The organism is Cryobacterium frigoriphilum (genome assembly GCF_004403305.1).
In the GTDB taxonomy this organism is placed as follows: Bacteria; Actinomycetota; Actinomycetes; order Actinomycetales; family Microbacteriaceae; genus Cryobacterium; species Cryobacterium frigoriphilum.
The window spans coordinates 1-56,023 of sequence record NZ_SOHE01000083.1; the positions used below are offsets into that span (position 1 = coordinate 1).

At 67.6% G+C, this 56,023-nt stretch carries 55 protein-coding genes (1 of these 55 cut by a window edge); 22 read left to right on the forward strand and 33 right to left on the reverse strand.

The annotated features are described in order from the left end of the window. Positions 1-131 precede the first annotated feature (131 nt). From era to hrcA, 8 genes are all read right to left on the reverse strand, one after another. A complete protein-coding gene (era, locus tag E3T55_RS18120; RefSeq protein WP_134520947.1) occupies positions 132-1,034 on the reverse strand; it encodes a GTPase Era in 903 nt (300 codons plus the stop codon). Then, entirely contained in the window at positions 1,021-2,346 is a 1,326-nt protein-coding gene (locus tag E3T55_RS18125; RefSeq protein ID WP_134520948.1) for a hemolysin family protein, read from the reverse strand. Before E3T55_RS18125 ends, era begins: the two co-directional genes overlap by 14 nt. 13 nt (positions 2,347-2,359) lie before the next feature. Further along, positions 2,360-2,827 (reverse strand): rRNA maturation RNase YbeY, encoded by a 468-nt coding sequence (ybeY, locus tag E3T55_RS18130; RefSeq protein ID WP_134520949.1) that lies wholly within the window; start codon positions 2,825-2,827, stop codon positions 2,360-2,362. Beyond that, on the reverse strand, positions 2,824-3,840 hold the full coding sequence (locus E3T55_RS18135; protein WP_134521045.1) for a PhoH family protein: 1,017 nt from the start codon (positions 3,838-3,840) through the stop codon (positions 2,824-2,826). Before E3T55_RS18135 ends, ybeY begins: the two co-directional genes overlap by 4 nt. Before the next feature lie 115 nt (positions 3,841-3,955). Further along, entirely contained in the window at positions 3,956-4,333 is a 378-nt protein-coding gene (locus E3T55_RS18140) for an HIT domain-containing protein (protein ID WP_134520950.1), read from the reverse strand. 83 nt (positions 4,334-4,416) lie between these two features. Further along, positions 4,417-5,226 (reverse strand): 16S rRNA (uracil(1498)-N(3))-methyltransferase, encoded by an 810-nt coding sequence (locus E3T55_RS18145; protein WP_134520951.1) that lies wholly within the window; start codon positions 5,224-5,226, stop codon positions 4,417-4,419. Between the two features lie 14 nt (positions 5,227-5,240). Next, positions 5,241-6,350: a molecular chaperone DnaJ gene (gene dnaJ / locus E3T55_RS18150; RefSeq protein ID WP_134520952.1), complete on the reverse strand. Its 1,110-nt coding sequence runs from the start codon at positions 6,348-6,350 to the stop codon at positions 5,241-5,243. Positions 6,351-6,388: 38 nt separating this feature from the next. Beyond that, positions 6,389-7,462, reverse strand: a complete 1,074-nt coding sequence (gene hrcA / locus E3T55_RS18155) for a heat-inducible transcriptional repressor HrcA (protein WP_134520953.1) — start codon at positions 7,460-7,462, stop codon at positions 6,389-6,391. A 179-nt stretch (positions 7,463-7,641) separates the two neighbouring features. Between hrcA and E3T55_RS18160 the strand changes: the two genes are divergently transcribed. Then, complete coding sequence (locus E3T55_RS18160) at positions 7,642-8,079, forward strand: DUF4870 domain-containing protein (RefSeq protein ID WP_134520954.1); 438 nt, start codon at positions 7,642-7,644, stop codon at positions 8,077-8,079. Between the two features lie 169 nt (positions 8,080-8,248). After that, a complete protein-coding gene (locus E3T55_RS18165; RefSeq protein ID WP_241993139.1) occupies positions 8,249-8,617 on the forward strand; it encodes a DUF4870 domain-containing protein in 369 nt (122 codons plus the stop codon). A 58-nt stretch (positions 8,618-8,675) separates the two neighbouring features. On the opposite strand, the gene hemW is transcribed toward E3T55_RS18165, so the two are convergent. The 5 genes from hemW to E3T55_RS18190 form a co-directional block, all read right to left on the reverse strand. Then, positions 8,676-9,902, reverse strand: a complete 1,227-nt coding sequence (gene hemW / locus E3T55_RS18170; RefSeq protein WP_134520955.1) for a radical SAM family heme chaperone HemW — start codon at positions 9,900-9,902, stop codon at positions 8,676-8,678. 4 nt (positions 9,903-9,906) lie between these two features. Next, positions 9,907-10,554, reverse strand: a complete 648-nt coding sequence (locus E3T55_RS18175; protein WP_134520956.1) for a DUF1990 family protein — start codon at positions 10,552-10,554, stop codon at positions 9,907-9,909. Between the two features lie 4 nt (positions 10,555-10,558). Next, positions 10,559-12,412, reverse strand: coding sequence for a translation elongation factor 4 (gene lepA / locus E3T55_RS18180; protein WP_134520957.1), 1,854 nt, complete (start codon positions 12,410-12,412; stop codon positions 10,559-10,561). 111 nt (positions 12,413-12,523) lie between these two features. Further along, positions 12,524-13,753 (reverse strand): amidohydrolase, encoded by a 1,230-nt coding sequence (locus E3T55_RS18185; protein ID WP_134520958.1) that lies wholly within the window; start codon positions 13,751-13,753, stop codon positions 12,524-12,526. Positions 13,754-13,782: 29 nt separating this feature from the next. Beyond that, positions 13,783-14,148 carry a hypothetical protein gene (locus E3T55_RS18190; RefSeq protein WP_134520959.1) on the reverse strand — a complete coding sequence of 122 codons (366 nt, stop codon included), beginning with the start codon at positions 14,146-14,148 and terminating at the stop codon, positions 13,783-13,785. A 125-nt stretch (positions 14,149-14,273) separates the two neighbouring features. Between E3T55_RS18190 and E3T55_RS18195 the strand changes: the two genes are divergently transcribed. Both E3T55_RS18195 and E3T55_RS18200 read left to right on the forward strand, forming a co-directional pair. Beyond that, on the forward strand, positions 14,274-14,852 hold the full coding sequence (locus E3T55_RS18195) for a DUF4097 family beta strand repeat-containing protein (protein WP_134520960.1): 579 nt from the start codon (positions 14,274-14,276) through the stop codon (positions 14,850-14,852). A gap of 116 nt (positions 14,853-14,968) precedes the next feature. Continuing rightward, complete coding sequence (locus tag E3T55_RS18200) at positions 14,969-15,844, forward strand: hypothetical protein (RefSeq protein ID WP_134520961.1); 876 nt, start codon at positions 14,969-14,971, stop codon at positions 15,842-15,844. Between the two features lie 104 nt (positions 15,845-15,948). Here the strand turns inward: E3T55_RS18200 and E3T55_RS18205 are convergent, their stop codons facing one another. The 3 genes from E3T55_RS18205 to E3T55_RS18210 all read right to left on the reverse strand — a co-directional run bounded on the left by E3T55_RS18205 (position 15,949) and on the right by E3T55_RS18210 (position 18,088). Beyond that, positions 15,949-16,902 carry a J domain-containing protein gene (locus E3T55_RS18205; RefSeq protein WP_134520962.1) on the reverse strand — a complete coding sequence of 318 codons (954 nt, stop codon included), beginning with the start codon at positions 16,900-16,902 and terminating at the stop codon, positions 15,949-15,951. Positions 16,903-17,129: 227 nt separating this feature from the next. Next, on the reverse strand, positions 17,130-17,294 hold the full coding sequence (locus E3T55_RS20385; protein ID WP_166791836.1) for a hypothetical protein: 165 nt from the start codon (positions 17,292-17,294) through the stop codon (positions 17,130-17,132). Positions 17,295-17,350: 56 nt separating this feature from the next. Beyond that, entirely contained in the window at positions 17,351-18,088 is a 738-nt protein-coding gene (locus E3T55_RS18210) for an SOS response-associated peptidase (RefSeq protein ID WP_134520963.1), read from the reverse strand. Positions 18,089-18,140: 52 nt separating this feature from the next. Between E3T55_RS18210 and E3T55_RS18215 the strand changes: the two genes are divergently transcribed. Together E3T55_RS18215 and cspE are read left to right on the forward strand one after the other, a co-directional pair. Further along, positions 18,141-18,998 (forward strand): DUF3097 domain-containing protein, encoded by an 858-nt coding sequence (locus E3T55_RS18215; protein WP_134520964.1) that lies wholly within the window; start codon positions 18,141-18,143, stop codon positions 18,996-18,998. A gap of 310 nt (positions 18,999-19,308) precedes the next feature. After that, on the forward strand, positions 19,309-19,512 hold the full coding sequence (gene cspE, locus E3T55_RS18220) for a transcription antiterminator/RNA stability regulator CspE (protein WP_035840308.1): 204 nt from the start codon (positions 19,309-19,311) through the stop codon (positions 19,510-19,512). Positions 19,513-19,802: 290 nt separating this feature from the next. On the opposite strand, the gene E3T55_RS18225 is transcribed toward cspE, so the two are convergent. After that, positions 19,803-20,282, reverse strand: a complete 480-nt coding sequence (locus tag E3T55_RS18225) for an Lrp/AsnC family transcriptional regulator (RefSeq protein WP_119975617.1) — start codon at positions 20,280-20,282, stop codon at positions 19,803-19,805. A gap of 106 nt (positions 20,283-20,388) precedes the next feature. Between E3T55_RS18225 and E3T55_RS18230 the strand changes: the two genes are divergently transcribed. Further along, positions 20,389-21,630, forward strand: coding sequence for a trans-sulfuration enzyme family protein (locus E3T55_RS18230; RefSeq protein ID WP_134520965.1), 1,242 nt, complete (start codon positions 20,389-20,391; stop codon positions 21,628-21,630). A gap of 60 nt (positions 21,631-21,690) precedes the next feature. Here E3T55_RS18230 and E3T55_RS18235 read toward each other — a convergent pair whose 3' ends face one another. Continuing rightward, the gene (locus E3T55_RS18235) at positions 21,691-23,508 is read right to left on the reverse strand and encodes a DEAD/DEAH box helicase (protein ID WP_134520966.1); all 1,818 of its coding nucleotides are present in this window, start codon (positions 23,506-23,508) and stop codon (positions 21,691-21,693) included. An 80-nt stretch (positions 23,509-23,588) separates the two neighbouring features. On the opposite strand from E3T55_RS18235, the gene E3T55_RS18240 reads away from it, so the two are divergent. Continuing rightward, on the forward strand, positions 23,589-24,377 hold the full coding sequence (locus tag E3T55_RS18240; protein ID WP_134520967.1) for an SGNH/GDSL hydrolase family protein: 789 nt from the start codon (positions 23,589-23,591) through the stop codon (positions 24,375-24,377). A gap of 232 nt (positions 24,378-24,609) precedes the next feature. Here E3T55_RS18240 and E3T55_RS18245 read toward each other — a convergent pair whose 3' ends face one another. The 5 genes from E3T55_RS18245 to E3T55_RS18265 form a co-directional block, all read right to left on the reverse strand. Next, the gene (locus E3T55_RS18245; RefSeq protein ID WP_134520968.1) at positions 24,610-27,000 is read right to left on the reverse strand and encodes a GNAT family N-acetyltransferase; all 2,391 of its coding nucleotides are present in this window, start codon (positions 26,998-27,000) and stop codon (positions 24,610-24,612) included. After that, positions 26,997-28,328 (reverse strand): lysine N(6)-hydroxylase/L-ornithine N(5)-oxygenase family protein, encoded by a 1,332-nt coding sequence (locus E3T55_RS18250; RefSeq protein ID WP_134520969.1) that lies wholly within the window; start codon positions 28,326-28,328, stop codon positions 26,997-26,999. The genes E3T55_RS18245 and E3T55_RS18250 overlap by 4 nt, the downstream gene beginning before the upstream one ends. Then, a complete protein-coding gene (locus E3T55_RS18255; protein WP_166791837.1) occupies positions 28,321-29,850 on the reverse strand; it encodes a pyridoxal phosphate-dependent decarboxylase family protein in 1,530 nt (509 codons plus the stop codon). The genes E3T55_RS18250 and E3T55_RS18255 overlap by 8 nt, the downstream gene beginning before the upstream one ends. A gap of 125 nt (positions 29,851-29,975) precedes the next feature. After that, positions 29,976-31,211 carry a D-alanyl-D-alanine carboxypeptidase family protein gene (locus E3T55_RS18260; RefSeq protein WP_134520971.1) on the reverse strand — a complete coding sequence of 412 codons (1,236 nt, stop codon included), beginning with the start codon at positions 31,209-31,211 and terminating at the stop codon, positions 29,976-29,978. Next, positions 31,211-32,044 carry a TrmH family RNA methyltransferase gene (locus E3T55_RS18265; RefSeq protein ID WP_134520972.1) on the reverse strand — a complete coding sequence of 278 codons (834 nt, stop codon included), beginning with the start codon at positions 32,042-32,044 and terminating at the stop codon, positions 31,211-31,213. The genes E3T55_RS18260 and E3T55_RS18265 overlap by 1 nt, the downstream gene beginning before the upstream one ends. 230 nt (positions 32,045-32,274) lie before the next feature. Here E3T55_RS18265 and E3T55_RS18270 point away from each other — a divergent pair, with 230 nt between their 5' ends. The 6 genes from E3T55_RS18270 (at position 32,275) to E3T55_RS18295 (ending at position 38,896) form a co-directional block, all read left to right on the forward strand. Beyond that, a complete protein-coding gene (locus tag E3T55_RS18270) occupies positions 32,275-33,102 on the forward strand; it encodes a Sir2 family NAD-dependent protein deacetylase (RefSeq protein WP_241993147.1) in 828 nt (275 codons plus the stop codon). After that, the gene (locus tag E3T55_RS18275; RefSeq protein ID WP_134520973.1) at positions 33,102-33,740 is read left to right on the forward strand and encodes a histidine phosphatase family protein; all 639 of its coding nucleotides are present in this window, start codon (positions 33,102-33,104) and stop codon (positions 33,738-33,740) included. The genes E3T55_RS18270 and E3T55_RS18275 overlap by 1 nt, the downstream gene beginning before the upstream one ends. A 35-nt stretch (positions 33,741-33,775) precedes the next feature. Further along, entirely contained in the window at positions 33,776-34,624 is an 849-nt protein-coding gene (locus E3T55_RS18280) for a VOC family protein (RefSeq protein ID WP_134520974.1), read from the forward strand. Positions 34,625-34,738: 114 nt separating this feature from the next. Next, positions 34,739-35,494, forward strand: coding sequence for a LamB/YcsF family protein (locus tag E3T55_RS18285; protein WP_255455413.1), 756 nt, complete (start codon positions 34,739-34,741; stop codon positions 35,492-35,494). 39 nt (positions 35,495-35,533) lie between these two features. Next, complete coding sequence (locus tag E3T55_RS18290; protein ID WP_241993141.1) at positions 35,534-37,162, forward strand: 5-oxoprolinase subunit B/C family protein; 1,629 nt, start codon at positions 35,534-35,536, stop codon at positions 37,160-37,162. Positions 37,163-37,165: 3 nt separating this feature from the next. Beyond that, a complete protein-coding gene (locus tag E3T55_RS18295) occupies positions 37,166-38,896 on the forward strand; it encodes an acetyl/propionyl/methylcrotonyl-CoA carboxylase subunit alpha (RefSeq protein WP_134520977.1) in 1,731 nt (576 codons plus the stop codon). 652 nt (positions 38,897-39,548) lie between these two features. Here E3T55_RS18295 and E3T55_RS18300 read toward each other — a convergent pair. Continuing rightward, positions 39,549-39,941 carry a hypothetical protein gene (locus E3T55_RS18300; protein WP_134520978.1) on the reverse strand — a complete coding sequence of 131 codons (393 nt, stop codon included), beginning with the start codon at positions 39,939-39,941 and terminating at the stop codon, positions 39,549-39,551. A 52-nt stretch (positions 39,942-39,993) separates the two neighbouring features. Here E3T55_RS18300 and E3T55_RS18305 point away from each other — a divergent pair, with 52 nt between their 5' ends. Then, positions 39,994-40,506 (forward strand): GNAT family N-acetyltransferase, encoded by a 513-nt coding sequence (locus E3T55_RS18305; protein ID WP_134520979.1) that lies wholly within the window; start codon positions 39,994-39,996, stop codon positions 40,504-40,506. A 63-nt stretch (positions 40,507-40,569) separates the two neighbouring features. Beyond that, positions 40,570-41,292, forward strand: a complete 723-nt coding sequence (locus tag E3T55_RS18310) for a GntR family transcriptional regulator (RefSeq protein ID WP_134520980.1) — start codon at positions 40,570-40,572, stop codon at positions 41,290-41,292. A 474-nt stretch (positions 41,293-41,766) separates the two neighbouring features. Here the strand turns inward: E3T55_RS18310 and E3T55_RS18315 are convergent, their stop codons facing one another. The 4 genes from E3T55_RS18315 to E3T55_RS18330 form a co-directional block, all read right to left on the reverse strand. Then, the gene (locus E3T55_RS18315) at positions 41,767-42,612 is read right to left on the reverse strand and encodes a putative hydro-lyase (protein WP_134520981.1); all 846 of its coding nucleotides are present in this window, start codon (positions 42,610-42,612) and stop codon (positions 41,767-41,769) included. Then, a complete protein-coding gene (locus E3T55_RS18320; RefSeq protein ID WP_241993142.1) occupies positions 42,613-43,866 on the reverse strand; it encodes an NRAMP family divalent metal transporter in 1,254 nt (417 codons plus the stop codon). A 151-nt stretch (positions 43,867-44,017) separates the two neighbouring features. After that, positions 44,018-45,106: a glycosyltransferase family 4 protein gene (locus E3T55_RS18325; protein ID WP_134520982.1), complete on the reverse strand. Its 1,089-nt coding sequence runs from the start codon at positions 45,104-45,106 to the stop codon at positions 44,018-44,020. Next, positions 45,103-46,005: an alpha/beta fold hydrolase gene (locus tag E3T55_RS18330; protein WP_134520983.1), complete on the reverse strand. Its 903-nt coding sequence runs from the start codon at positions 46,003-46,005 to the stop codon at positions 45,103-45,105. The genes E3T55_RS18325 and E3T55_RS18330 overlap by 4 nt, the downstream gene beginning before the upstream one ends. 131 nt (positions 46,006-46,136) lie before the next feature. On the opposite strand from E3T55_RS18330, the gene treS reads away from it, so the two are divergent. Then, a complete protein-coding gene (treS, locus tag E3T55_RS18335; protein ID WP_134520984.1) occupies positions 46,137-47,834 on the forward strand; it encodes a maltose alpha-D-glucosyltransferase in 1,698 nt (565 codons plus the stop codon). 78 nt (positions 47,835-47,912) lie between these two features. Here treS and E3T55_RS18340 read toward each other — a convergent pair whose 3' ends face one another. The 3 genes from E3T55_RS18340 to glgA form a co-directional block, all read right to left on the reverse strand. Then, positions 47,913-48,164 (reverse strand): type B 50S ribosomal protein L31, encoded by a 252-nt coding sequence (locus tag E3T55_RS18340; RefSeq protein WP_134520985.1) that lies wholly within the window; start codon positions 48,162-48,164, stop codon positions 47,913-47,915. Positions 48,165-48,291: 127 nt separating this feature from the next. Then, positions 48,292-49,074, reverse strand: coding sequence for an ABC transporter ATP-binding protein (locus tag E3T55_RS18345; protein WP_134520986.1), 783 nt, complete (start codon positions 49,072-49,074; stop codon positions 48,292-48,294). 77 nt (positions 49,075-49,151) lie between these two features. Further along, positions 49,152-50,333 (reverse strand): glycogen synthase, encoded by a 1,182-nt coding sequence (glgA, locus tag E3T55_RS18350; protein ID WP_134520987.1) that lies wholly within the window; start codon positions 50,331-50,333, stop codon positions 49,152-49,154. Positions 50,334-50,437: 104 nt separating this feature from the next. On the opposite strand from glgA, the gene E3T55_RS18355 reads away from it, so the two are divergent. Together E3T55_RS18355 and serB are read left to right on the forward strand one after the other, a co-directional pair. Further along, the gene (locus tag E3T55_RS18355) at positions 50,438-51,682 is read left to right on the forward strand and encodes a glucose-1-phosphate adenylyltransferase (protein WP_134520988.1); all 1,245 of its coding nucleotides are present in this window, start codon (positions 50,438-50,440) and stop codon (positions 51,680-51,682) included. A 56-nt stretch (positions 51,683-51,738) separates the two neighbouring features. Continuing rightward, positions 51,739-52,398 carry a phosphoserine phosphatase SerB gene (gene serB / locus E3T55_RS18360; protein WP_134521049.1) on the forward strand — a complete coding sequence of 220 codons (660 nt, stop codon included), beginning with the start codon at positions 51,739-51,741 and terminating at the stop codon, positions 52,396-52,398. Between the two features lie 253 nt (positions 52,399-52,651). Here serB and fabG read toward each other — a convergent pair whose 3' ends face one another. Then, a complete protein-coding gene (fabG, locus tag E3T55_RS18365; protein WP_241993143.1) occupies positions 52,652-53,359 on the reverse strand; it encodes a 3-oxoacyl-ACP reductase FabG in 708 nt (235 codons plus the stop codon). Positions 53,360-53,492: 133 nt separating this feature from the next. Between fabG and E3T55_RS18370 the strand changes: the two genes are divergently transcribed. The 3 genes from E3T55_RS18370 to E3T55_RS18380 are packed head-to-tail and all read left to right on the forward strand — an operon-like array spanning position 53,493 to position 54,909. Further along, entirely contained in the window at positions 53,493-53,843 is a 351-nt protein-coding gene (locus E3T55_RS18370) for a DUF3099 domain-containing protein (protein ID WP_134520990.1), read from the forward strand. Next, complete coding sequence (locus E3T55_RS18375) at positions 53,840-54,070, forward strand: hypothetical protein (RefSeq protein ID WP_134520991.1); 231 nt, start codon at positions 53,840-53,842, stop codon at positions 54,068-54,070. The genes E3T55_RS18370 and E3T55_RS18375 overlap by 4 nt, the downstream gene beginning before the upstream one ends. Next, positions 54,067-54,909: an SURF1 family cytochrome oxidase biogenesis protein gene (locus E3T55_RS18380; protein WP_134520992.1), complete on the forward strand. Its 843-nt coding sequence runs from the start codon at positions 54,067-54,069 to the stop codon at positions 54,907-54,909. The genes E3T55_RS18375 and E3T55_RS18380 overlap by 4 nt, the downstream gene beginning before the upstream one ends. A gap of 129 nt (positions 54,910-55,038) precedes the next feature. Here the strand turns inward: E3T55_RS18380 and E3T55_RS18385 are convergent, their stop codons facing one another. Continuing rightward, positions 55,039-56,023, reverse strand: the 3' portion of a protein-coding gene (locus E3T55_RS18385; protein WP_134520993.1) for an ABC-F family ATP-binding cassette domain-containing protein. Its footprint extends 614 nt past the window's final position; only the last 985 of its 1,599 coding nucleotides appear in the window; the start codon falls outside the window, past its right edge; its stop codon occupies positions 55,039-55,041.

Below are 56,023 nucleotides of genomic sequence, written 5' to 3' on the forward strand. Positions count from 1 at the left end.
CCTGGGTCATCACCACCGCCCTCGTCGCCAAAAACTGCCTCGAAGACCCCGACGGCATCGGCTGCCACACCACAAACGACCCCACACCCCGCCAGTGAGGGGCGAGCAGGGCGGGGTGAGATCAGGCGGGACTAGAAGCCGAGGCGGCCGAGCTGCTTCGGGTCGCGCTGCCATTCCTTGGCGACCTTGACCCGCAGCGACAGGAACACCCGCTTGCCGACGAGCGGTTCGATCTGCTTGCGGGCGCGCATGCCGACGTCTTTCAGCCGACTGCCCGACTTGCCGATGATGATGCCCTTCTGGCTGTCACGTTCGACGAAGAGGTTGGCGTAGACCTCGACGAGTTCCTGATCGTCGCGCTCGATGATGTCGTCGATCGTGACGGCGATCGAGTGCGGCAGCTCGTCGGTGACGCCCTCAAGGGCGGCTTCGCGGATGTACTCGGAGATGCGCGACTCGAGGGTCTCGTCGGTCACGGTGTCGGCCGGGTAGAGCGGCGCGTTCGAGGTCGGCAGCAAGCGCAGCAGTTCGGTGCCGAGGGTGTCGAGCTGAATTCGGCTGGTCGCCGAAATCGGCACGATCGCCTCCCAGTCGCGCAGCTGGGATACCGCGAGCAGCTGGTTGGCGACGTTGGTCTTCGAGGACGCATCAATCTTGGTGACGATCGCGACCTTCTTGGCCCGCGGAAAGGCATCCAGCTGCTCGTTGATGAACTTGTCGCCCGGGCCGATGGGCTCGTTCGCGGGAATGCACAGGCCGATCACGTCGACCCCGGCGAGGGTGGCCGTGACGAGGCTGTTCAGCCGTTCGCCGAGCAGGGTACGCGGCTTGTGGATGCCGGGGGTATCGACCAAGATCAGCTGGCCGTTCTTCTGGTGCACGATTCCGCGAATGGCCCGACGGGTGGTTTGCGGCTTCGAGGAGGTGATCGCAACCTTTTCCCCCACGAGCGCATTGGTCAGGGTGGACTTGCCCACGTTGGGGCGGCCCACGAACGACACAAAGCCGGCTCGGTATTGGTCAGTTGCGTTCATCTGGTGTTGCTCCTTCATCATCCGACACTCCAAGGAATGCGGTCTGCGCATTGATCAGCGCGTCGTCTCGGTGCACCAGAACGGTGCTGATTCTCTTGCGGCGGCCCTCGGTGCGCTCAGCGATGAGGATCAGGCCGCTGGTCGCGGCCTCAGACCCGGCAACCGGAAGACGCCCGAGCACCTTGGCCAGCAGCCCGCCGACGGAGTCGACGTCGTCGTCATCGAGCTCCAGCTCGAAGAGCTCACCGAGCTCGTCGACCGGGAGTCGGGCACTGACCCGAAAGTGGCCATCGCCGAGGTCTTCGACCTCAACAGATTCGCGGTCGTACTCGTCGCTGATATCGCCGACGAGCTCCTCGATCAGGTCTTCGAGCGTCACGAGTCCGGCGATTCCGCCGTATTCGTCGACGACCATCGCGAGGTGATTGGACTCGAGCTGCATCTGCCGCAGGGTCTCGTCGGCCTTTTTCGACTCGGGCACAAAGACGGCGGGGCGGGCGAGCTCGGCCACGGTGAGGGTCTCGGCGTTCGCCGGCCGTTCGTAGATGAGGCGGGCAACATCGCGCAGGTAGAGGATGCCGGTGACGTCGTCTACCTCGTCGCCCTGCACCGGCACCCGGGAATACCCCTTGCTGAGGAAGAGTCCCATGGCCGCGCCGAGAAGGGCATCCGCTTCGATGGTCACCATGTCGGTGCGCGGAATCATGACCTCGCGCACAAAGGTCTGGTTGAACTCGAAGATCGAGTGGATGAGCTCGCGGTCGTCTTCTTCGATCACGTCGAGTTCGGTCGCCTCGTCGACCATGCTGAGAAGCTGATCTTCTGAGGTGAAGGTTGCCAGCCTGGTGCGGCCGGGAGTGACCCGGTTGCCGACGGCGACGAGGGCGTTGGCGACCGGGCCGAGCAGCACGCGCAGCACGTGCACGAGGAGCGCGTTGACCCGCAGCAGGTAGATCGGATGTGCCCGCCCGACGCTGCGTGGACTGGCGCCCACGAGCACGAAGGACACGGCCGTCATGATCAGGGCCGAGAGCAGCAGGGCGGCCCAGATCGCCTCGATGGTGGTCGCGAAGACCAGGGTCACGAGCACCGCCGCGGTGGTCTCGGCAACGATGCGCACAAAGTTGATCGCGTTGAGGTGCGCGCCGGTGTCGTCGGCGATGGCCTGCAGCGATCGTCGGGCTCGGGATTTCTCGGCGAGGTCGGCGATATCGGCGCGGGACTGCGCGGTGATCGCGGCGTCGACGGCGGCCATCAGCCCCGCGAACCCCACCAACAGGATCGCGGCGGTGAGAAACCAGCCGACGATCACTTGTCTGCCGCGATCATTTGTCTCGGCGTCGATCCTGCATGCTGAAGCCGATCAGGATGTCGCGCTGGATGCCGAACATTTCCTTTTCTTCGTCCGGTTCGGCGTGGTCGAAGCCGAGCAGGTGCAGGATGCCGTGGGTGGTCAGCAGCAGCAGCTCATCGAGCGTGCTGTGGCCGGCGGTCTCGGCCTGGCCCTGAGCGACCTGGGGGCACAGCACGATATCGCCCAGCAGCCCGGCTGGGGTCTCCTGGTCTTCGGTTCCGGGACGCAGCTCGTCCATCGGAAAGCTCAACACGTCGGTGGGGCCCGGCTCGTCCATCCACTGCACGTGCAGCTGTTCCATGGCGCCCTCGTCGACGAGAACGATGGCCAGTTCGGCGTCGGCGTGCACGTGCATGGTGTCGAGCGCGAAGGCAGCGAGGCGCTGGATGGCGGCTTCGTCGACCGGGATGGCCGACTCGTTGTTGATTTCGATGCTCAACTGGAACTCCGTTTCGGAAGGCGAACGCGTGAACTCGGGGCGCGCTGGGCGGCCCGGTTGGCGAATTCTCGCGCCTCGAGCCCTTCCTGGTGCAGTGCCTGCTTCTTGGCGTCGTACTCGGTATAGGCGTCGACGATGCGGCCGACGAGGGAATGGCGAACGACGTCGTCGCTCGTGAGGTGGGAAAAGTGGATGTCGCCGACGGAGTCGAGCACACGGCCGACGAGTTTGAGACCGCTCGTGCCGACCGGCAGGTCGATCTGGGTGATGTCACCCGTGACGACCATCTTGGAGCCGAAGCCGAGCCGGGTCAGAAACATCTTCATCTGCTCGGGCGTGGTGTTCTGGGCCTCATCAAGCACGACGAAAGACGAGTTCAGGGTGCGACCGCGCATGTATGCGAGCGGAGCGACCTCGATGGTTCCGGCGGCGAGCAGTTTGGGAAGCAGTTCCGGCTCGAGCATCTCGCCGAGAGCGTCATACAGCGGGCGCAGGTAGGGGTCGATCTTGTCCGTGAGACTGCCGGGCAGAAAGCCGAGCCGTTCGCCGGCCTCGACGGCCGGACGGGTCAGAATGATGCGGTCGACCTCTTTGCTCTGCAGCGCGCGCACCGCCTTGGCCATGGCGATGTACGTCTTGCCGGTTCCGGCCGGGCCGATACCGAAGACGACCGTATTGGCATCGATGGCATCGGAATACTGCTTCTGCCCGAGGGTTTTCGGGCGGATGCTCTTGCCCCGGGTGGTCAGGATCGCCGGCCCCAGCAGGTCAGACGGGCTCACCGAGCTGTCGGCGTGCAGCATGCGGGCGGAGGTCGTGATGACCTCCTCGTCGAGGGTGTGGCCCTCGCTCACGGTGTGCTGCAGCTCCTCGATCAGGCGGTGTACGGCGTCGCGCTCGACGGTCTTGCCCGTGAGGGTGATCTCGTTGCCGCGCACGTGCACACTCACCGAGGGGTACTGTTTCTCGATCGTGCGCAGAAACCGGTCGGCCGGCCCGAGCAGGTTGACCATGGACCCGTCGATCAGAATGCGCAGCTGGTCGTCGGGCTGGGCGCGCTGCGTCGGGTCGGTCGGGTCGGGGCTGTTCAGGTCGGGGCTGTTCGAATCGGGGCTGTTCGTATCGGGGCTAGAGGGCGCCAAGCGAGTCCTCCCCGAGCGTGTCGCTCGCGGCCGACGATCCCATCACGTGGGCGTGCACGTGAAAGACGGTCTGGCCGGCGGCCTCACCGGTGTTGAACACGAGCCGGAACTGACCGCCGGTGCGTTCAGACGCGATCTGCCGCGCCAGTTCGACGAGGTCGGCGAGCAGGGCGGGGTCGCCCGCGGCGAGTTCGACGACATTGCGGTACTGCGGGTCTTTCGTGGTGATCACGACGTGCACGGGTGCCTTGGGTGCGATGTCTTCGAAGGCGATCAGCCGGTCGGTCTCGGCCACGATCGTGGCCGGGATCTGCCGGTCGATGATGCGGCTGAAGATGGACGGTTCGGCACCGGAAGAAGACATACCTCTATCTTAAGCGGCCGACACCGCATGCGGGGCCAGCGGCGCGGCCACAGCCCGCGCTGCCGCCCGCGCTACCACCCGCGCTACCACCGGTGCAGCGCCGCGTTGAGCACCGCGAGGGCGGCCGGGCCGGCCGTCGAGGTGCGCAGCACGGTGTCGCCCAGGCGAACGGATGTCGCACCGGCGCCCTGCAGAACGCTGATCTCCGCCGGGGACAGGCCACCCTCGGGGCCGACGACGAGCACGATGTCACGCGCATCAGCGGCATCAGCGGCATCAGCGGCATCAGCGGCATCAGCATCAGCGGCGGCGAAACGAACCGCCACCTCGGTCAGCCGCAGCGTCGCTGTCGGCTCGAGCAGCAGCATCCGCGTCTCGCTCGCAAGTACGGCGAGCTGCTTCGTGCTGGACAGCTCGGCGACCGAGGGCAGCCACGCGCGAATCGACTGCTTGCTCGCCTCGCGCACGATGCTGGTCCAGCGTTCGCGGCCCTTGGCGACCTTGGCGCCCTCCCAGCGGGAGACCGAACGCCCGGCGAGCCACGGCACGATGCCGTCAATGCCGAGCTCGGTAGCCGCCTGAACCGCCATCTCGTCGCGGTCGCCCTTGGCGAGGGCCTGCACGAGACGGATGCGCGGACTCGCCGCCGGGGTCACGGTCGCCGTCTCCACGCGCAGGGTCAACGACGCACCCCCCGGGGACTGGCCGCCCTGCGTGCTCTCGACGGTCCCGTTCAGTACCAGACCGGAACCGTTGCCGAGCAGCAGCGGCTCCCCCGGGTGCACCCGGCTGACCGTGACGGCGTGCCGGGCCTCAGGCCCGCCGAGCGTGACGAGCGCACCCGGCAGGCAGCCCTCGGGCGTGAGGTCGCCATCGAGATAGAAGTGAGCCATCTGGTCGCGAAACCCTAGCCGCGGAACCGGTCGCGGATCTTCGCAAACAGGCCCTGCTGAAACTGGCTGAGCGACGGGGCCGGCGCCGCGTGGCGGGCGGCGAACTGTTCGATGAGGTCGCGTTCCTTGTGGTCGAGGCGGGTTGGGGTGAGCACCTGCACCCCCACGCGCAGGTCGCCGCGCCCGGCGCCGCGCAGACGCGTCACACCGCGCTCCTTGATCGTGAGCACCTCGGAGCTTTGCACTCCGGCCTTGATCTCGACCTCGATGTCGCCGTCGAGGGCGGCGACCGTGACGGTCGTTCCGAGAATGGCGGAGGTCATCGGCACCTCGAGGGTGCAGAGCAGATCGTCACCGTCGCGGCTGAAGACGTCGTGGTGGCGCACCTTCATCTCGAGGTACAGGTCACCGTTGGGTCCGCCGGCCGGGCCGACCTCACCGCTGCCGGGCATCTGCAGGCGCAGGCCGGTGTCGACGCCGGCCGGAATGTCGACCGGCACGGTGCGGCGCGCGCGAACACGGCCCTGACCCTGGCAGGTCATGCAGGGCGTGGCGATGATGGTGCCGTAGCCGCGGCAGGAGCCGCAGGGGCTCGACGTCATGACGTTGCCGAGCAGCGAGCGCACCGCGCGCTGGATGCTGCCGGTGCCGTGGCAGATGTCACAGGTGATCGGCGAGGTGCCCGGACGGCAGCAGGTGCCGGAGCAGGTCTCACACATGATCGCGGTGTCGACCTCGAGATCGCGGTGGGTGCCGAAGATGATCTCGTCGAGGTCGAGTTCGACCCGAATCAGGGCGTCCTGGCCGCGTTCGCGGCGTGACCTGGGCCCACGGGTGCTGCCGCCGCCACCGCCGAAGAAGGTCTCGAAGATGTCGCCGAAGTTACCGAAGTTGCCGGCACCACCGCCGTCGAAGCCGGCCTGCGGGCCGAGGTCGTACTTCTGGCGCTGCTTGGCGTCACTCAGCACGTCGTAGGCGTGCGTGACGAGCTTGAATTTCTCCGAGGCATCCGCCCCGGGATTCACGTCGGGGTGCAGCTGACGTGCCAGGCGTCGATACGCCTTCTTGATCTCGTCGGTGGTGGCTTCCCGGCTCACGCCGAGGACTTCGTAATGGTCAGCCAAAAGTGGCTCTCCTTGGGTCGTTAATCAATTCTGCTTGGTCAGTTCTCGCCCAGTAGGCGGGACAGGTAGCGGGCCACGGCGCGAACCGCGGCCATGTTGTTGGAATAGTCCATGCGGGTGGGGCCAAGCACGCCGAGGCGGGCCAGGTTGCCGTGGGAGGTGTAGCCGCTGGAGAGAACGGATGTCTCGCCCAGCCCAAACGGGGCGTTCTCGCGCCCGATGCTCACCGACACACCGCGACCGCCCGAGACACCCCGCTGGTCGGTGGCCATCTCGCCGAACAGGCGCAGCAGCACCACCTGCTCTTCGATGGCCTCGAGCACGGGGTAGACGCTGCCCTGAAAATCTTCCTCGGTGCGCACGAGGTTCGCGGCGCCCGCCATCACGAGCTTGTCCTGACGGTTGGCGCCCACCTGCTCGCCGAGGGTCGTGGTGATCAGGCCCACGGCATCCGTCAGTTCGGGAGCACCAATCCATACGAGGGCGGCCAGCGCCAGGGCGGCTTCCTGCATGCTCAGGCCCACCGCGGTGGTATTGAATCGGGCGCGCAGCTCACCGAGCGTGACCTCGTCGATGCGGCCGGGAAGGTCGACCACACGCTGTTCGACGCCGCCCGAGTCGGTGATCAGCACCGAGAGGATGCGGGTCTGCACCGGACCCGTCATTTCGGTGCTGCCGTCGCTGGTGCCGAGGAGCACGAACTCGATGTGGCGCACCTTGGCCCGCGACAGGGACGGATACTGCACGAGAGCCACCTGATGGGTCAGCTGCGAGAGCAGGCGCACGCTGCGGGCGAGCACATCATCGAGGTCGCCCGAGTGACCGAGGAACGTTTCAATGGCCTGGCGCTGGGCCGGCGTGAGCGGGCGCAGGTCGGCGAGGTGGTCGACGAAGACGCGATAGCCCTTGTCGGTCGGAATGCGGCCCGACGACGTGTGGGGTGCCGCGATCAGCTCTTCTTCTTCGAGCAGGGCCATGTCGTTACGGATGGTCGCCGCCGAGACCCCGAAGGCGTGGCGGTCAACGATGGACTTCGAACCGACGGGTTCACGCGAGGCTACGTAGTCCTGCACGATGACGCGCAGAACGTCGAGTCCACGATCGGATACCACGACAATCGCCTCCTCGGGCTCGGCTGCTGCTGCTGCTGCTGCCTACGTTTACTGGCACTCGCATTGAATGAGTGCCAATCATATCGCGGCCGGCTGGGTGCTACCCATTGCCCGCCGGCAAGACGGCGCGTAGCTTTAGCGGTGTAAGCGCTTGTCCACCATTCGTTGGAAGGACCCTGATGAGCGATCCGAATGCTCAAACCCCGAACGACCCGAATCTGTCCGGTCGGCCGCCCCAGCCGCCGTATCAGTCGCAGTACCCAGCCACCCCCGCTGGGGCCGCAGCCGGGCTGACCCCGGCCAAAGACATCGAGTGGGGGTCTTACGCCCATCTCGGCGGCCTGCTCGGATTCGTGCCGGCCCTGATCATCTGGATTGTCTTCAAGGACCGCGGCCGGTTCACCGACGCCGAGGGCAAGGAAGCGCTGAACTTTCAGATCACGGTTCTCATCGGCTACGTCGCCTCGACGGTGCTGACCGTCGTCACCTTCGGGCTGCTGAGCTGGCTGTTCACGGTCATCTGGATCGTCAGCGCGATCTTTTCGATCATGGGATTTCTCGCCGCCAAGGAGGGACGCAACTATCGGTACCCGTTCGCGCTGCGCCTGATCAAGTAGCCCCTGCGCTTGATCACGTAGTCAGGCAGCACGGAGCCGCGACGCGACGGGGTGGCCGCACACACGCAACGGCTATTCTGGGGTCGCCTGCCAAACCCGTGGGTTCAACCTCAAGGAGAAGACCCCCATGTCTACGACACCCCCGCCGAACGGCCCCCCTACTCCGCCGATGCCCCCGCAGCCCCCGATGTACGGCGCGGCACCGGTCACCCCGATGAATCCGTCCGACGAGAAGATGTGGGCGACCCTCATTCACGTCGGCGGGGTTCTCGGCTATTTCCTGCCGTCCCTCATCGGATACATCATTTTGAAGGACCGCGGCCCCTTCATCCGATCCCACGCGATGACGGCGCTGAACTTTCAGCTCACCATCCTGATCGTGACCGTCGTCGGTCTCGCCCTGACCGCGATCTTCATCGGGTTCATCGTGCTGTTCGCGGCGTGGATACTCAATATCGTCTTCAGCATCATGGCCGCCCTGGCCGCCAACCGCGGCCAGTTCTACACGTACCCGCTCACCATCAAGTTTCTGAGTTGATTCAGTTTCTGGGCTGATTCAGTTTCTGAGCCGACTAAGTTTCTGAGCTGAGCGTGAGCTAGTCCGGCAGGACGCGGCGCACGACCGCGTCGGCGAGCAGCCGGCCACGCAGGGTCAGCTCGAGGTTGCCGCCGATGGCGGCGCGCGCGTTCACGAGCTCGTCGGCGATCAGGCCGGCGATCTCGTGGCGGCCGTGCGGGGTGAGCGACGCAATCGGTATTCCGGTGCGGATGCGGCTCAGCAGCAACACGCGCTCGACCTCCCGGGTCTCGGCGTCGAGCGTCTCGCGGCCGACGGCGGGCGAGTGCCCGGCGAGCACCCGTTCGGCGTAGGCCGCGGGGTGCTTGGCGTTCCACCAGCGCACGCCGCCGACGTGGCTGTGGGCGCCCGGGCCCACACCCCACCAGTCGTGACTGCGCCAGTAGGCGAGGTTGTGGCGGGACTCGTGGGAGACATCCGTCGCCCAGTTACTGACCTCGTACCAGTGGAAGCCGGCGGCGCCGAGCAGTTCGTCGGCGAGTTCGTAGAATTCGGCCTGGGTGTCGTCGTCGATCGCGGCGATGTCGCCGCGGCGAATCTGGCGGGCGAGCTTGGTGCCCTCCTCGACGATGAGCGAGTACGTGCTGATGTGGTCGGGGGCCTGGTTGATGGCGTACTCGAGGCTCGTGCGCCAATCGGCGACGGTCTCCCCCGGGGTGCCGTAGATGAGGTCGAGACTCACGTCGAGGCCGGCATCGCGGGCCCACTGCACCACCAGCGGCACCCGCTCGGGGTCGTGGGTGCGCTCGAGGGTCGCGAGCACGCGCGGCACCGCCGACTGCATGCCGAACGATACCCGGGTGAAGCCCGCGTCGGCGAGGCCCTGCAGATAGCCGGCGTCGACGGAGTCGGGGTTGGCCTCGGTCGTGACCTCGGCGCCGGGCACGAAGCCCCACTGGTCGCGCACCGCGTGCAGCATGCGGGTGAGGTCGCCGACCGGCAGCAGGGTGGGGGTACCGCCGCCGAAGAACACGGTCGAGACCGGGCGGGCAGGCACGCCAGACTGGGCGAGCACGCGGCCGGCCGATTCGACCTCGAGCACGGCCTGGCTCGCGTAGTCGCTCTGCTTCACACCGCGCAGTTCGGTCGCCGTGTAGGTGTTGAAGTCGCAGTAGCCGCAGCGCACCCGGCAGAAGGGCACGTGCAGGTAGACGCTGAACTCGCGCTCGGTGGCGTCAACCGCGGCGGAGGCGGGCAGAAGCCCGTCGAGTGGGGCAGGGTCGCCGACGGGGTGTGGTCCGGCCACGGCTTTAGAGCGCCCCGACCGGGTGCAGGGCCTTGAGGTAACGCTGGGTGAAACGGTTCTGCTGCAGGCGCATGATCGGCCAGACCAGCCGGAACTTCCAGGTGCTCAGCCGTGAGAACGCACGGATGGTCAGCCAGACCGAGTCGTCGTCGCGCTTGTCGACGATGAAGGACTCCTCGCCGCTGGCCGGATGCCCCGCCATGGTGCCGTAGGCAAAGCCCACCCGGGTGGGTTCGGCGATCACATAGACGACCCGCACCGGAGCCGTGACGGTGAACGGCCGCACGTGAATGGTCAGCTCGGCGGTCATGCCGTTGACGATGTAGGGGGTGCCGTCGTCGGCGAAGGTGTCCTCGGCGACGGTCTTGATGGCATCCGTTTTCGGAGCCCCGTCGGCGCCGAACTCGACCCCGGTGTACTGCACGCCGGTTCCGGTTCCGAGGTCGGTCACGGTCATGCCGCTGCCCCGCTGCACGCCCCAGGTCATGAGTAACTTCGTGGCCGCGTGAAAGCGCTCGTCGCCGCTGCCGAGGCGCACCGCGACCTCGATCGGGCGGTAGCCCTTGGGCGGGTACGTCATCAGGTCGGGGGCGAGGGTGCCACCGATGGCGCCGTAGGTCACGGCCGATTCGGTGAAGGTGGAGCGGCGCATCCGTCTACTTCTTCTCTTTCTTAGGGGGTTCGTCGCCGGACAGCGCGGCGATGAAGGCTTCCTGGGGCACCTCGACGCGGCCGACCATTTTCATGCGCTTCTTGCCCTCTTTTTGCTTTTCGAGCAGTTTGCGCTTGCGGGAGATGTCGCCGCCGTAGCACTTGGCGAGCACATCTTTGCGAATCGCGCTGATCGATTCGCGGGCGATGATGCGGGCGCCGATCGCGGCCTGGATCGGCACGTCGAACTGTTGGCGCGGGATGAGCTTGCGCAGGCGGCCGGTCATCAGCACGCCGTACTCGTAGGCCTTGTCGCGGTGCACGATCGCGCTGAACGCGTCGACCTGTTCGCCCTGCAGCAGAATGTCGACCTTCACGAGGTCGGCCTCGGCCGAGCCGGTCGGTTCATAGTCGAGCGATCCGTAGCCGGCGGTGCGGCTCTTGAGGTTGTCGAAGAAGTCGAACACGATCTCGCCGAGCGGCATCGTGTAGCGAATCTCGACACGGTCCTCACCGAGGTAGTCCATGCCCAGCAGGGTGCCGCGGCGGCTCTGGCAGAGCTCCATGATGACGCCGACATAGTCCTTGGGCGCGAGAATCGCGGCCTTCACGATCGGTTCGAGCACGGATGCGATCTTGCCGTTCGGAAACTCGCTCGGGTTGGTCACCGTGACGGTCTTCTTATCGTCGGTGGTGACCTCGTACGGCACGCTCGGCGCGGTCGTGATGAGGTCGATGCCAAATTCGCGGTCGATGCGCTCGGTGATGATCTCGAGGTGCAGCAGGCCGAGGAATCCGCAGCGGAACCCGAATCCGAGGGCGACGGATGTCTCCGGCTCGTACCCGAGGGAGGCATCCGACAGCTTGAGCTTGTCGAGTGCCTCGCGCAGGGCCGGATAGTCGCTGCCGTCGATCGGGTAAAGACCCGAGAACACCATCGGCTGGGGTTCCGTGTAGCCGGGGAGGGCATCCGTCGCCGGCCGCAGCGCCGTCGTGACGGTGTCGCCGACCTTGGACTGGCGCACGTCTTTCACGCCGGTGATCAGGTACCCGACCTCGCCGACGCCCAGACCCTTGCTGATGGTCGGCTCGGGCGAGATGACGCCGATCTCGAGGATCTCGTGCGTCGCACGCGTCGACATCATCTGGATCTTCTCGCGCGGATGCAGGTGGCCGTCGATCATGCGCACGTAGGTGACGACGCCGCGATAGCTGTCGTAGACGGAGTCGAAGATCATCGCGCGGGTGGGCGCGTTGGGGTCGCCGACCGGTGCCGGGATGCTGCGGGTGGCGAGGTCGAGCAGCTCGGCAACGCCGGCGCCCGTCTTGCCCGAGACCCGCAGCACGTCTTCGGGCTTACCGCCGATCAGGTCGGCGAGCTCCCGGGCATACTTGTCGGGCTCGGCGGCCGGCAGGTCGATCTTGTTGAGCACCGGGATGATGGTGAGGTCGTTGTCGAGCGCGAGGTACAGGTTGGCCAGCGTCTGTGCTTCGATCCCCTGGGCCGCGTCGACGAGCAGGATGGCGCCCTCGCAGGCGGCGAGGCTGCGGGAGACCTCGTAGGTAAAGTCCACGTGACCGGGGGTATCGATCATGTTGAGGGCGTAGGTGACCCCATCGAGTTCCCAGGGCATGCGCACGGCCTGGCTCTTGATCGTGATGCCGCGCTCACGCTCGATGTCCATGCGGTCGAGGTACTGGGCGCGCATGGCACGGTCGTCGACGACGCCGGTGATCTGCAGCATCCGATCGGCCAGGGTCGACTTACCGTGGTCAATGTGGGCAATGATGCAGAAGTTGCGGATGAACTCGGGGGCCGTGGAGGCCGGTTCAAGCGCCTTAAGGGCTCTGGGTGACATAGTTCGTCTATTCTTCCATGCTTCGTGCGCGTTGGCCGTCGCCCGGGTGTTCGCCGCACGCCGCGGGTATCTCGCTCACGAGTGGGCGCAAACGGTGCCAGTGGCCGGAGTTCAGGCGCTGAGGCGGGTGGCTCGTTCCACGACCTGGCCGAAGCCGTCGGCACAGCGGTACACCTCGACGCCGTCGATGAGCACGAGCTCGGCGCGGGAGGCGAGGTCGAGGGGATCGCCCGACCAGATCACGACGTCGGCGTCGAGGCCCACGGTGAGCGATCCGACCCGGGAGTCGAGCCCGAGAATGAGCGCCGGGTTGACCGTGAGGGCCTCGAGCGCGGTCTGCACCGGCAAGCCCTCCTTGACGGCAAAGGAGGCCTGATGCACGAGAAAGTTCACCGGAACTACAGGGTGGTCGGTCGTGATGGCGACGCGCACCCCGGCAGCGGCCAGCACGGCGAGGTTGCCGATGGCGCGATCGCGCAGTTCCACCTTGGTGCGCGCGGTGAGCATCGGTCCGAAGATGACCGGAATGTTCTTCTCGGCGAGCACGTCGGCGATCTTGTGCCCCTCGGTGCCGTGGTTGATCACGAGGCGGTAGCCGAATTCCTCGGCCAGGCGGATGGCGGTGACGATGTCGTCGTGGCGGTGTACGTGCTGGTCCCAGGCCAGTTCACCGGACAGTACCCGGCCGAGGGCTTCCTTGCCGAGGTCGCGGGTGAAGGGCTCCCCCTTCTCGGCAGCAGCATCGCGGGCCTGCACGTAGTTCTGCGCGTCAACGAAGGCCTGGCGGATGATCAGGCTCACCCCGAGCCGCGTGCTCGGCGTCTGCTTCTTGTCGCCGTAGACCCGCTTCGGGTTTTCACCGAGGGCGCTCTTGATGCTCACCGAGTCGCTGATGACCTGCTCGTCGATGGTTCGGCCACCCCAACTCTTGATCGCGACCGACTGGCCGCCGATCGGGTTGCCGGAGCCCGGTTTGACGACGATCGTGGTGACACCGCCCGAGAGTGCGTCGCGGAAGCCCTCATCGTCGATGTTGACGGCGTCGATGGCGCGCACAGCGGCCATGTTCGGACCGGTCATTTCGTTGGTGTCGTCGCCGGCCCATCCGTTCGCCTCTTCATGGATTCCGACGTGCCCGTGGGACTCGATGAAGCCGGGAAGCACCCACTTGCCGGTCGCATCGATGATCCGGGCGCCCGCCGGAACAGTCAGGTCGGCACCGATCGCGCTGATGCGACCATTCTCGATGAGCACCGTGCCGCTCTCGATGGTGTCGCCGAGAACGGGGACGATGCGAGCGTTGACGATGGCGGTCAGAGTGGATGTCGGTGCACTAGTCATGCTTCCACCCTAGGCACGCAAGCGCTGCCTTACTGGGGCGGGGCGTCGACGATTCCGATGAAGTGGGTGCCGACACCGTCGTATTCGGTGCGCCCCAGCCCGGCGAGGGCCTCGGGAAGCTCGTCGGCCCCGTGGTGCGAACAGCTGACGTAGGTGAACTCCGGCCACCATTTCTTGGGCCGTGCCGCCTCGGTGTCGCCGCAGATTGAGCACTCGAGCTGAATCCAGACGGGCTTCTTGCCGGTGCGGTTCGCCCGCGACTGCAGCAGCCAGGCCGGCGGATCGCTCTCGAGCAACGCAAACTGTGCCTCGCCGAGGCGCGAGGGAATGCCGTGGCGCTTGGCCATCTCGAGGGATATGTCCAGGCGCAGAGCGGCTTCGTGTCTCGTAATCATTTCACACCAAAGTAGATCATCAGAGATAAGGGTAGATCATCTCGGGCGAGGATCGGCGCTGGCACTGGCCCGCGCCCACGTCGCCGGGGTACAGTATTTTCAGGCGGGGCGCCCGGAAAGCACTCATGAACCAACCACGCTCTCGCGCCCACAAGGCCATTCTGACCGTCACCCTGAGCATCCTGGTCCCGATCATCGTGGCCAGCATCGTCTTCGTCGCGGCATCGTTTCGCGGTGCCGCCGTCGACGCCTCGGAGCGGCTGCTGCCGGGAACGGGCGTCGTCGTCGACGCGCGCAATGTTGCCGTGACCCTCGGGCCGAGCAGTGACGGCCAGGTGCACGTCTCCGCGCACGGCTCCTACTTTGGCCAGCGGCCCGTCGTGACCGCCCAGACCATCGCCGGCACCACGACCGTGGCCGTGACCAAGTGCGTGAACCAGTGGTTCAACCGCTGCGACCTGACCCTGACGGTCACTGTTCCGCAGGACATCACCCTGGCCGCCGCGACCCACAACGGCCCGATCCGCGCGAGCGGCCTGACCGGACGACTGACGCTCACGACCACGAACGGAGCCATCGACGCCCGCGGTACCCACGGTCCGGTGGAGCTGCGCAGCATGAACGGCGAGGTGACCCTGCACGGCGACCGATCGAACGTGGCCGTCGCGTCGACCAGCGGCCGGCTGCTCGTCACGGGCGAGTGACCCCGGCGGTCGATCCGCGCGCGCGCGCCGGGGGCGGTGCACGCCGGCGGTGCGTGCGGGCGGTGTGGGGGCGTCGGGGCGACCTGCGCGCATCCGCTGTCATGGAACAATGAAGGATGCCTGACACTCACTCCCCGCTGGGACTGCTCCTCGATGTGGACGGGCCCATCGCGAGCCCCGTCACCCGCACGATCGCCACACCGAGCATCATCACCGACCTGCTGCTGCTCGCGGCGGCCAACGTTCCGATCGCGTTCATCACCGGTCGCAGCGCGTCGTTCATTCGCGAACAGGTCGTCGCGCCACTCGTTGCGGCCGGGCTGCCCGAGAAATTTCGCATCTACGGGGTGTGCGAGAAGGGTGCCGTCTGGTTTCCGATCACCGGCGCGGGCATGGGCGAGGTGGAGGTGGACGCATCCGTCGCCCTGCCGCCGGCCGTCGTCAACGCCGTGCGCCAACTCGTGGCCGATCGCTTCGCCGACACGATGTTCTTCGACGAGACCAAGCAGGCCATGATCTCGGTCGAGCAGCGCGTCGACGTCGACACCGCCACCTACCTGAACGCCCAGTCGTCATTCGACGAGAAGGCCTTCGAAATTCTCGCCGCCCACGGCGTGGGCGTGCGCCTGAAAGATCGCGAGCGACCGGATGCCGCGGGGCTCGTTCCCTTTCGCATCGATCCGACGATCATCTCGACCGACATCGAGTCGGTCACCCTCGACAAGAACCACGCCGCCGAACGGGCGCTCGCGTTCTTCGCCGAAACCGGCCGGCTGCCCTCGCTGTGGCGTTCGATGGGTGACTCCCGCAGCGACTACCGCATGGCCGACCACCTGCACGAGGCCGGCTACGACGTGAGCCACGTCGATGTGCGCCCCGACGACGGCATTCTCGACAAGCCCTACCCGGTGATCGTCATGGGCGAACAGATTCACGACGAGGCCGGCGCGAGCTTTCTCGACTACTGGGTCGACCGGCTGAACCTGCGCTGACGCTTGCGCCCGCGATTTTTCCCGCGAGAGCGGGTGAATCGTCGGTCTGGTGTCGTCAGAACGACGATTCACCCGCACTCGCGGGAGGTGTGCCGGGGAAAGCGTCAGCCCTCGACGAACCGGATGCCCTCCTGCAGGCGACTGCGCAGATCGAAGACCTTGTCGAAGCTGCCTCGATCCATGCCGGGCAAGCCGTTGCGCAGCAACCCGATCAGGCGAGATCGTGGCACCGCAAGGGTCGTGGGGCGGCGTCCGCGGGCGGGAACGACGAGCGGCTCCGCGAGTGCGTCGTCGGGCAGCACCACGATCAGTGCCGTGAATCGCACCTTGAGGGTGCGGGTCAGGGACTTTCCGCTGGCCTGCAGGTTGTCCATGGGGGTCGTCTCGCCGAGTGCCTCGCCGACGAGTTCACCGCGCCCCAGCTCGACGACTCCGCCCCAGTCCTCGGAGAGAATCCCGAACAGTCCGGCCGGGCCGAGCACCACGTGGTCGAGCTTGTCGCTGCCGCGCCCCGGATCCACGTCGTGCCAGGCGGTGAAACCGATGCCGAGACCGGAGACGAGCTGAGCCGTCGCCTCCTCGGCGAGGGCCTTCGCCAGGTAGTGGCGAATCTCGCGCGGCGCCCGGCGCACCAGATCGGGCGCATAGGGATCGTCGACGGTCGTGCCACGACCGGCCCATTCGCGCAGCAGCGACAGGTACCGCTGGCGGGCCTGGCCGCCCGGGTGACCGTGCATGCGGGCCTTCATGCTCGAGGCGTTGCTCGCACTGCTCGGGCTGCGGGAAGCGGATGACCCCGCCGACGCCGAGTAGGAGTGCCCGCTCGCGGGGGCCTCGGCCCCGTCGAAGCGGCCACGATCATACGCCGCACGGCTCACGGGGTTACCGATGCGCTCCCAGGCGACCTGCACGGCATGAAACTGCGCGGCGCTGCCGCCCACGTCGGGGTGGGTCTGGCGCAGCATCTGACGGTACGCACGCCGCAATTCGTCCTCGCTGGCGGACGGGCTCACTCCGAGCACTTCGTAAGGGGTGGACGCGGCCGGACTCTCGTGCATCCTCGGTGGAACCTTTCGGCAAACTGGCACTGACGGCTAGGTGATCATGCGGGCGCCGAGCGCCCTGAATGCCCTAACCTACCGTCACAGTCTGGAATGACGCCGACCGTCGGCCGGGTGCGGGCTGTGCGGCGCCTCCGCGCTGGCAGTCGCCGGCGCAGCCGGTCAGCGCCGCCCGTCAGCGCCGCCCGTCAGCGCCGCCCGATAAGCGGTGCTATTTGCGGGTGCTATTTGCGCAGGATGTGCACCGGAATCGCGAGGGCGAGACCGACGGCAATGATTCCCGCAAAGAAGATGGGCAGCTGCAGGGTCGTGACCTCAAAGGCCAGCCCGAAGAGCCACATGCCGAACACAAAGACAACCATGGCGAAGAAAAAGGCGACGACATGCATGGGAGGTCCTTTCGATGCTGTGCCGCGGCGATCCGCACAGCACTGCTTCGAGCGTACTAGTTCTGGTAGTCCCCCGCGGCCTCGCCCGCAGGCCGCGCGGCCACAGGTTCGATGAGCTCCGGACCGTTGCCGATGACCGGGGCGACCTCGTAAAAGCGCAGTTCCTCGGCGACCTCGCGGCTCGACTCGACCGCGGCCGTGACGAGGTCGTGATCACCGACCGTGTGCGGGTCCAGCCATTGGTCCCACCACTCTTCGGACAGGGTGACCGGAATGCGTTCGTGGATCTGCTGCAGCGGGCCCTGCGCATCCGTCGTGAGAATCGTCGCCGACAGCAGCCAGCGGGCGGGATCATCCGCGGCCAGCGCCGGATTCTTCCACCAGGCGTAGAGGCCGGCGAAGGCGAGCGGCATGCCGTCGTCGGAGTGCACGAAATAGGGGGTCTTCACGGTGCCGACGGTGTGCCACTCGAAGTATCCGGTGGCGGGGATCAGCGCCCGGCGCGAGGCGACGGATGTCTTGAACGTCGGCTTCTCGGCGGCGGTCTCGGCGCGCGCATTGAAGGTGGGGTACGGCGACTTGATCTCGGTCGCAAAACCCGGCACGAGCGACCAGCGCGCCGATTCGAGGCGCCGCACCACCGTTCCGGTCTTGGCGGACTCGAGCACGATCGGGATCTGCTCGGTCGGCTTGATGTTGTACGACGGCTCGGGGAGGTTGTCCCCCTCGTGCTCGACGTCAAACATGGCCGCGAGGTCCGGCGACGTATCGGTAACGATATAACGACCACACATGCCTCTAGGGTACCCCGGACACTTTCGTGGGCGGTGAACTAACGTCGATTGCATGACTGAAAAGCACGGACCCGACCGTTACAGCAACGACGTGCTGCAATCGGGGTGGCGCGACGTGGGACGCACGGTCATTCCAACGCGCGAGGCCGTGCGCGACCTCGTCGTAGAAGAGGCCGCCACCGGATTCTGCGGCGCGGTCATTCGCCTGGAAAAGAACATCGTGACCCTCGAAGACTTCCACGGCAAACTGCGGCTGTTTCCGCTGGGAAGCGGGTTTCTCATCGACGGCGACCCCGTCGTGCTCGTGCGGCCCACGGCTGCGCCGAAGACCCGGGCACGCACGGCCTCGGGTTCGATGGCGGTGACGGATGCCCCGGCCCGCGTCGCGCGGGCCAGCCGCATCTTCGTCGAGGGCCGCCACGACGCCGAACTCGTCGAAAAGGTGTGGGGCGCCGACCTGCGCATCGAGGGCGTCGTCGTCGAGTACATCGAGGGCGTCGACAACCTGGAGGAGCTGCTCGTGGAGTTCGCTCCGGGGCCGGGGCGCCGCGTGGGCGTGCTCGTCGACCACCTCGTGCGGGGGTCGAAGGAGAGTCGGATTGCGGATGCCGTGGCCCGCGGGCCGTACGGTGCGAGCGTGCTGGTGGTGGGGCATCCATTCGTCGATGTCTGGCAGTCGGTCAAGCCGGCCCGCATCGGCCTGCGGGAATGGCCGGAGATTGCGCGCAGCATCGAGTGGAAACACGGAATCTGTGACGCACTCGGTTGGCCGCACGAGGAACAGGCCGACATCGCACGTGCCTGGCAACGCATTCTGGGTCAGGTGCGCAGTTACGCCGATCTGGAACCGGCGCTTCTGGGCCGGGTGGAGCAGCTGATTGATTTCGTCACGGTCGAATCGGCGCGGTGAATCGACGGTCGACGCGGTATCGACGCGGTATCGACGCGGTGCGGACCCCGGGATTTGCCCTCACGACCCCCTTACGGAGCGCAAACACGCCGATGATGCACCGATTTGGCACAGAATCACGAAGATTCCAGTGTTGTGGGATAGGGTTAATCCAGAAGTTGTAGTGCTTGCACGTCTTAAACGCATTGAGTGTGGTTCCCAAAGAATCACGGTTGATGCGCCACATTCCTTTCGGAAGCGGACGACGAATACCGCGACGAACGGTCCCGACAGTCGGGGCCGGTCTAACACTCCTGGAGGAGTTTTACAAATGGCAACAGGTACCGTGAAATGGTTCAACGCTGAAAAGGGCTTCGGCTTTATCGCACCCGACGACGGAAGCGCCGATGTTTTCGCGCACTACTCCGCGATCGCGTCGAACGGCTACAAGTCGCTCGATGAGAACCAGAAGGTCGAGTTCGAGGTAACCCAGGGCCCCAAGGGTCCCCAGGCCGAGAACATCCGCGCCCTCTAAATAAGAGCTGCAGTAACGCCCCCACTTCGGTGGGGGCGTTACTTCGTTAAGCGTCATGAGCCGCTGACTGGCGAGCGCTTCTCGTGGAACCGGCCCGGCGCACCTACCGCGCAACGGCGCAACTGCCGCGTACCGACGCTTCGCCGGAGGATTCCGGCCTCTGCGTCGGAGCTGCGCGGTACCTACGCCGCTGCGCGGTAGGCGCGCCTACCGCGTAGCGGCGTAGGTACCGCGCAGGTACCGCGCAGGTACCGCGCAGCTAGAACAGGGCCGCCTCAGGCGAGAGGGAGCTACTTGACGAGGTCCTGCCAGCCGTCGCCGTCGACGTACTCGAAGATGAGGTTGGTCTCGGTGTGGGCGACGGCCGGGTGCTCAGCGAGGTGCTCGAGCACGAAGTCACGCAGGTGGGAGGCATCCGCTGCCGCCACGTGCAGCAGGTAGTCGTCGGCTCCGGCCGTGTGGAAGAGTCCGATGACGCCGGGCCAGTGCGGCGCGGCGTTGCGAAAGTCGTCGATCTGCACGCGGGCGTGCTTGGCCAGGCGCACCGAGATGAGCGCCTGAAGCGATGCGCCGAGGGCGGCGAGGTCGATGTTGGCGCGATAGCCACGAATGTGGCCGGTCTGCTGCAGCCGACGCAGGCGCAGGGACACGGTTGATTCGGCAACCCCGATCTCGGAGGCCAGCGCGGCTCCCGAGGCGCGTGCGTTCACCGAGAGCGCGCGCAGCAGCGCCCGGTCGACCCGGTCTAGTTCTGGTTTCTTCGAATCCATGAGTTCGCTCCCTCGTCTCTCAGTAGCTTATGCGACGCCCACGCTATTCACAGCAGAGTCTGCAGGGCCAGTTGTGTTTGCCCACAGAATCTGTTTTCCTAGCGGTATGTTGCCACTGTCGTCACATCAGCCGTCTTCTTCACACCTTGAAACCCTTGCCGTACACGCGGGGATGGACGGGGTCGCCGCCTCGGGTTCGCACGTTCCCGTCATCGATCTCTCGAGCACGAATCCGTTACCGGGCGTGGAGTCTGGCGGCGACAGCTACGAGAATCTCGCGACCGGCGGCACCCTGGCGCCCGGAGACTCTGCCGTGTATCAGCGACTCTGGCAGCCGGGCGTCGCCCGCTTCGAGACCGCTCTCTCGGCGCTCGAGGGCAGCGCCGGCACCGTCGCGTTCGCGACCGGCATGGCCGCCCTGACCGCCGTGCTGATCGCCACGGTCACCGCCGGCCGCCCACACATTGTCGCGCTGCGCCCGATCTACGGCGGCACCGACCACGTGCTCGCCACGGGACTGCTGGGAACCACCGTCACCTGGACGGATGCCGCGGGAGTTGCCGCCGCGATCCAGCCCAACACCGGGCTCGTCATTCTCGAAACCCCGGCCAACCCGACGCTCGAACTCACCGATATCGGCGCCGTCGTGGCCGCCGCCGGCCCGGTGCCGGTGCTCGTCGACAACACCTTCGCCACGCCGGTGCTGCAGCGTCCCCTCGAACTGGGCGCGACGCTCGTGCTGCACAGCGCCACCAAATACCTCGGCGGCCACGGCGACGCGATGGGCGGCACGGTATCCGGCTCAGACGAGTGGATGGTGCGGCTGCGGCAGGTGCGCGCCCTGACCGGTGGGCTGCTGCATCCGCTCAACGCCTACCTGCTGCACCGGGGGCTGCGCACCCTGCCGGTGCGGGTGCGGGCGCAGCAGGCATCCGCTGCCCAGATCGCCGAACGGCTCGTTGGCCACCCGGCTCTCGTGCGCGTGCTCTACCCCGGGCTGCCCGGCCAGGACCCGCAGGGGCTCATCGGCCGGCAGCTGGCGGGCGGCGGCGCACTTCTGGCGCTCGATGTGGTCGGCGGTTTCGCTGGCGCGGTGCGTTTCACCGAGGGCTGCCGACTGATCGAGCACGCGGTGTCGCTCGGCGGCGTGGATTCCCTGGTGCAGCATCCGGCCTCGCTCACGCACCGACCGGTGCAGGCCGATAAGCGGCCCGGCGCGGGCATCGTGCGGTTGTCGATCGGGCTGGAACACGTCGATGACCTGATGACCGACATTCTGACGGCCCTCGATGGGGTGCTCGAGGCGCAACCGGCGCCGGCCGCGGAGTTCGCGACCGCGGGCTCCTAGCTGTGGCCCAGACTAGCTAGGACTCAGACCAGCTGTGGCCCAGGCTAGCTGCGACCCAGACTAACTACGACCCAGCCGGCTGCGCAGCAGGTTGATGCGCATCTGCAGCTGGGTGACGCTCGCCTGCGCGACCGCCGGGCCGCCGCAGAGGCGCCTCAGCTCGGCATGAATCATACCGTGTGGTTCGTTGGCGAGCTTCGACCACATGCCGACGAGGCTCGAGAGCAGCGTGCGCTGCTCTTTCAGCGTACGGTACAGCGGCGGCGGCTCAATCGGCGCAATCTCCCCACTGACCGGGTCTTTACGCTTGTCGGTCGAGCGTTTGGCCTGCCTGGACTGATGATGGCGCAGCAGTTCGGAGACCTGCTCGGGTTCGAGCAGGCCGGGGATCCCGATGAAGTCGAACTCCTCGTCGGTGCCGGGTTCGGCGAGTTCGCCAAACTCGTCGCCGTCGAACATGACCATGTCGAACGTCGCCTGCGAGTCGAGGGCCTGCCAGGTGCTGTCGTCGAGTCCGAGCTCGTCGGACGCCTTCTCCTGCTTGTTCGCGGCAGCGACCATGGCGTCTTCGGGGTTATACATGCCATCGTCGCCGTCTTCACGGTTACTGCGATCGAGGGCATGGTCCCGCTCGAGTTCGAGCGCGTTGGCGAGGCTCAGCAGGCTCGGCACGTTGGGCAGAAAGATCGACGCCGTTTCGCCGCGTCGACGAGCCCGCACGAAACGGCCGATCGCCTGAGCAAAATACAGCGGGGTCGCGGCGCTCGTTGCGTAGACGCCGACGGCGAGCCGCGGAACGTCGACGCCCTCAGACACCATGCGCACGGCGACCATCCAGCGCCTCGTGTTCTTCGAGAAGTCGTCGATGCGGTCGCTGGCCTCCTTCTCGTCGCTAAGCACCACGGTCACCGATTCACCGCAAATCTCTTCGAGGATGGCCGCGTAGGCGCGCGCGGTGGTCTGGTCGGTCGCAATGACGAGGCCGCCGGCATCCGGAATGCCCTGCCGCACCGCGGTCAGGCGCTGGTCGGCGGCGCGCAGCACCGAGGGGATCCACTGCCCGGTCGGCTCGAGTGCGGTGCGCCAGGCCTGGCTCGTGATGTCCTTGGTGTTGCCCTCGCCGAGCTTGGCTTCCATCTCATCGCCGGCCCGGGTGCGCCACTTCATGTGCCCGGCATAGACCATGAACATGACCGGCCGTACGACGCCGTCGGCGAGGGCACGGCCATAGCCGTAGGCGTAGTCGCTCTGCGACATGCGGATGCCCTGCTTGTCGGGCAGGTAGCTCACGAACGGAATCGGCGAGGTATCGGAACGAAACGGGGTGCCGGTGAGCGACAGGCGCCGGGTGGCCGGCCCGAAGGCCTCCCGAATGGCGTCGCCCCAGCTGAGCGCATCTCCCCCGTGGTGAATCTCGTCGAGAATGACCAGGGTGCGGCTCGACTCGGTGAGGTGCTTGTGCAGCGCGGCCCGCGCGGCGACCTGCGCGTAGGTCACCACGACGCCGTGATAATGGCTGCCGTAGCTGCGGTCGGCGTTCTTGAACATCGGATCGAGACGGATGCCCGCGCGCGCCGCCGCATCCGCCCACTGGTTCTTGAGGTGCTCGGTCGGGGCGACGACCGTGATGCGGTCGATCGTGCGGCGCGAGCGCAGCTCGGCGGCAAGCCGCAGCGCGAAGGTCGTCTTGCCGGCGCCGGGGGTGGCGGCGGCCAGAAAATCGCGGGGTTCGTGCACGAAATAGGCTTCGAGAGCCTCGGCCTGCCAGGCCCGGAGCTTGCTCGCGGTACCCCAGGCGGCACGTTCGGGAAACGACGGCGACAGGTGTTCGGCTGCACTCGTTCCCTGTGCAGGGCCGAAAACTGATGGAGTATTCACTTCCCCCAAATCTACCAACTTGCGCCCGGGCCTGCACGCCCCCGGTCAGAGTCGGGTGGCCAACCGGACACAATGGAAGGATGACAAAGCAGCTACACCCCTGGTCGCGCTATGTGGCTCTCGGCGATTCTTTCACCGAGGGAATCGGCGACCCCGAACCCACGAGCCCCGGCGGACACCGCGGCTGGGCCGACCGTGTCGCCGAGGAACTCAGCCAGGGCACCGAGGACTTCGCCTACGCCAACCTCGCGGTGCGCGGCAAACTCATTCGCCAGATCAGCACCGAACAGATCGGCCCGGCGCTCGCGCTGCACCCCGACCTGATCACCATTTCCGCCGGCGGCAACGACGTGATCCGCCCCGGCAGCGATCCGGATGCCATTGCGGTGCGCTGCGAAGACGTCGTGCGCCGGCTGAGCGCCGACGGCGCCACGATCGTGCTGTTCACCGGCGCCGACGTCGGGTTCTCCCCCGTGTTTCGCGGCATTCGCGGCAAGGTGGCGATTTACAACGAGCACCTGCGCGCGATCGCGACCCGGTACGACTGCATCGTGGCCGATCTGTGGTCTCTTGCGGAGATTCAGGATGCTCGTATGTGGGCTCCCGACCGGCTGCACCTCAACGCGCTCGGCCACCACACCGTTGCCCGCCTCGTGCTCGGTGCCCTCAACGTGCCCAATGCGCTCGAGCCGAGCGAACCCGAACCGATGCCGGGCACCACGTGGCGTCAGGCACGCACCGAGGACCTCGCCTGGGCGCGGGCCTACCTGGTGCCGTGGGTGCTGCGCCGGGTGCGGCACCAGTCTTCGGGCGACCACGTGCTGCCCAAGCGCCCGCTCGCGGGGCCGTTCCGGCAGCCCGAGGCCTGACCCCGCCGCCCTCGCTTGCCGCCCTGGCTGGGCGCAACTACCGCGCAGCGGCGCAACTACCGCGTGGCGTCACCGATTGGGGTCCGCAGACGGACTCGCGCCGGGCTACGCGGCAGTAACGCCGCTGCGCGGTGGGCGCGCCTGCGGCGCAGCGGCGTTACTACCGCGCACCGCCCCTACCGCGCACCGGCGACGGATGCCGCGGCATCCACGGCACCCGTCATGGCAGTCATCACGTCACCGACGGGCGGCGGAACCGGGCGATCGGGTTCACGAGCGTGCCGGCGAGCTGCAGCGACGCCGAGGGATCGGCGAGGTCGAGCATCTTGCGGTTGTTGCGCAGTTGCAGCCGGTTGAGGCACGACAGGGGAAACTCCGCCGCGAACAGGTCGTGCCGGGCGAAGACCGTCGCGAACTCGGGCGCTCCGGCCTGGTAGTCGCTGGTGGTCTCGGCGACGAGCCGCCAGAACTCCTGCTCGGGCAGCTGGCCCTCGTCGGCCAGGGTCGCGGCGAGAAACCGGAAGAAGCAATCGAAGACGTCGGTGAAGATCGTCAAGACCTGTTCCTCGGCGGGAACCGCGATGCGGATGCGGGCGGCGGCCGGAGGCAGCGGCATCCGCTGCCCCATGACCACGATTTCTTCTGCGATGTCCTTCATCAGGATGCGCACCGGAACGCCGTTCTCGAGCACCAGGATGACGTTTTCGCCGTGCGGCATGAACGCCAGCTCGTAAGCCGCGAGGCAGTGCACGAGGGGTACGAGATAGGCCCGCAGGTAGGCGGCGAGCCAGGCGGCCGGCGTCAGTCCCGACTGGGCGATGAGCGCCGACACGAAAGCGTCGCCGTTGTGGTCCAGGTGCAGCAGGGAGGCCATCGTCGCCGTGACCTGCCCGGCCTCGAGGTGGGGCAGCGGGCTTTCGCGCCACAGTGCCGAGAGCATCTGCCCGTAGGGCGAACCGACGGGTGTCGCGGCCTCGAAGGTCGCATTGTGGTATCCGATGGCGGCGACCTCGCGCAGAATGCCGAAGCCGACCCGTTGCAGCTGCGGGTCGCCGGCGACGAGGGTGCCGAGCCAGTCGTTGATCGCCGGGGTGTCACGCATGTACTGCGGCGACAGACCACGCATGAACCCCATGTTGAGCACCGACAGGGCGGTCTTCACGTAGCAGCGCTCGGGCCGGTCGAGGTTGAAGAAGGTGCGGATCGATTGCTGGGCCTGGTAGCGGTCGGTGCCCGACCCGAGGTAGACGATGTTCTGCCGGGCGACCTCGGCGGCGAAGGTGATCGCCAGTTTGTGCTGCCATTGCCACGGATGCACCGGCATGAGCAGGTAATCGGTGACCGCAAGCCCGGCATCGGCCAGGATCGCCGCGAACCGGTGGCGGGTGTCGGCGTCGAGTTCGGCCTCGAGGTGGTGCTCGTAGCCGAGACCCGCGCTCGCGGTGAACACCGCGTGGCAACGGCGCACGGCGAGCCAGTCGAGGGTGACCGGGGCCCCCGTTTCGGGCGCGAACCGTCGATAGTCGGCCAGGCCCAGGCCGAGGCGTCCGTTGCAGGCGACAAAGCAGGGGTGCCCCTCGGTCATTGCACGCTCGATCCGCTGCCCGTAGTCGAGGGGGTGTTCGCCCGCTCGTGGCGCAGTCGCGAGCTGGGCCGCGCTGGTGCGCGAATTCTCGAGCTTGTAGCAGGCGCTCGCGAGGGTCGAGCTGAGCTCTTCGAGGTAGACGGGAAGCACCTCGTCAGAGATTCCGACCTGCTCGCGAAACTCGGTCACGAACGCGAGCAGGTCGAGCTCGGCGGGCTCGCCGTCGCGCCGGCGACGGATGCTCTGCCCCGCGATGCTCCAGTGGTTCAGCGCCCGCCGGGTCGCGGTGAAGCAATACTCGCTGCGGCCATCGTCGCTGGTGATGCGATAGTCATCTGAGGCAGCGGTGCCGGTGTGCCCTGGGCCGACGTGTTCAGGGCCGACGTGTTCAGGGCCGACGCTGACAGGGCCGACGTGTTCAGGGGCGAGCAGGCGCTCGTGGCTGAACTCGGAGATCGTCTTGCGCAGCAGGTCCCGGGTCGCGGCGGCCCAGCGCTCGGGGCTGAGATGGCTGGGGGTCACGTCGCGCTCGCAGACGCTCAGCCACGCCAGTTTGTCGGGCAGCTGCACGATCGAGACCCGCTCGAATCCGCAGGCCGTGTTGAGCGCCAGGATCCGGCTGTTGCGCACGTCGGGTTCGACCACGAGACGCCGCACGGTCGGGTCGGCGAACAGGTGGGCCTGCACGGCCCGCATGATCTCGCGCGTGAAGCCGGGTATCGGAGCATCACCGGCAGCGATCGGGGCGACGAGCAGGTGCATGCCGACGTCACCGCGCCTGTGCGGGTAGAGCGCGCCGATCGGGTCGGCGGCAGGGTCGTAGCGTTCCATCAGAAACAGGGGTACGCCGTGCCGGCAGCCGAGCAGCGCGTGATGCGTTGGGGAGGCGGCGATCTGCGCGTACATCGCGCCGACCTCGACCTCGGTCGCGCTGAGCATGCCCCAGAACCGAGCGCGCTCCTCGGTCACCCAGCCGTGCAGCAGGCGGGCATCCTGCTCGGCATCGACCGGGCGGAAGGTGAAGGTCGGGGCGGTCATCGGCGCGCCTCCGTGGTCACGGGCGCGGGGGCACCAAACCGTTGAAAGCCGATGCGGGTTTCGACGGAATAATGTTCCCGGCCGAGAATGTCTCGGATGATGCAGGAGTTGCGGAAGGCACCCATGCCGAGGTCGGGCGAGCCGAGGCCGTGGGTGTGCAGCTCGGCGTTCTGCACGTAGAGGGCACCGGATTCGCTGTCATTGCTGCCCGCATCGATTCGATACCGGGCGTCGACGTCGAAGCGGCCACGGTCGTCGCGCCGGATCTGGGCTCCGAGTCCCGTGAGAAACTCCGGCTCGGCGGCGGCGTAGCCGGTGGCGAGCACGAGGCCCTCGCTTGCCAGGGAGAAGTCGCGGCCCTGCTCCTGCTGCCGAAATCCGAGCCGGTACTCGGTGCCGCTCCACTCGGCGCTCTGCAGGGCGGAGTTGGTCAGCAGCACGGTCGGCACCCGGCCCGTCAGGCTGCGAGTGTATAAGAGGTCGTAAATATCGTTGATCAGGTCTTCGTTGATGCCCTTGTACAGGCTTTTCTGGCTGTCGATGAGTTCGTCCCTGCGGTTCGCCGGCAGCTCATGAAAGTATGCGGTGTACTCGGGCGAGGTCATCTCGAGGGTCAGTTTGGCGTACTCGAGGGGAAAGAACCGGGCCGAGCGCGTGACCCAGTTGAGCGTATAATCGTGGTCGAGTTGCTCCTGCAGCAGGTCGTAGTAGATCTCGGCGGCGCTCTGGCCGCCGCCGACGATCGTGATCGAGCGCATCCGCTGCAACTCGGCCTTACGGCTGAGATAGTGCGCGCTGTGCAGCGCGGGGTCGGGCAGGTCTGCGCAGGCGGCGGGCACGACGGGGGCCGTGCCCGTGCCGAGCACGAGACGTGCCGCGGTGAGAGTCTCTCCCTCGCTGAGGTGCACGCGGTAGGTGCGGCTCACGGCGTCGAAGTCGACCGACTCGACGTCGAAGCCGAAACGCAGATTGTCGAGCCTGCCGGCGACCCATTGGCAGTACTGGTTGTATTCGACCCGCATCGGGTTGAAGTTCTCACGAATGTAGAACGGATAGATGCGGCCGACGTGCTTGAGGTAGTTGAGAAACGAAAATTCCGAGGTCGGGTCGGCGAGGGTCACGAGGTCGGCGAGGAACGGCACCTGCAGGGTGCTGCTCTCGAGCATCATGCCGGGATGCCAGTCGAAGCGGGGCGCCCGCTCGAGAAACAGCGCGTCGAGCTGCGTGATCGGGGCGGTCAGGGCGGCCAGACCCAGGTTGAACGGTCCCAGACCGATGCCGATGACGTCATAGACACGCTGCGGGTCGGCCCGAACGGATTCAGACATGCGCCACCGCCCGTGTCGGGGCGAGCAGCCGGCCGCCGTGAAGGCGGATGAGGGCGAGAATGTGCTCGAGGTCGGCGAGCGTCGTGTGCGGGTTCAGCAGCGTGAACTTCAGATAGTGGCGGCCGGCGACCGTCGTACCCGCGATGACGGCCTCCCCCGAGGCAAAGATGTCCCGGCGGATGCCGACGTTGAGGTCGTCGAGTTGGCTCTGGCTGAGATCGTCGCCGGACGGCGGCCAATATCGAAAGACCAGGGTGCTGAGCACCGGTTCGACGACGACCTCGAAGTCGGGGGCGGCCCGCAGCACGGCGTACACGCGCCCGGCCAGGTCGATGACCTCGTCGAGCATCTCCCCGATCGCGTCGGCGCCCATGGTGCGCAGCGTGAACCACAGCTTCAGGGCATCGAAGCGGCGGGTGGTCTGGATCGACTTGTCAACCTGGTTGGGCACCAGCAGCGAGGCGCTGCGGGGGTTGAGGTAGTCGGCGTGGTGCGTCACGTGGCCGAGCATGGCGCCGTCACGCACGATCACGGCGCTCGAGCTGACCGGCTGAAAGAAAGTTTTGTGGTAGTCGAGGGTGACCGAATCGGCCCGTTCGATGCCCTCGAGCAGGCCCGCATGCCGCCGGGAGGTGATGAGGCCACCACCGTAGGCCGCGTCGACGTGCAGCCAGACGTCGTGCAGCGCGCAGATGCCGGCGATCTGCGACAGCGGGTCGATGCTGCCGAAGTCGGTCGTTCCGGCGGTTGCGACGACCGCCATGGGCACGAGCCCGGCGGCGAGGCAGTCGGCGATGGCGGCCGCCAGCGCCGCGGGGTCGAGGCGCTGGGCGTCGTCGGTGGCGATCGCGACGACGGCGTCGAAACCGAGGCCCAGGGTCGACGCGGAGGTGCGAATGCTGAAGTGGCTCGCTGCTGAGGTGAAGATGCGCAGTCGGGACAGAACCTCGGGGAGGCGGATCGGGGCATCCGTCGCCGGCGTCTGGTGGGCCTGCGCCCGTGCGAAGGCCCGGTTGCGGGCGATCAGCAGGGCCTGCAGGTTGGACTGGCTGCCGCCGCTCGTGAAGACGCCGTCGGCGGCGGGGCCGAGGCCGAGCCGGCCGGCGGTCCACTCGATGAGGTGACGCTCCATGAGCGTCGCGCCGGCACTCTGGTCCCAGGTGTCCATAGACGAGTTGACGGCGCTGAGCACGGCCTCCCCGACCAGCGCGGGAATCACGACCGGGCAATTGAGGTGTGCGGCGTATTTCACGTCGTGAAAGTAGACGGCGTGGCGCAGGTAGAGCCGCTCGACCTCGGCGAGGGCCGCCTCACCGTCGCCGAGTGGGCTGTCGAGGTCGACCACCTCAACCTCGAGGCCCAGCTCGGCCGGGGTGATGCCGGTGAAGGGCTGCCGGGTGGTCGCGAGTTGCTCACCGACGGCCGCGACGCCGCGGGTCACGGCGTGCACGTAGTGATCGCGGTTGTCTTCGTTGAAGAGGTGGCTGCGCGCGGGCGCGCCGAATACTGGTGGATGGGTCACGGATGCTCCTCTATCGGGCGTCCGCAGACGGGAACGCCAGCACGAATAGTTAGGTAAGGCTTACCTTATGTACTCGTGGGGAGTTGGTCAAACCGGGCACCCGACGCGGTGCCGCTCGCGGCCGGCTAGCCGTCGATCAGCTCGCCGGGGTGCCCGAGCCGCCAGCCGAGGCCGGGGTCGGTGAGGTCCGCGTCGAGTTCGAGCGGAACGGTGATGGTGTCGTCGCCGACGAGAAAGTCAACGCTGCCCACGTCGTCGCCGTCGATCCCGAGCTGTACCGACTCGGCCTCGGCCGTGCCGGTGATCGGAGTGTCCGACCAGACCAGAGCGGATGCCGCCTCCGCGGCCACCGCCTGCACGTTCTGGCCCCACAGGGTCGTGTACTGGCCGAACGGCTCCCCCGCTTCGGTCAGCGTGACCTGCTGGAAGCCCGGGATGACGCTCTCGATCAGGTCACGCACGGCGTCGTTGACCTCGGAGCGCGACGTACCGCCCAGCACCACGCCCACCACGGTCACGGTTTCGGAGCCGACGGTGATGTCGGCGGAGAACAGCAGGCAGGAACCGGCGACATCCGTCGTACCCGTCTTGATGCCGCTGACGCCGAGGGTGCCGAGCAGGGTGTTCGTGTTCTCGACCGTGCCGATCACCGGGAGGCTGATGGTCTGCGTCGCCACGATCGACGCGAGGGCCGCGTTGTCGGTGACGAGCTTGGCGAGTTCGATCAGGTCGGCCGTGGTGCTGACGCTGTCCGAGGAGATGCCGCTCGCGTCGGCGACGACGGTTCCGGTGAGCCCCTGCGCGGCCAGCCAGTCGGCAGCGGCGGCGAGGTAGGCCTGTTCGGAGCCGTAGGCCCAGACCACGAGGGACTCCGCATAGTTATTGCCGGAGGCCAGGAGCATGGCGAGCATCGCCTCACGCTGGCTCAGCTCCATGCCGCCGACGACGGGAGCGACAGAGCCGCCCTCGGCAAGGGCCTCGTAGTAGAACGCGACGTCGGCATCCGTGAAGGTGATCTCGGGGCCGGGTTCGTCGCCGCTGAGCGGCTTGGCGTCGAGCACGACGAGCGACGTGACCATCTTCGTGATGCTGGCGATCGGCACGGTCGTCGTGGAGCCGCTCGCCGCGAGCACGCCCTCAAACCCGACGGCACCGACGGCGGCCGAGCCGAAGTCCGGCAGGTCCGGCTGCGCGGCCGGCTGGGTGGCCGCGGCCGGCTGGGTGAGTTCGGCGGCGGCGGTGGGCACCGCGGCGAGGCCGGTGGCGGCCACATAGGTGATGCCGACGAGGGCGACGGTCAGCAGGCTGAACACCAGGATTCTGCGGCGACGGTAGGTTTCGCGACGCGTGTAGTAGGGCATCAGTCGATCTTACGGACACTGGGTGAATTGCGGATGCGCAGGGCATACAGGGCGACGGCGCTCGCCGCGGCGACGTTGAGGGAGTCGACGCCGTGCAGCATGGGGATCGTGACGACCGTGTCGGCGTCGGCCAGGGCACGGTGACTGAGGCCGTCGCCCTCGGTGCCGAGCACGATCGCGAGGCGTTCGGGGGCATCCGTGGCGAAGTCTTCGAGCGACACCGCGTCGTCGGCCAGAGCGAGGGCGGCGAGGTGAAATCCGGCCGCGTGCAGCAGCGGCGTTGCCACGTTCCATTCGGGCAGCCGGGTCCACGGCACCTGCAGCACGGTTCCCATACTGACGCGCACGCTGCGGCGGTAGAGCGGGTCGGCGCAGCGCGGGGTGATGAGCACGGCGTCGGCGCCGAGGCCGGCGACGGCGCGAAAGATCGCCCCGACGTTGGTGTGATCGACGATGTCCTCGAGAATCACGATGCGACGGGCGTCCCGGATCACGTCTTCGACCGGGGCCAGGGCCGGCCGGTGCATGGCGGCAAGGGCGCCGCGGTGCAGGTTGTAGCCGGTGAGCTTCTCGAGCACCTTCGGCTCCCCCACGTAGACCGGCACATCGGGCCACTCGGCCAGCAGCGGCTCCACGTCGGGCAGCCACTGCTCCTGCAGCAGCACCGAACGCGGCCGGTGGCCGGCGCGCAGGGCGCGGGTGATGACCTTGGTGGACTCGGCGATGTACAGGCCGCCCTCCGGTTCGGAGACGCGGCGCAGCACGACATCCGTCAGCCGGGAGTAGTCGGCCAGGCCCGGCAGGGAGAGATCATCGATGGGAATTATCTGCACGGCGGGTGCCTTTCGTCAAGAGAACTCCTGCCAGCCTGACAGGTGAGTAAACAAAGTGGAAAACCGACGAGTTTAGACTCGGGGTGCACCCTTCTTGTGGTGCACGCACTCGTGAACGGATGGAGCACCACGTGGCTGAAGTTGTGTCGAGTCCCGCATTGCTCGCCGCCCCTGCCCCGGGCGACGCCCGCAGCGCCCCGGACGCGCGCACAGAGCACGACCTCGACCGAATCGCCGACCTCCTGCGCGGCAGGCCGGCGGCGGTGCTGACGGGCGCCGGGCTCAGCACGGATTCCGGCATTCCGGATTATCGCGGCGAGGGCGCTCCGAAACGCTCCCCGATGACCTTTCAGACCTTCGTCGCCGACGAACGCGCCCGCAAACGGTACTGGGCGGGCAGCCACCTCGGCTGGCGCCAGTTTCGTGCGGCCGGCCCGAACCTCGGCCATCTCTCACTCGTGCGGCTCGAAGAAATCGCCGCGATCACCGGTGTGATCACCCAGAACGTCGATGGCCTGCACACCCGCGCCGGGTCGCGGCACGTCGTCGAGCTACATGGTTCGATGGATCGCGTCATCTGCCTCGACTGCGGCCAGGCCTTCGGCCGCGACAGCATCGCCGCGCGCCTCGAAGCCGCGAACCCGATCCTGACCGCCGGCGAAGGGTCCGATGGGGCAGCGGATGCCGTGCGCATCGCCCCCGACGGAGACGCCGACGTCGACGACATCGACTCCTTCACCGTTCCCGAGTGCTCGGTGTGCGGTGGAATGCTCAAGCCCAACGTGGTCTTCTTCGGCGAGCTCGTTCCCACCGGCCGGTTTCTCGAGGCCACCGCGCTCGTCACCGCTGCGCAGGCCCTCGTGGTGGCGGGATCGTCGCTCGCGGTGAATTCGGGCATCCGTCTGGTGGAACTGGCCCGGCGCCGCAAACTGCCGATCATCGTCATCAACCGCGGCGTGACCAAGGGTGACGGCCGCGCGGTCATCAAGCTCGAGGCCGGAACGTCGGAAACCCTGGCCGGCCTCGCCGAGCGGCTCGCGCCCGGGCAGCACCGCTGATGGGCGCTACTCCCCCGACCGGAGTGCCGACCGGAGTGCCGACCCGCCTGTCGATCGTGCGCCACGGTCAGACCGACTGGAACCTGCACAAGCGCATTCAGGGCAGCACGGACATTCCGCTCAACGCCACCGGGCGCGCCGAGGCCGCCACGACGGGCCTCGGGCTGCTCGACCGCTCGTGGGACGGGATCTGGGCAAGCCCCCTGTCGCGCGCGGCCGAAACGGCCCGCATCATCGCCGGCCAGCTGGGCATGAGCCGGCCCGAACTGCTGCCGGCCGTCACCGAACGTCACCACGGCGAGATCGAGGGCCTGTCTTTCACCGAGCGCCAGCAGAAGTTTCCCAACGGTGTGCTCGTTCCGGGGCTCGAATCGCGGCAGGCGGTGCTCGACCGGGTGCTGCCGGCCTTCGGGGTGTTGGCCGCCGCGCATCCCGGGCAGAGCCTGCTGGTGGTCAGTCACGGCGGCGTCATCGGCACCCTGCTGCGCTTCGCCACCGAGGGCGAACGGCCCCGCCAGGACGAGCTCATCGCCAACGGTTCGGTGCACGACTTCGAGTGGCGAAACGGCGAGCTGGTGCTGCTGCACTTTGCCGCGACCGTGCGCACACCGCAGGACGCCGAGCACACGCGGGGGTAGCATCCGTCACCCCGGCCCTCACCTTAGGAGCAGACATGTCAGCCGAAGCACCCCCGACCGGTCCGGCCCGAACCTACCCGGCCGGCGTCACCTGCTGGATCGACACCGAACAGCCCGACCCGGCGGCCGCGAGCCGGTTCTACGGTGAGTTGTTCGGCTGGACCTTCACGAACGCGATGCCCCCGCAGGCCGAGTCCGTCTACCTCATCGCACAACTCGACGGCAACGACGTGGGCGCGATCGGCCCAGCCCCGGCGGGCACGCCGGTCGCCTGGAACACCTATATCGCGGTCGCCGAGGCGGATGGCGCCGCCCTCGCGGTCGCGACGGCCGGCGGTACCGTGGTCTCCGGCCCGAACGACGCCGGACCGGGCGGCCGAACCGCCACCTGCGCCGACCCGCAGGGCGCCGAATTTCGGCTCTGGCAGCCGTACCGCCGGCTCGGCGCGCAGACCGTGAACCTGCCAGGGTCCTGGAACTTCAGCGACCTGCGCACGGCTGACATCGCTGCCGCCCGCACCTTCTACAGCGAAATCTTCGGCTGGGAGTACCTGAACCTCGGCGACAGCGTCGAAACGATGGTCAGCGTGCCCGGCTACGGCGACCACCTCGCCGCGACGGTCGACCCCGACATCTACCGGCGCCAGGCCGGCGCCCCGGCCGGGTTTGCCGATGTGATCGGCGCCATCGAGGATGTGGGAGCAGCCGCGGCCGGCTGGCACGTGAAATTCAGCGTGGCCGACCGTGACGCCAGCGCCGCCCTCGCCGTGAGGCTCGGGGCGACCGTGCTCGAGACCGCGGAGTCGCCGTGGGCCGCGCTCGCACGCATCCGCGACCCGCAGGGTGCCGAATTCACGCTGAGCGAGTTTCGCCCGCCGGCCTGAGCGGGCCTTTCTCGACAGAGTGAGTGACACCGTGTTTTCTGGCCAGATTGTTGAACAATCTGCGAAAATGGGGCAGGCTGGGCAGAACACGTGAGCATGAACCAAGGGAGACCCGTGCGAATCGACCTGAACAGTGACGTCGGCGAGTCCTTCGGCATGTACACCCTCGGCGATGACGCCGCCATCATCGCCTCGGTCTCGAGCGTCAACGTGGCCGGCGGCTTTCACGCCGGTGACCCGAGCACCATCCGTGCTACCTGCGCCGCAGCCGCGGCCGCCGGGGTGACCGTCGGCGCGCATCCCGGCTACCGTGACCTGGCCGGTTTCGGCCGCCGCTTCATCGACATGGAACCGGCCGAACTCAGCAACGACGTGATCTACCAGATCGGTGCCGTGCAGGCCCTTGCCCGTGCCGCGGGCACCAGCGTGCGCTACGTGAAGCCGCACGGCGCGCTCTACAACACCATCGCCCACCACCCCGTGCAGGCTCAGGCTGTGCTCGACGCGATCCTCGCCGTCGACCCCACCCTGCCGCTCATGACACTGCCGAACTCGGAGGTCGGCCGGCTCGCCCGTGCTTCGGGTCTCCGCACGGTCAGTGAAGCTTTCGCTGACCGGGCCTACAACGTCGACGGTTCGCTGGTCAGCCGCACGAAGCCCGGCGCCGTGCTGCACTCGGTCACGGCGGTCACCGACCAGGTGCTGCGCCTCGTGCTCGAGGGCCAGGTCGTCGCGATCGACGGCACCGTCATCGACGTGCCCGTCGAGAGCATCTGCCTGCACGGCGACACCCCCGACGCGGTCAACCTCGCCGCGGCCATTCGGGCGGCGCTCGAAGGTGCAGGCGTCACCATCGCGAGCTTCGTGTAGCCCGTGTCGCACCCCACCCCGCACTCGGCGCCCCCCTTAGTGCTGCGCCCGGTCGGCGACCGCGGCGTTCTGGTGCAGCTCGGCAGCCTCGAACAGGTGCTGAGCCTGCACGACTGGTTGCAGCGGCATCCGCTGCCCGGCCAGGTCGATGCCGTTGCCGCCGCCGAGACCGTGCTGATCACCGCCGACTCCGCCGCCGCGGCCCGCGGCTTCGCGGCCGCCCTGCGCGCCGCGGATCTGACCCCGGTCACGGCGACGGATGACGCCCTCGTCACCATCGACACCGTCTATGACGGCGAAGACCTCGACGCGGTGGCCCGCCTGACCGGCCTCAGTCGCGACGCGGTGATCACCGCCCACAGCGACCAGATCTGGACCGCGGCCTTCGGCGGTTTCGCCCCCGGCTTCGCGTACCTCGTCGGCGACGGCAGGCTCGCGGTGCCGCGGCGGGAGACTCCACGGCCCGCCGTTCCGGCCGGATCCGTCGCTCTCGCCGACCGCTACTCGGCCGTCTATCCGCGGGTCAGCCCCGGCGGCTGGCAGCTCATCGGGCGCACCACGGCTACGCTCTGGGATCTTCAGCGCGCCGCACCCGCGCTCATTCGACCGGGCAACCGCGTGCAGTTTCGCGCCGTGCGCGAGCTCGTGCTGGCCGGGCCCGGCCCCCGGCCTGCGGGTCAGGCCGCCGACCCGGCCGCCGACCCGGCCGCTGAGGCGGAGGCATCCGCCTTCATCGTGCGGCAACCCGGCGCCCAGACGACCGTGCAAGACCTCGGCCGCCCGGGCTTCGCCGACCTCGGCGTGACGCGCTCCGGGGCGCTCGACCGGGGCGCGCTGCGGCGCGCGAACCGGCTCGCCGGCAACCCGGCAACCGCCGCCGTGCTCGAAAACGCTCTCGGCGGCCTCGTGCTCGAAGCCCGATACGACCAGGTGCTCGCGGTGTCCGGCGCCGCAGTGCCGATCGACGTGACGAGCGGCGCCGGCACGTTGCGCACCGTGCCGGTCGACGCACCGTTCGTGGTGCACGCCGGTGACCGCGTGGCCCTCGGCACGCCGAGTTCGGGCATGCGCTGCTACGTCGCCGTGCGCGGTGGTTTCGACGTGCCCGCCGTGCTCGGCAGCCGCTCGACCGACACGCTGTCGGGCCTGGGCCCGGCACCGCTCTCGGTCGGAACCGAACTGCGCGTGCTGGTCGCCGCAGCGTCGAGCGTCGTGGGTGACGCCGAACCGTCGCCGGCCGCGCCGCCGGCGGTGACCGAGCTGCGTTTCGTGCCCGGCCCGCGCGCGGACTGGATCGCCGCCGACTCACTCGCCGAATTCTCGCGCACCGTGTACACCGTCAGCGCGCGGTCCAACCGCATCGGTCTGCGCCTCGACGGGGCCGCGCTCGTGCGATCCGCCGCCGCGACGGCTGCCTCTGGGCCGGCGGCGGCCGAGCTGCCGAGCGAGGGAACGGTGAACGGAGCCATCCAGATTCCGGCCTCGGGCTTGCCCGTGCTGTTTCTCGCCGATCACCCGGTTACCGGCGGCTATCCGGTGCTCGGCGTTGTGCTGCACGCCGACCTCGACCGGGCCGCGCAGCTGCCGGCCGGTTCCCGGTTACGTTTTGTTCCGGCAGCGGATGCCGCGAACCCCCTCACTTCCCCGCCCTCGACAACCAAAGGCTGACCCGTGCACAAGATTCTCATTGCCAACCGAGGCGAAATCGCCGTGCGGATTCTGCGAGCCTGCGACGATGCCGGCTTCGAGTCCGTCGCCGTCTACGCCGACTCGGACGCCGACGCCCTGCACGTGCAGCTCGCCTCCGAGGCCTACGCGCTCGACGGCACGAGTCCCGCCGACAGCTACCTCAACGTCGACAAGCTCCTGCAGATCGCCGCGCGGGCGGGGGCCGACGCCGTGCATCCCGGCTACGGGTTCCTGTCCGAGAACGCCGACTTCGCCCAGGCGGTGATCGACGCCGGACTGGTGTGGATCGGGCCGTCGCCCGAGAGCATCCGTCTGCTCGGAAACAAGATCTCGGCCCGCGAGATCGCGATTCGGGTCGGCGCGCCGCTCGTTCCCGGCACGGACAGCACGGTCGAGTCCGCCGCCGAGGTGCGCGCCTTCGCCGAGGAGTTCGGCCTGCCGATCGCCATCAAGGCGGCGTTCGGCGGCGGCGGCCGCGGCCTCAAGGTGGTCTGGGAACTCGACTCGATCGAGGAGTCCTTCGACTCCGCTGTGCGCGAGTCGCAGGCGGCGTTCGGCCGCGGCGAGTGCTTCGTGGAGCGATTTCTGGTGCGGCCCCGCCACGTGGAGGCCCAGGTTCTCGCCGACGGCCGCGGCACCGTCATCGTCGTCGGCACCCGCGACTGTTCCCTGCAGCGCCGCAACCAGAAGCTCGTCGAAGAGGCGCCCGCACCATTCCTCACCGCCGCCCAGAGCGAGCAGATCTACACCTCGGCGAAGGCGATCTGCCTCGAGGCCGGATATTCCGGCGCCGGCACCGTGGAGTACCTCGTCGCCGACGACGGCAGCGTCTCGTTCCTCGAGGTCAACACGCGGCTGCAGGTCGAACATCCGGTCACCGAGGAGACTTCGGGCATCGACCTCGTGCTCGCGCAGTTCGTGATTGCCGCCGGCGGTCCGCTGCCGATGCAGGTCGACCCGGAGCCGCGCGGGCACTCCTTCGAGTTTCGTATCAACGCGGAAGATCCCGGCCGCGGCTTTCTGCCCTCCCCCGGAACCGTGACGCTCTTCGCGCCGCCGACCGGGCCCGGCGTGCGCGTCGACACCGGCGTGCAGAGCGGCGACACCATTCCAGGCCAGTTCGACTCCCTGCTCGCCAAGCTCATCGTCACCGGTGCCGACCGCCCGCAGGCCCTGCGCCGCGCCCGCCGCGCCCTGGCCGAATTCACCGTCGAGGGTGTTGCGACCGTGCTGCCCTTCCACCGCGCCGTGGTCGCCTCCCCCGATTTCACCGCCCCCGACCGGCTCGGCGTGCACACCGGCTGGATCGAGACCGACTTCGGCGACCGGCTCGCGCACGATCCCGAATTCAGCCATGGCGCGGCATCCGCTGCCCGGCGCACGATCACCATCGAGCTCGACGGCAAGCGGATGTCGCTGGGCCTGCCGGCAGATCTGCTCGCCGGCCTTGCTGGTGGGGTCGGGGCGGCGCCCGCCGTCACCGCTGAGGTGGCCGACCCCGCGGAACTGCGCTCCACGATGGGTGGAACCGTCGTCAAGTGGCTGGTCGAAACCGGCGCGACGGTCGCCACCGGCGACCCGGTGCTCGTGCTCGAAGCGATGAAGATGGAGTCGACCGTAGTGGCACACCGCGCGGGCGTGCTCGGCGAGCTTCTGGTCGAGCCCGGCGACGCCGTCGCGGTGGCGCAGCCACTCACCGCCATCACCGCCTGACGGGCTCGCTGGCCGAATTTCGCTCGCCTGGCAGCGCACGCGGGCTGAACTCGGCTGGCACGACTCGCTGGCATGACTCGCTGGCACGACTCGCTGAGCACCGCCCGCTGAGCACCGCCCGCTGGCAGCGGATGCCGCACCCGGCATCCGCTTGGTGGGCGCTGCGCCGCTGCGCGGGTGTTGTGAGGGGTCTTGCTTCGCGGGTGACTCGTCAGGCTCGACAACCGGCGCCACTGCGCGGTACCTGCGGCGCTGCGCGGTACCGGCGCCGCAACGCGGTACCTGCGGCGCTGCGCGGTACCTGCGCCGGTGCGCGGTACCTGCGCCACCCCGACCGGAGCCCGGACCCGAGCTGCGCGGGTACTGCGCCGCTACGCGGGTGGCACGCCTACCGCGCAGCGGCGCACTACCCGCGCAGCTCCCGCAGGAGCGGGTGACGGGTCTCGTTGCGCGGGTGCTGCGCCCCTGCGCGGTACGTACGCCGCTACGCGGGTGCTGCGCAGGGTCGTGCTACGCGGTAGCTGCGCCGCTGCGCGGGTGCTGCGCCGCTGCGCGGGTAGTTGCGAGAGGTCTCCCCGCGCGGGTGACTCGACGGGCTCGACAACCGGCGCCGCACCACAACTCACGGCGTTCACTTGAACCACCTGACCACCTAGTAATCCGACGGAGCCTCGGTGCTGAGAACAGTGAAGCTGCCGTTGTCGGCGCGCTGCACGCTCAGCACGACGCCTTCCTTCCAGGTAATCCCCTGATCGGTCGTGGTGCCGGTGATCGTGTCGATGTCCAGCCCGACCAGTTCGGCCCAGGGCTTGCCGCACTGCACCGGGAAGCTCTCCATCACGGCCCCGCAGAGTCGCGTTCCCGTGGAGTCCTGATACAGCAGGCCCGCCACTGAAACCGGGGTGTCGGCGGTTCGGGCGACCAGCTGATCGACCGAGATCGGGGCATCCGTTGCTGAACCCGAAGAGCAGGCCGTCAGCGAGCCCAGGCTGGCCAGAACCAACACCAACGCGAACGTGGTGCGAGGCGAGAATGCCGGCATCATGCCTCCTTCGGCGTGAGAAACGTCAGGCCAGTCTGATCCCTAAGCTTAGAAGATGACACCCGACGACACCGAGCGCCTGCACTTTCGACAGATGACCATCGACGACCTCGACGATCTGGCCGAGCTGCTCGGAGATCCCGCACTCATGACCTTCTACCCGGCTCCGAAAACGCGGGATCAGGCCCGGGCCTGGATCGAGTGGAATCAGCGCAACTATGCCGAACACGGCTACGGCCTCTGGATCATCGAGACCCTCACGGGTGAGTTTGTGGGCGACTGCGGCCTCACCTGGCAGCAGGTCAACGGCCGCCTCGAACTCGAGGTCGGCTATCACGTGCGCGCCACCCACCAGGGTCGCGGCTTGGCCACCGAGGCCGCCCTGGCTTGCCGCGACTTCGCCCGCGACACCCTGCAGGTGCCGCAGCTCGTGGCAATCCTGCACCCAGACAACGAGGCGTCCCGCCGGGTCGCGCAGAAGATCGGTATGCGCTTTCTCGAAAACGACCTGGGCGGAACGATCCCGGTGCGATCCGTGCTCGGCATGCACTTTCCGGTGTCGCTGTGACCCGCGCCGCCGGAGCACAGCGCTCCTGCCTCACCGAGTCTCTCGGGCCGATACTGTGAGGTCATGACCCTCGACGAGATCCTCAGCGACCTGCGCCGACAGACGGCGGTGGTGCGCCACGCGGACACCGGCAGCTGGGTCGCATCCGTCTTGCGCGAACGCATCGGCGCCGGCCAGCTCGCGCCCGGCGCAAAACTCTCTGAGGAGGCCCTCTGCGACGTGCTCGGCGTCTCCCGCAACACCCTGCGTGAGGCGTTCTCGACGCTGGCGGCCGAGCACATCCTCACCCGCATCCCCAATCGCGGAGTCTTCGTCGCCCGCCCCACGGTCGAGGATATTCGGGAGATCTACCGCGTGCGGCGCTTTCTCGAACCCTCTGCCCTGCTCTGGACCCCGCAGACGGATGCCCCACTGCTGCACGCGGCCGTCGCCCGTGCCCGCGCGGCGCGTGACGCGAACTCTGTTGACGGCATGGCCATGGCCAACCAGGACTTTCACGCCGGAGTCGTCGCCCTGACCGGCAGCGAGAGGCTCAGCCTGCAGATGGCCCAGGTGCTCGCCGAGATGCGCCTCGTCTTTCACTCAATGGCGGCCGACCCCGCATTTCATGAGCCCTACATCGAGCGCAACGCCGAGATCCTGAGGCTGTTTGAGGCCGGCGACCGCGCGGGAGCGGTCGCGGCCCTCGCCGACTACCTTGATCGTGCCGAGGCACGATTGCTCGTCGCCCACGCGGCCGCGCATGCCGCCGCCAGCGCCGCTGGCACTACCAGCACCCCGCGCTGAGGTCGTTCTCTGGCACGGCCCCAACCCAGTGTCTGCAATAGTCGTGCCGCGCACCGAGCTGTGGATTTCACCGCCGCCCTGGCATCCGCCAGGCGTGCCGTGGCTATGGGGCGTTCAGCAGCTGCTCGTGCGCCGGAAACGTACAGCGCGTCATGCGCCTGAAAACTGCTCGTGAGCCGGAAACTTGCACTCTCTCGTGGTCATGCGCCCGAAAACTGCTCATGCGCCTGGTCTGCCGGGCGCGCGAGCAGCTTTAGGGCGCATGAAGAGTAGTTGGCCGGTGAGGCCTACCCGCGAGCGACTCGCGGCCGGTGTCTCACGGTGCGAAGCGGCACTGCGGCCTGTCACGACGCGAGCGAATAGTCGGGCGGGCCGAATTCGGCGACGGATGCTGCGCCATCCGTCACCGACGCAGACCTGCGGGCAGGCCCGCACGGGTCGATGCCCCATCTTGCCCGGTCCCGGTCGTGGGTGTCAGGGCACGTAGTAGTCGGCGTCGCGGGCATCCGTGATGAGCATGTGGCCCGGAGCGTGCCCGAACGCGAGCGGCGGCCGCGACTCCATCACGGCCGCCTGCGGGGTCACCCCGCACGCCCAGAACACGGGAACGTCTCCCGGCGCGAGTTCCACGGCGTCGCCGAAGTCCGGCCGGGACAGGTCGCCAATGCCGAGTTCGGCCGGGTCCCCGAAATGCACGGGCGCTCCGTGCACCGCCGGATAGTGCGACGTGATGTTCACCGCATCGAGCACCTGCGCCGCGGGAATCGGCCGCATCGAGACGACGAGCGGCCCGGCGAGGGATCCTGCCGGCGTGCAGCGCCGATTGGTGCGATACATGGGCACGTTGACGCCCTGGTCGATGTGGCGCACCGGCACCCCGCCGGCCTGCAGTGCCGACTCGAAGGTAAAGCTGCAGCCCACGATGAAGGTCACGAGGTCGTCCTGCCAGCGCGCGAGCAGATCCGTCGGCGACTCGACGAGAACACCGTGCTCGTACACGGTGTAGCGGCCCACATCGGTACGGATGTCTCCCCCGGCCAGCAGCGCGCCGCTCGTCTGCCCGGCCTCCAGCACGCCCAGGATCGGACAGGCCTGCGGGTTGCTCTCGGCGAACAGTCGCACGTCGGCGGCCGACTCCCGGGGCACGATGATGAGGTTCGCCTGGGTGAAGCCGCGCGACCAGCCAGCGGTGGGGGTGCTGAGCCCGGCCCGAAACAGGGCACGGGCCGCGGCGGGACTGATCGCACCGGGGTCAGCGGCAGCAGCGGGCGGGGCATCCGCTGCAGCGGCAGTCGCGGAATCGTCTGCGTGGCGGCCCATCTAGACCCACAGCTGGCTGAGGCCGCCGAGCGACTGGTAGCCGAGGAACAGCGTCAGCAGCCACGCTGCAACACCGATTCCGAGCAACCACTTCGGGTAGACATAGCCGCCGAGCAGGTCGCGGCGACGCCAGGCCACCCAGAGGATGACGGCAAAACCAACGGGCAGGATGAGCCCGTTCACGGCGCCGGCCATGATGAGCAGCGTCGCGGGGGCCTGGCCGATGAAGGTGAAGACGACCGTGGAGACGGCGATGAAGACGACCGTCGCGATGCTGCGCATGCGCGGCGACGTCTTCGCGGTGGTGACGAATGAGATCGAGGTGTACGCGGCGCCGATCACGGAGGTGATCGAGGCGGCCCAGAGGATGATGCCGAACAGCTTGAGACCGATGGTTCCGGCCGCAGACTGGAAGGCCTCGGCGGCGAGGTTGTCGCTCGTGAGGGCGACTCCGCCCGCCACGACGCCCAGAATGGCCAGGAACAACAGCACCCGAATGACACCGGTGACGATGATGCCGAGGACCGAGCTCTGGGTGATCTCACGCACGTTCTCGGGTCCGGAGACGCCCGCGTCGATCATGCGGTGGGCGCCGGCGTAGGTGATGTACCCGCCGATGGTGCCGCCGATCAGGGTTGTGATGATGAGAAAGTCGATGTTGTCGGGGATGACCGCGTTGCGCAGGGCGTCGCCGAGCGGCGGCCGAGAGACGATCGCGACGTAACCGATGAGCACGATCATCACGGCGCCGAGCACGACGACGATCTTGTCGAGGGCGAGGCCGGCCCGTTTGCTGAGGAAGATCGCGATGGCGATCACGGCCGAGAGGATGCCGCCCAGTCGGGCGTCGATGCCAAAGAGCACATTGAGGCCGAGTCCGGTGCCGGCGATGTTGCCCACATTGAACACCAGGCCGCCGAGGCAGATCAACGCCGCGAGAAACCAGCCGGCGCCGGGCAGGATCGTGTTGGCCAATTCCTGGGCGCGTTTGCCGCTGACGCCGATCACGCGCCAGACGTTGAGCTGCACCGCGATGTCGACGAGAATCGAGACCAGAATGGCGAAGGCGAAGGCGGCCCCCAGCTGCACGGTGAAGTTCGTGGTCTGAACGATGAAGCCGGGGCCGACCGCGCTCGTGGCCATGAGGAACATGGCTCCGAGCAGGGCACTGCGGTGCTTGTTTTTCGTGCGCCGGGGCTTCGTGCCCTTGAACTTCGCACCCTTCGGCGTCGTGCCGGGAACCGTCGTTGCCATGGTGCGCTCACTTCTCTGGGACTGAGCACCCGACCGCCGTGGCGGCGGGCACTGATTGTCGAGAAGCCTACGATTGTTCAACAATCCATGCAAGTAAATCGGCCCGATCAGCCCGCAATTTTACACGCTCGAAATCTGTGCACCGAGCTGATCAGGGTTTTGACCGCAACGCCGTTTCTTGCACAACGCGCAGCAGACGTTCGGCGGAGGCCTCCCAGGTGAAGCGTTCCGCTTCGCCCAGCGACCGTTCAGCGACCCGAGCCCACTCCCCCGGTTGCCCCAGACGCCGCACGCAGGCGGCAAAATCCGTCGCACGGTCCGGCCGCGCGTAGAGCGCCGCGGCCCCGCCAATCTCGCGAAAGATCGGGATGTCACTCACGATGACGGGAATCCCGAGGCTCATTGCTTCGACGAGCGGAATTCCGAACCCTTCATCGCGGCTCGCCGTCACGAGCGCCGTCGCCGAGGCGAGCACCTCGAGGTACTCGTCGTCGGTCACCCCATCATGAAAGACGAGGCGACCGGCCGGCGCGATGGCCTCGAGGCGTGCCCGCTCGGCCGGAGCAATGCGACTCATGAGGTGCAGCTCGTGTTCCGGCAGCTGCGCCACGGCACGAACGAGCGTGTCGACGTTCTTGTACGGCATGAAGGATCCCATGTACACGAGCCGGCCGGTCTCGGGGGCGCGACGGCCCAGCGCGGCGGCGGCCGCGGCATCCGTCACCGCGTTCGCCGCGTTGGACACGACCGTCACCGGCCGGTCGGTCAGGCGGTGCTGCCCGATCAGGGCACGGGTCGTTTCAGAGACCGTCACGATGCCGTCGGCCCGGTTCAGCAGCAGCCGCTGCGGCCACCAGCTGAGGTGATAGAGGCGCCACAGCAACCGAATCGCAGCCGGCAGGTTACGCGGCGGCGTGCGGTTGCGGTAGTAGATCAGGTCGTGCACGGTCAGCAGCAGCCGATACCGGCGACCCCACGATCCCATGGTCTGCATCGGGCTGAACACCACGTCGGGGTGCAGCCGGTTGACCTGCCACGCCACGAACGGTTCACGGATGCTGGTGGGCGCGCTCACCCGCTGCCACGGCAGCGCGGGCAGCAGGGCCAACTGCCGCGGGTCGCTGATCAGCATCGTCACCGGGTGCAGGCGGGCCAGCGCGGTCACGAGTCCCGCGGTGTAGCGGCTGATGCCGTCGTGCTGGTCGAACCGGGTGTATCGACAGTCGATGACGATCTTCATGCCGAGCTCCTCGTGCCCAGGAAGGCGGTGATCGCGGCGGCGGCTTCGGCGGGCTTTTCGTAGTGGATGAGGTGGCCGACACCCTCGATCACGGTCAGCGACGCCTGTGGGAACAGGCCGAGCAGGCGGTGCTGCGCGGCAATCGGAGTGATGTCGTCGCGGTCCGCGGCCACGAGCAGCGTGGGAACCGTGATCTGCCGCGCGTACTCGCTCACGTCGTGGCCGACCGAGGCGCTGAAGGCCTCAAGCACGACCTCGCGGTTCGCGAAGGCCGAGAAGTACCGGTCGTGTTCGGCGTGGATCCAGCGCCGGAGGATTCGCTCGCGGGTCTTGGCCATGGACACGCTCATCACCCGCACGATCGCGCGGTTACGCAGCAGTGCGTAGCCCAGGGGCTCGGGCAGTCGTGCCCCGGCCCAGTAATAGAACACGGCCAGTCGGGTCAGCACGCCGCGCGGCCCCGCGAGTGCCGGCGCGGCGATCGGATTCACGAGCACCGCGGCATCCGCCGTCAGGCCGCGGGCGAGCGCCGCCGACACGATGATCGAGCCGAAGGAATGGCCGAGCATGACGAGCCGCCCGGTCGGCGCGAGCTGCACGACGAAGTCCGCGAGCCAGTTCGCATAACCGTCGATGTCGTGCACGTGATCCGGGAATGGCGTCGACTCGCCGAAGCCGGGCAGGTCGGGCGACACGATCCGCACGCCCGCAAGGCTCTGCGCCACGACGGGTTCGAGTCCGTGGTGGTCACCGCGGAAGCCGTGCACCATCACGATCGTGGTCGCGGCGGCCGCATCGCCATACTCCCAGTAGCGGGTCGTGGAGCCGAGCACGGACAGGCTTCGGCGGGTCACGGCAATCTTCTTCAGCAACGGGTCGAATGGCGAGGAGGCGATCATCAGGTCAAGTTTATGGTGCCATCACGCAGAGAAGTCGACCGCAGCCGGGCGGGTGAACTTAGACTCGTGCTAGACACCCGAGCTAACCACCCGTGCTGACAGTGCCTCCCCGTGGGGCCGAGAGGACAACCGTGAGCTTCACCGCCCCCATCCAACTGCCCGGTCTGACCCTTGATCCGCTGTGGTATCGGCGTTCGGTGTTCTACGAGGTCATGGTGCGATCCTTCGTCGACAGCAACGCGGACGGCTCCGGCGATCTCTCCGGCCTCGTCTCGAAGCTCGACTACCTGCAGTGGCTCGGCATCGACGCCCTGTGGATTCCCCCGTTCTTCAACTCCCCGCTCAAAGACGGCGGCTACGACGTTTCCGACTTTCGCTCGATCCTGCCCGAGTTCGGCACCCTCGACGAGTTCAAAGACCTCGTCACCAAGGCCCATGAGCGCAACATGCGCATCATCATCGATCTACCCCTCAACCACACCTCCGATCAGCACGAGTGGTTCCAGCAGTCCCGCGCCGATCCAGACGGCCCCTACGGTGACTTCTACGTCTGGAGCGACACCGACGAGAAGTACCCCAACATCCGAGTCATCTTCATCGACACCGAGGAGTCCAACTGGGCCTTCGACTCGGTGCGCCGCCAGTTCTTCTTTCACCGCTTCTTCTCGCACCAGCCCGACCTGAACTTCGAGAATCCGGCCGTGCACGAAGCGATGATCGACATCATCCGCTTCTGGCTCGATCTCGGAGTGGACGGGTTCCGGCTCGACGCCATCCCGTACCTCTACGAGAGCGAAGAGGGCAACGGCGAGAGCGAGCCGCCCACCCACGACTTCATCAAGAAGCTGCGACAGATCGTCGACCGTGACTACCCGGGACGCATCATGATCGCCGAGGCCAACCAGTGGCCGCGTGAGGTGGCCGCCTTCTTCGGCACCGAGGAGGAACCCGAATGCCACATGGCGTTCGATTTTCCCCTGATGCCGCGCATTTTCTACTCCCTGCGCTCCCAGCACGCGAACGAGCTCGTTCGGGTGCTGTCGGAGACAACGGACATTCCGGAGGGCGCCGGCTGGGGCGTGTTTTTGCGCAACCACGACGAGCTCACCCTCGAGATGGTCAGCGAGGAATACCGCCAGGCGATGTACGGCTGGTACGCCTACGACCCGCGGATGCGCTCCAACATCGGTATTCGACGTCGCCTGGCTCCGCTGCTCGACAACTCCCGCGCGGAGCTCGAACTCGCGCACGCCCTGCTGTTCGCGCTGCCCGGCAGTCCGTTTCTGTACTACGGCGACGAGATCGGCATGGGCGACAACATCTGGCTGCCTGACCGGGACAGTTCCCGCACGCCGATGCAGTGGACCCCCGACCGCAACGCCGGTTTCTCCGACGCCGACCCCGGCAAGCTGTTTCTGCCGGTCGTGCAGTCACTCGTCTACAACTACTCCCAGACCAACGTGGAGTCGCACCTGGCCCAGTCCGGCTCGTTGCTGCACTGGGTGCGCAACGTGATTCACGTGCGCAAGGCGCACCCGACCTTTGGACTCGGAGCGATTCGGGTGCTGTCGACCAACCACGAGTCGGTGCTCGCGTTCACCCGCAGCTACGCGGGCTCGGGAACCATGTTCGGCGATCAACCCGAGACGCTGCTCTGCGTCTTCAGCTTCGCCCACAATCCGGTGGCGTTCCGCATCGAGGATGCCGAGATGGCCGGCACCCGGCTCTACGACATCTTCGGCGGCGCCGTCTTTCCGACCTTCGACGACACGGGTGCACTCACGCTGACCCTCGGCGCCCAGAGCTTCTACTGGCTGCACTGCGGCTAGTCCATCAGAACACAGAGAAGGCGACCCGCTGAGCGGGTCGCCTTCTCTGTCGTGCGCTTCGTGCTGAAGGGGTGTGGCTTATTTGCCGAAGCCCTTGTAACGCGAGTTGAACTTCTCCACGCGTCCGGCGGAGTCCATGATGCGCTGCTTGCCCGTGTAGAACGGGTGCGACTCGGAGGAGATTTCCACGTCGATGACCGGGTACGTGGTGCCGTCTTCCCACTCGATGGTCTTCTTGCTGGAGACCGTGGAGCGGGTCAGGAACGTCGCGCCGGAGGCGAGGTCGCGAAAGACCACGAAGTTGTAATCGGGGTGAATGTCAGTCTTCATGAAAATTTCCTCTACGCACTTCAGGTGGACAGACTTGTAACTGGCCACAGTGCTGTTCGATGTTCGGGGAGGCCAAACGGCCAACTACTTACGATAGCAGGCGCAACCGGGCGTTGCTACACGGTTGCTACACGGCGCGGGCCGCGAACCGGCCGTCGGTTTCGGTCAGTTCGATCGACAAGCCGAAGGCCTCGCTCAGGTTGGCCGCGGTCAGCGCCTCGGTGAGCGGTCCGGCGGCGACGACGTTGCCCTGGGAGAGCAGCAACGCGTGAGTGAAGCCGCGCGGGATCTCTTCGACGTGGTGGGTGACCATGATGATGGCCGGCGAGTTCGCTTCGCTCGCGTATCCGCTGAGCAGCTGCAGCAGGCTTTCGCGGGCACCGAGGTCCAGGCTCGCTGCGGGCTCGTCGAGCAGCAGCATTTCGGGGTCGGTCATCACGGCACGGGCAATCTGCACGCGCTTCTGTTCGCCATCGCTGAGAGTGCCGAACTTGCGGGCGGCGAGGTGGTCAAGCTTCCACTCGGAGAGCACCCGCTGGGCGCGGCGTTCATCGATGTCCTCGTACTCTTCGTTCCAGCGGCCGGTAACCGAGTACGCCGCCGTCATGACGACGTCGAGCACCTTCTCGTCGGCGGGTACTCGACGAGCCATGGCCGTCGAGGCGAACCCGATGCGCGGGCGCAGTTCGAAGAGGTCGGTGCCGCCGAGCGGCTCGGCAAGGATTTCGGCGGTGCCACTGGTCGGGTGAATGAGCGCGGCGGCGATTTGCAGCAGTGTGGTCTTGCCCGCACCGTTGGGGCCGAGAATCACCCAGCGTTGATCGTCGTCAACGCTCCAGTCCACTGAGTCGAGGATGGCGGTGCCACCCCGGACGACGGAAACCCCGGAAAAGTGAAGAACGTTGACCATACAGCCATGCTATCTGGCCACCCGCAACGTGAATCACGCCGCGGGCGGCCGAGCGACAGCAGGAGCTGCAACAGGAGCTACAGCAGCGAGGCGTAGATCTCGCGGGTACGGGTCGCAATCTGGCTCCAGCCGAACTCCCGTTCGGCACGGATGCGGCCGGCCCGGCCCATTTCGGCGGCCCGTGCCGGGTCGCTGACGACCTCGGTGAGGGTGCGCGCGAGGTCAGCGACGAAACGGTCGGGGTCGAGGGGGGTTCCGGTACCGTCGGTCATCTGGTCGATCGGCACGAGTCGGCCGGTCTCACCATCGGCGACGACCTCGGGGATGCCGCCGGTCGCGGTGCCGACGACGGCCAGCCCGCAGGCCATGGCCTCGAGGTTGACGATGCCGAGCGGCTCGTAGATCGACGGGCAAACGAACGCGGTGCCGTTGGTGAGCACGGCGGCGAGCTCAGGCTGGGACAGCAGACGGTTGATCCAGACGACGCCCGTACGGGTCTGCTGCAGGGCTTCGACGCCCGCGGTGACCTCGGCGAGGATACCGGGGGTGTCGGGGGCTCCGGCGCACAGCACGAGCTGCACCTCGGGCGGCAGCGCCGCCGCGGCGCGCAGCAGGTACGGCAGCCCCTTCTGGCGGGTGATGCGTCCGACGAACACGACGGATGGCCGGTCGGGGTCGATGCCGAGAGCTCGCACGACGTCGAGGTCGACGAGGGGTTTCCACTGCTCGAGGTCGATGCCGTTGTAGACGACCTGAACCTTGGCTTCGTCGAGCGAGGGGTAGCTGCGCAGAATGTCGCGACGCATGCCGTCGCTCACGGCGATGACGGCATCCGCTGCCTCGAAGGCGGTCTTCTCGATCCAGCTCGACACGCGGTAGCCGCCGCCGAGCTGTTCGGCCTTCCACGGGCGCAGCGGCTCGAGGCTGTGCGCGGTGACGACGTGAGGGATGCCGTGGAGCAGCTTGGCGAAGTGCCCGGCGCCGTTGGCATACCAGGTGTGCGAGTGCACCACATCCGCTCCGGCGACGTCTTGTGCCATCTGCAGGTCGACCCCGAGAGTCGCGAGGGTCGGGTTCGCCCCGGCGAGTTCCACCGGAACCGGGTAGGCAAAGGTATCGGCGTCGGATCGCGGCGCGCCGAAGCAGCGCACGACGACGTCGAGGTCGGTTCGCAGGGCCCGAACGAGCTCGGTGACGTGCACCCCGGCACCCCCGTAGATCTCCGGCGGATATTCCTTTGTCAACAAATCGATGCGCATGCGCTAAAGCTAGCGCGGCCGGGCGACGGATACATCCCCACGCGAGCGCGGCACATCCCCCGATGGGTGGCCGGGGACCCCCGGATGCCTCTACTGTAAGGAACATGAAGGCCAAGAAGATTTTCGGAATCGTTCTCGCTGGTGGTGAGGGAAAACGGCTGATGCCGTTGACCGAGGACCGTGCCAAGCCGGCCGTCCCGTTCGGCGGGCATTATCGCCTCGTCGACTTTGCACTCTCCAACCTCATCAACTCGGGTGTCACCAAGGTCGTGGTGCTCACCCAATACAAGTCACACAGCCTCGACCGTCACGTCTCGCAGACCTGGCACGTCACCGGGGGGCTCTTTAACTCCTACATCGCTTCCGTACCCGCACAGCAGCGGCTCGGCAAGCGCTGGTTCAGCGGCTCGGCCGACGCGATTCTGCAGAGCCTGAACCTGATCCACGATGAAAAGCCCGACATCGTCGTCGTGGTCGGTGCCGACCACGTCTACCGCATGGACTTCAGCCAGATGATCGACGCCCACATCGCGTCCGGCGCCAGCGCCACCGTCGCCGCCATTCGGCAGCCCATCGGCCTCGCCGATCAGTTCGGTGTCATCGAGGTCGACCCGACCCACCCCGATCGCATTTCCGAGTTCCTCGAGAAACCGAAGAACGCGACCGGCCTGGCCGACAACCCCGACGAGATTTTCGCCTCGATGGGCAACTACGTCTTCAACACCGATGCGCTCATTGAGGCCGTGCTGCGCGACGGGGAACGCACCGACTCGAGTCACGACATGGGCGGGGACATCATTCCCGACTTCGTGGCCCGCGGTGAAGCCGGCGTCTACGACCTGCAGCGCAACGAGCTGCCTGGCTCGACCGACCGCGACCGCTACTACTGGCGCGACGTGGGAACGATCGACTCGTTCTTCGAAGCCCACCAGGACCTGATCTCGGCGCTGCCGGTCTTCAACCTGTACAACCAGGAATGGCCGATCTTCAGCATGCAGCTGAACTCGCCCCCGGCGAAGTTCGTGCGCGACGGTCGCGGAGCGCTCGGCACGATGATCGACTCGATCGTGTCGCTCGGCTGCGTCATCTCCGGCGGCCACATCGAGCGCAGCGTGCTCGGCCCGTGGACCACGATCAGCTCCGGGGCCCAGGTCGTCGACTCGATCGTCTTCGATCGGGTCAAGATCGAAGCGGGTGCGATTGTGCGCCGGGCAGTGCTCGACAAGGAGGTCGTCGTCGAGGCCGGCGCTCAGATCGGGGTGGACCGCAGCCGTGACCTGGCCCGTGGTTTCAGCGTCACCGAGTCGGGCATCACCGTGGTCGGCAAGGGCGTTCGCGTTCAGCCGTGATCCCGTCGCTCCTCGCCCCCGCCCCCGCCCCCGTGCCCGACCTGCTGTCCCGCTCACTGAGTCCCTACCCGCAGGGGCCCGGCGCGTTTCTGGTCGTGCTCGACGCTGACTCGACCCTGATCCGCGATGAGGTCATTGAGCTTCTGGCGGATGCCGCGGGATCACGCACACACGTCGCCGCGATCACCGAGGCGGCCATGCGCGGCGAACTCGACTTCGCCGAAAGCCTGCGGGAGCGCGTCGCAACCCTCGCCGGGCTTCCGGTGAGCGTCTTCGCCGACGTGGGACGCATCATCCGCAAGACACCCGGTGTGCACGAGCTGATTGACGGCCTGCACGCGAGCGGCAGCCGGGTCGGAGTGGTGTCGGGCGGCTTTCACGAGCTGCTCGACCCGCTCGCCGCCGAGCTCGGTCTGGATCACTGGCGGGCCAACCGCCTCGAGGTGCGCGACGGCCACCTGACCGGCGGACTGATCGGCCCGATCATCGACGCCGCCGCCAAGGCGCAGGCCCTCACGGAGTGGGCTCACGCCGAGGCGATCCCGCTGCCCCGCACCGTGGCGGTCGGCGACGGCGCCAACGACCTCGACATGATGAAGGTGGCCGGCCTCGCCGTGGCCTTCAACGCGAAACCGCGGGTTAAACGGCAGGCGGATGTCGTGATCGACGCCCTCGACCTGAGCCAGATTCTGCCGCTCCTCGGTCTGCGCTCCTAGCCCCGCGCATCCGCTTCTGCGGTCCCGGCCCGCGCTCGGAGAAGGACACCTGCCGGCCATCAGGACAAGTCTGCTGTGTGGCCGCGTGGCCAATTCAGGAGATCCGCTCGGTGAAAGCGCGGCCGCGGTACTGGTCCGGCGTTCCTGACGCTACCCACCGGAGAATCTCCTGAATTCGCCACCGGGCGGAGGTCACCCCGGCACCGGCAGTACGAGAACCGACAGTACGAGAACCGACAGTACGAGAAGTGTCCTAGTGGCCCATGCCGAGACCACCGTCGACGGGGATGACCGCGCCGGAGATGTAGGCGGCGTCGTCGCCGGCGAGCCAGGTGACGACCCGGGCGACCTCGGTCGGGGTCGCGAAGCGGTTCGCCGGGATATTGCGCTTGTATTCGGCCTGCTGGGCCTCGGGCAGGGCGGCCGTCATGTCCGTCTCGATGAAGCCGGGTGCGACGACGTTCGCCGTGATGCCGCGTGAGCCGAGCTCCCGGGTGACCGATCGCGCGAGGCCGACGAGGCCGCTCTTGGAGGCGGCGTAGTTGACCTGTCCGGCCGAGCCGTAGAGGCCGACGACGCTCGAGATGAGTACGATACGCCCGAATCGGGCCTTGAGCATGCCCTTGGACGCCCGCTTCACGACACGGAAGGCGCCGCTCAGGTTCGTGTCGATGACCGAGGTGAAGTCCTCGTCGGACATGCGCATGAGCAGCGTGTCCTTGGTGATGCCGGCGTTGGCCACGACAACCTCGACCGGGCCGAGGGCCGCTTCGATCTGCGTGAAGGCCGCGTCGATCGACGCCGCATCGGTGACGTCGGCGCGCACGGTGAGGCTTCCCGCGGGCCCCTCGCCGGAGCGGGACGTGACGGCGACGCGGTGGCCCTGGGCGACAAACTCTGCGGCGATGGCGAAACCGATGCCACGGTTGCCTCCGGTGACGAGAACGGTGCGAGCGGACAAATTGAGCTTCCCATCAGGTGAGTCGGGCCCGGGACCCGGCTGGGAATTGCGTCCGGAGGTGCCCGCGGATGCCCAACGAGACGTATTCTTGTAAGTGGTGCAGTTGCACCACAACCCCCTAACGATAGCCGACATGAAACAGCAGTCGATAACTTCCCTCCCGCTCTCCCCCGAGGAGGAACGACGCCGTCGCATGATCAAGTATTCGCTCGCTATGGGCGTGCGCGTGGTCTGTATTCTGTTGATGCTCGTCGCCCAGGGCTGGTGGCTGCTGCTCTGTGCCCTGGGCGCCATTGTGCTTCCGTATGTGGCCGTGGTCATCGCCAACGTGCAGGTCAGCCCGCCGCAGGCTCCGGTGCTGCGGCCCGGCGGCGTGGAAATCTACCGCGGCGACGACACCGGCGGTTCCGCGGGTTCGGCCCGCGGCGGCTACGACGCCGGCAGCGACACCGGCGACATCTACAAGCCCGAGGGCGGCAAGTGATCGGTCTGGGTTCGCCCGCGACGGACACCTGTTCCCGCGCCGGCTGCCGCGATGCGGCCACCTGGCGACTCGACTGGCGCAACCCCCGCATTCACGCCGAAGACCGGGTGAAGACCTGGGTCGCCTGCCCCGCGCACGTCGACTACCTGCGCGAGTTCCTCGCCGCCCGTGACTTTCCCCTCACCGTACGTCTTCTCGAAACAACGGATACGGAGGCCACCCCATGAAGGAATGGAAGTTCGCCTTCACCCGCCGCTGGGCCGGGTACCTCGCCCTCGTGATCGTCTTCGCGGCGGTGTGCTCGGGCCTCGGGGTCTGGCAGCTCGCCCGCCGGGACGAAGCCCTCGTCGAACTGTCGAAGATCGACGCCAACTTCGACTCGGCTCCGGTGCCCCTCGATGCCGCCCTCAGCACGCTGACCTCGTTCTCGGAGTCCCAGAAGTGGCTGCCGGTCGAGATGACGGGCACCTACCTCGTCGCAGACGAGTTGCTCGTGCGCAATCGGCCCCTGAACATCAACCCCGGCTTCGAGGTACTGACCCCGCTTCGCCTCGCCGACGGCACGGTCTTCATCGTCAACCGCGGCTGGCTGCCGACCGGGCAGGAGCAGGACGCCCCCGACGTCGTGCCGGCACCCCCGACGGGAACGGTGACCGTCACGGCCCGGCTCAAGGCCGGCGAACCGACACTCAACAACCGCACCGCCAGCGGCAACCAGATCGCCACCATCAACCTGGAAGATGTCGCCGAGCGCCTCGACCAGCCCACCTATACCGGCGCCTACGGCCTGATGGACACCGAGACGCCCTCGGTCGCCGAGCGCCCCACCGCCGTGGTCAAGCCCGTACGCGACGAGGGACCACACCTGTCGTACGCGTTCCAGTGGTTCGTGTTCGGCCTGCTCGCCTTCATCGGGCTCGGCTGGGGCCTGCGGGAGGAATACCGGGTCGTGAACGCGGCCGACCCTGAGGAACGTGAGCGCGCCGATGAGCGGGCCCGAAAGCAGGCCGCCAAGCCCAAGAGCGACGCCGACATCGAAGACGCCCTGCTCGACCGCCAGCTCTAACGTCGGCAGCACACGGCACACGGCACACAGCACCCAGAACCCAGAACCCAGCACCCAGCACCCAGCACCCAGGCGCAGAAAAGCCCGGTCAGGACGAATCCTGACCGGGCTTTCTGCTTCCGGGTGCGGCTACGCGAGCGAGATGAGCTCGAGGTAGTCCTTGTTCCAGTGGTCCTCGGTACCGTCGGGCATGATGAGCACGCGCTCGGGGTTCAGGGCCTCCACGGCACCCTCGTCGTGGCTGACCAGCACCACGGCGCCGGTGTAGTGCGCCAGGGCGTCGAGGATCTCTTCACGGCTCGCCGGGTCGAGGTTGTTAGTGGGCTCATCGAGCAGCAGCACGTTTGCGCCCGAGACGACGATCATGGCCAGGGCCAGGCGCGTCTTCTCGCCACCGGAGAGCACCCCGGCGAGCTTGTTCGAGTCGTCCCCGGTGAACAGGAACGAGCCCAGCACGCGGCGGGCTTCCATCTCCGTGATGCTCGGCGAGGACGACACCATGTTCTGCAGCACGCTGCGTTTCACGTCGATGGTCTCGTGTTCCTGCGCGTAGTAGCCGATCCGCAGGCCGTGGCCGGGAAGGACCTCTCCGGTGTCGGGCTCGTCAACGCCGGCCAGCATCCGCAGCAGGGTCGTCTTGCCGGCACCGTTGAAGCCGAGGATGACGACCTTGGACCCGCGGTCGATTGCGAGGTCGACCGAGGCGAAGATCTCGAGCGAGCCATAGCTCTTCGAGAGGTTCGTCGCCATGATCGGGGTACGGCCGCACGGCGCCGGATCGGGGAAGCGCAGCTTGGCCACGCGCTCTTCGGCGCGCACGTCGTCCAGCCCCGACAGGAGTTTCTCGGCGCGGGCGACCATCTGGTGAGCGGATGCCGCCTTGCTGGCCTTGGCGCCGAACTTCGCGGCCTGCGCGGTCAGCGTCGAGGCCTTCTTTTCGGCGTTGGCGCGTTCCTTCTTGCGACGGTCGGCATCCGCTGCCCGCTGCGTGATGTAGTGCTTCCAGTCCATGTTGTAGATGTCGATGACCATGCGGTTGGCATCGAGGTAGAAGACCCGGTTCACGGTGTCACCGACGAGCTCGATGTCGTGGCTGATGATGATGCAGCCGCCG

Bases quoted from the DNA above. Each gene is read 5' to 3' on its own strand.
- era (WP_134520947.1), bottom strand. From the start codon at position 1,034: ATGAACGCAACTGACCAATACCGAGCCGGCTTTGTGTCGTTCGTGGGC.
- E3T55_RS18135 (WP_134521045.1), bottom strand. From the start codon at position 3,840: ATGGTCAACCTGCTCGGGCCGGCCGACCGGTTTCTGCGCACGATCGAG.
- E3T55_RS18140 (WP_134520950.1), bottom strand. From the start codon at position 4,333: ATGTCTTCTTCCGGTGCCGAACCGTCCATCTTCAGCCGCATCATCGAC.
- E3T55_RS18145 (WP_134520951.1), bottom strand. From the start codon at position 5,226: ATGGCTCACTTCTATCTCGATGGCGACCTCACGCCCGAGGGCTGCCTG.
- E3T55_RS18160 (WP_134520954.1), top strand. From the start codon at position 7,642: ATGAGCGATCCGAATGCTCAAACCCCGAACGACCCGAATCTGTCCGGT.
- E3T55_RS18165 (WP_241993139.1), top strand. From the start codon at position 8,249: ATGCCCCCGCAGCCCCCGATGTACGGCGCGGCACCGGTCACCCCGATG.
- E3T55_RS18175 (WP_134520956.1), bottom strand. From the start codon at position 10,554: ATGCGCCGCTCCACCTTCACCGAATCGGCCGTGACCTACGGCGCCATC.
- lepA (WP_134520957.1), bottom strand. From the start codon at position 12,412: ATGTCACCCAGAGCCCTTAAGGCGCTTGAACCGGCCTCCACGGCCCCC.
- E3T55_RS18185 (WP_134520958.1), bottom strand. From the start codon at position 13,753: ATGACTAGTGCACCGACATCCACTCTGACCGCCATCGTCAACGCTCGC.
- E3T55_RS18190 (WP_134520959.1), bottom strand. From the start codon at position 14,148: ATGATTACGAGACACGAAGCCGCTCTGCGCCTGGACATATCCCTCGAG.
- E3T55_RS18195 (WP_134520960.1), top strand. From the start codon at position 14,274: ATGAACCAACCACGCTCTCGCGCCCACAAGGCCATTCTGACCGTCACC.
- E3T55_RS18200 (WP_134520961.1), top strand. From the start codon at position 14,969: ATGCCTGACACTCACTCCCCGCTGGGACTGCTCCTCGATGTGGACGGG.
- E3T55_RS18205 (WP_134520962.1), bottom strand. From the start codon at position 16,902: ATGCACGAGAGTCCGGCCGCGTCCACCCCTTACGAAGTGCTCGGAGTG.
- E3T55_RS20385 (WP_166791836.1), bottom strand. From the start codon at position 17,294: ATGCATGTCGTCGCCTTTTTCTTCGCCATGGTTGTCTTTGTGTTCGGC.
- E3T55_RS18210 (WP_134520963.1), bottom strand. From the start codon at position 18,088: ATGTGTGGTCGTTATATCGTTACCGATACGTCGCCGGACCTCGCGGCC.
- E3T55_RS18215 (WP_134520964.1), top strand. From the start codon at position 18,141: ATGACTGAAAAGCACGGACCCGACCGTTACAGCAACGACGTGCTGCAA.
- cspE (WP_035840308.1), top strand. From the start codon at position 19,309: ATGGCAACAGGTACCGTGAAATGGTTCAACGCTGAAAAGGGCTTCGGC.
- E3T55_RS18225 (WP_119975617.1), bottom strand. From the start codon at position 20,282: ATGGATTCGAAGAAACCAGAACTAGACCGGGTCGACCGGGCGCTGCTG.
- E3T55_RS18230 (WP_134520965.1), top strand. From the start codon at position 20,389: ATGTTGCCACTGTCGTCACATCAGCCGTCTTCTTCACACCTTGAAACC.
- E3T55_RS18240 (WP_134520967.1), top strand. From the start codon at position 23,589: ATGACAAAGCAGCTACACCCCTGGTCGCGCTATGTGGCTCTCGGCGAT.
- E3T55_RS18245 (WP_134520968.1), bottom strand. From the start codon at position 27,000: ATGACCGCCCCGACCTTCACCTTCCGCCCGGTCGATGCCGAGCAGGAT.
- E3T55_RS18250 (WP_134520969.1), bottom strand. From the start codon at position 28,328: ATGTCTGAATCCGTTCGGGCCGACCCGCAGCGTGTCTATGACGTCATC.
- E3T55_RS18260 (WP_134520971.1), bottom strand. From the start codon at position 31,211: ATGCCCTACTACACGCGTCGCGAAACCTACCGTCGCCGCAGAATCCTG.
- E3T55_RS18275 (WP_134520973.1), top strand. From the start codon at position 33,102: ATGGGCGCTACTCCCCCGACCGGAGTGCCGACCGGAGTGCCGACCCGC.
- E3T55_RS18280 (WP_134520974.1), top strand. From the start codon at position 33,776: ATGTCAGCCGAAGCACCCCCGACCGGTCCGGCCCGAACCTACCCGGCC.
- E3T55_RS18300 (WP_134520978.1), bottom strand. From the start codon at position 39,941: ATGATGCCGGCATTCTCGCCTCGCACCACGTTCGCGTTGGTGTTGGTT.
- E3T55_RS18305 (WP_134520979.1), top strand. From the start codon at position 39,994: ATGACACCCGACGACACCGAGCGCCTGCACTTTCGACAGATGACCATC.
- E3T55_RS18310 (WP_134520980.1), top strand. From the start codon at position 40,570: ATGACCCTCGACGAGATCCTCAGCGACCTGCGCCGACAGACGGCGGTG.
- E3T55_RS18315 (WP_134520981.1), bottom strand. From the start codon at position 42,612: ATGGGCCGCCACGCAGACGATTCCGCGACTGCCGCTGCAGCGGATGCC.
- E3T55_RS18320 (WP_241993142.1), bottom strand. From the start codon at position 43,866: ATGGCAACGACGGTTCCCGGCACGACGCCGAAGGGTGCGAAGTTCAAG.
- E3T55_RS18325 (WP_134520982.1), bottom strand. From the start codon at position 45,106: ATGAAGATCGTCATCGACTGTCGATACACCCGGTTCGACCAGCACGAC.
- E3T55_RS18330 (WP_134520983.1), bottom strand. From the start codon at position 46,005: ATGATCGCCTCCTCGCCATTCGACCCGTTGCTGAAGAAGATTGCCGTG.
- E3T55_RS18340 (WP_134520985.1), bottom strand. From the start codon at position 48,164: ATGAAGACTGACATTCACCCCGATTACAACTTCGTGGTCTTTCGCGAC.
- E3T55_RS18345 (WP_134520986.1), bottom strand. From the start codon at position 49,074: ATGGTCAACGTTCTTCACTTTTCCGGGGTTTCCGTCGTCCGGGGTGGC.
- glgA (WP_134520987.1), bottom strand. From the start codon at position 50,333: ATGCGCATCGATTTGTTGACAAAGGAATATCCGCCGGAGATCTACGGG.
- E3T55_RS18355 (WP_134520988.1), top strand. From the start codon at position 50,438: ATGAAGGCCAAGAAGATTTTCGGAATCGTTCTCGCTGGTGGTGAGGGA.
- E3T55_RS18370 (WP_134520990.1), top strand. From the start codon at position 53,493: ATGAAACAGCAGTCGATAACTTCCCTCCCGCTCTCCCCCGAGGAGGAA.
- E3T55_RS18380 (WP_134520992.1), top strand. From the start codon at position 54,067: ATGAAGGAATGGAAGTTCGCCTTCACCCGCCGCTGGGCCGGGTACCTC.